This is a genomic window from Dyella sp. 01L423, from assembly GCF_056399945.1.
Genome location: NZ_JBFTSI010000003.1, coordinates 229,390 through 284,030, shown reverse-complemented (window position 1 = coordinate 284,030; position 54,641 = coordinate 229,390). Strand labels below are relative to the sequence as shown.

Below are 54,641 nucleotides of genomic sequence, written 5' to 3'. Positions count from 1 at the left end.
ACTCCAGTCATCGTATGCTTACAAGCGGCGATGACTATTGCGCACAGGCAGGCGAGCTTCAGGCCCACGCTACCAAGTGACGCAGCACCCCGGGGGCCACTATGCGTTCATCTCAGGATCTGGTTGCAGGTCAGGTCTACACTCGTGCCGAGCTCAAGGCGAAATTTGGTATCGCCGACGCGAGTATCAACAACGGCATCTTCCGACCCAAGGGCCACGAGTCGGTCTGGCTGTTCGTCACAAAGAACAAGACCTCGGACCGAACGCCATATCACGACTCCTTGGATGGTGACGCGCTGACCATGCAGGGCCAAACCAGCGGACGGACCGACCAATGGATCGTCGATCACGACAAGGCAGGAGTAGAGCTACTGCTCTTTTACAGGGAAAGTAAGGTTGAACATCCTGGTGCTGGGTTCGTCTACGAGGGGCCGTTCCGCTACCTCACTCACAAAGGGTCGTTTCCAGCGACCTTCCATCTGACGCGAGATAAGTCCGCGTCCCCCTCCCTCAGCTGGACTTCGGGCCTCGCACTCGAGGCTGTCATTGCCTTGGGTGGCAGTGCCTCACCCAGGGAGGTCGGTGACTACATCTTGGCTCGTCTCCCGGACTACAACGTCAGTAACGTCGAGCCGGTTTTAACTCTTCTGTCCGTGAACGCTCCTTCTCGTACGTCCTTTAATCACAGCGGCCACCCTCGCCGCACCGATGAGGGGAGCGAGTACGACAGGCTGTTCAAGGTCGGCGACGGCCAGGCAGTGACCTTCGAGTTGTATGACCCGAGTCAGCATGGCATCTGGGAAATCTTCAAAGATCCGGCAGCGACAGGCAGCACTGGTATGTCGATCAGGCAAATCGTCAGCCCGACATCGCGCATGCTGGAGGAAGCAGAGGGCGAGGCTGCGGCACAGGGGGTATTCGACGCTCACAACGTCGAGGATGCCCGCCATCGGGTCATTGCCAGCATCGTCCGTCGACGCGGCCAGGCAGAGTTCCGGAAGTTGCTGATGGATGCCTATGGTGGGGCCTGTGCGGTCACCGGCTGCTCGCTCAAGGCAATCCTCGAGGCCGCCCATGTGCACCCTTATCGGGGCGTACAAACGAATGTGGTCTCCAACGGGTTGCTTCTGCGCACAGACATCCACACGCTGTTTGATTTGGGTCTCATCGCGGTTCAGTCGGATACCTTGCAGATTCGAGTGGCGCCAGAGCTCGCCGGGACGGAATACGAGCACCTTGATGGAAAGCCGTTGAGAAGGCCGACATCGCCTTTGCATCAAATCAGCACGACGTCCCTGGAGTGGCACCGAAGTCGGTGCGGGTGGTGAAAGGGAGGCGCCAGTCGTTGCTAAATCTCGATCGATTATGAGACAGAGGGCGGGGGCTGATCGGAGGGCCTTCGGCTATTGACGCTGCTACCCCCCGCTGCCGGATGGGCCGAGTAGCCGAGGAACCTGCCTTCGAGACCATGGGCGCGTCTTGACCGGTTCTGAGGGGTAGAGTGCAATCTGGCCTGGACCAGCCCCGATGGGCGAGCCAATGGCTCTGGCGACGTTCCAGATGAGGACCAGCCTCATCTGCCCGGGTCCGCAGCTGATGGCCATTTAACCCGTTCACGCGCCCTCGCTCGGCTCCGGCTTAGAGGCCACTTAGCCCGGGCGCTGCTAGTCCATTCGCGACGAAATTCATTGATCCCAAAGGGATTTCGGGAGCCGTGGCCGAATCGAGCGGTCACTCATAATGCTGGGGTCGGTGGTTCGAGTCCACCCATAGCCACCATCGATCCGATGGTCCAAATATCCCTGAATCCGCCAGCAAGACTATTGAACGCCAGCTTGCCGCGCGGGGCGGGAGTGAGCCGTTCTCGTGCTTCGCGCCGGTCCCCTGGCTTATCTGTCCTGCTTTCAGTCCGGCCTTGACCGCGGAAGCAAGATCAAAACCGCCCCCTGCGTTGCACCCCTGCCTATTGCCCTCGCCCATAAGCGCTGCCGCTGTGCTGAAGGACGACGCATCGCGCGATGCGTGCTGCCCCTAAGTAGTGGAGTGGCTACTCCCCAGCGCGGATAGACGCTCTCCTGACCCGTTGTTAGTTTCATCGCGAACACATCCGTCGACGCCTTCGGCGTTCGGACATCGAGCCACCGTTTGTTTTTGAAAGGACCGATGCGGATCGACAAGTTGGCTGCAACAGTGCGGAGCACCATGGATATCGAGGTCGGTCATGCCGGCCGGACACTGCGTCGCGATGACGCGTCATCGAGCGTGCTCCCCCGTCGCCCCAGGCGTAGCGAGGGATTCGTCGCCAGCCCGATGCCGTTCCCTGGCGTCAGTTCCACCACGTCGCTGTTGGCATCACATCCATGATGGTCCCCCAAGCCAGTTTCCAATTGTCCATGCTCACCAAGCGCGAGCAGGAGATCCTGCGCCTGATTGCCTGCGGCATGAGTTCGCTCACGATTGCCGCGGCACTGGGCATTTCCATCCATACCGTGCGCCAGCATCGCACCAATATGCGCAGGAAGATGGCCATGCGCCATCCGGGTGCGCTGATCCGCTATGCCATTCTTCATCTGGGTGAGCGCCGGTCGGACGACGCCAGCCACAGCCACGATCTGCTCAGCACGCGCGAACGCGAAATCTGCCGGCTGGTGGGAAAAGGCGTATCCAACGACGACATCGCCACGCGCTTGAGCATCAGTCCGCTCACCGTGCGCAAGCATCGCCAGAACGCGATGCGCAAGTTCGGCGCGCAGAGCACGGCAGATTTCATCCGGCGTGTTGCTCATGCCTTCGTCGAATGAGGCTTATCTGGGGCAGCCATGCGCAAGCGGCTCCCGCCTGCCATTGCGGCCACCGGACTTCGTCGCACTACTGGAGCCCAAGGGGCGGGACGGTGAGGCCTTGCCCGCAGGCGTGTGGGACACCGTGCTCTGTGTGCAAAGTCACTGCTGGAGTGCACAGGCGCGACTATTAGCCTGGTCCGCCGATACCGGCCGCGTCGCTGAAGTGTGGTTGCGCCATCGCCAAAGCGCGATGGCCATGTTCGCGCCACGCACGGAATTTCTGTTTTGGCACCGTGGCGCGCGCACGAACGCCCGCGTGCTTGTCGTGGTGTAACTCATCGCCGCGCGCAGGACGTACGCCATCGCCGTGTGCGATCGCACCATCACCGGCCTCTCACGAGCCGTCATCGCCGCGGCGATGCCAGTGTAGTCATGTCTGGCGTGAATGCTTGATGCTTGTGCGTCGCATCGATGCGCAAGCGCATGTGCATGCGCAGGCCATCCCCCTTTCCGTGTACGACGGTTTCCTACTCGCAAGAAACGATAGACGCAAAGTTTTGCGCGTTGCTAGCGTGGATAGCACAGACGGATAGACGTCTGTTCGTTGGCAAAGTCGCGGTGCTGGGGAGCGCCGCCTGCTGAACTCGCGGCGACGCATCGCTTGAGCGTGGTGTCGCTTCATCCGTATCAGAGATGGATTTTGTGCCGGGCTCGCAAGAGTCTCCGGCACGAGATCGCGTGTCGCCGCGCGCCAACGTCACCCCCTTTCATCCGTTCGCGCGCCGGTAGTGAACACCGGCCGTCCGATCCGCACTGGGAGTTCGCTTGGTGAATACGATCCACACAAGGGCATGGCAGATTTCGTCTTCCGCAGCCGCACTACGCCCGCCGCGCCTGGCCGCACTGGTGGTGGCGATGGCCGCCGCGCTCGCATCGAACGCACACGCTGCCGACAAGCATGCCGCCGCGCCTGCCGCACTCATGACGCCGGCATCCGTGCAGAACGCCGACCCCTACTTCAAGTCCGACGGCAACAACGACGGTTCCGATGATGCCGCGGCCAGTGGTACCAATGCGCTCGCCGCAGGTGCGTATGCGTATGCCGCTGGTGACTACAGCACGGGCATCGGTGCCTACAGCCAGATCGCCGGTAGCTACGGCACCGCACTGGGTTCGTTCAGCGCGGTCTACGGTACGGGCGGCGTGGCGCTCGGCTCACTGGCGGTCGTGAATGCCGACTATGCGATGGCGCTTGGCTACGGCAGCTTTGCTGGCGGCACGTCGTCGATTGCCATCGGCGGCTATGGCCAGATTCCTGATCCCACTGGTTCGACGCTGATCGATGCGGTGGCTAGCGTGGCCAGCGGCAACGCGGCCATCGCGATCGGCACCGGCGCCAACGCCGCCGCTGATTTCAATGTGGCCTTGGGCGCAGGCGCCTCTGCGATCGGTGAGCAATCGGTGGCCATTGGCCTGCAGGCAGAAGCGATGGCGCCGACCGCGGTGTCCATCGGTGGCTTCGCCACGGCGGCTGGTATTTACTCCACCGCCGTGGGTTATCAGGCCTATGCACCGGATGAACGCACCTCGGCGTTCGGCGTGGCCGCTCAAGCTTATGGACAGTCGAGCACGGCGCTCGGCCAGGCCGCGCTTGCCGGCTATCCCGGCATCGACTGGGGCTTTGCGACGGCTGTGGGCTCTAACGCCCAGGCGACCGCGAATTTCGCCACGGCGCTTGGCGCAAACAGTTTTGGTCTCGGCGATTACTCGGTGGCGCTGGGTACCGGCTCCAATGCCAACAGCGCGTATTCGATTGCCTCCGGTGCGTATTCGCAGGCCAATGGCGTGGGCAGCATCGCCTTGGGTACCGGTGCAGAGGCAGGCGGCATTCGTCCGCCGGCGCCGGGTGATGGCGGCGGCGATGGCGGTGATCCGTGCTGGATCTGTTCGGTCAACGGTGGCGTGCACACCATGGGTGGCATCGAGAACGCCGACTACGCCGTGGCCATCGGCAATTACGCGCAGGCCTTCGGCTCCGGTGGGCTTGCCCTGGGCAGCTACGCGCAGGTCACGGGCAACAACAGCGTGGCGTTGGGCGCGGGCTCGGTGGCCGATCGCGATAACGCGGTGTCGGTGGGCGCCTCCGCGGCGTGGATGAACTACAACGACGGCTCGAACCATGAAGCGTTCGATCGCCAGATCATCAATGTGGCCGCCGGTACCGAAGACACCGATGCGGTCAACGTGGGCCAGCTCAACCAGGCCATCGCTGGTGTCACCGGCTCGGGTGCGAACGGCAGCGACATGGCTACCGCGCTCGGCGGCGGCGCATCATTCACCAACGGCACGTGGAGCGGTCCGAGCTACCGGATCCAGAACAACGCCTATAGCAACGTCGGTGACGCATTGCAGGCGGTGGATCAGTCGCTCACCGGTGCGTGGCAAAGCCTGAGCCAACTGCAGCAGACCGTGGATGGCTGGAAGTCCGGCGGCGGCGCGCCGATGGGCTCGGGCAACGGCCTGGCCGTCGGCAATGGCAGCATCGCCACCGATGGCCGCGACACCGCCATCGGCACAGGCGCCAAGATCGGCGCGGACGGCAGCACGGCGGTAGGCAGCAACGCCACCATTGCTGCGAATGCGACCAATGCCGTCGCCGTGGGCGCGGACAGCAATGTATCCGCCGCGTCGGGCACAGCGCTCGGCCAGGGTGCATCCGTCACTGCGCAAAACAGTGTGGCTTTGGGCGCCAATTCGGTGGCGGACGAAGCGAACACTGTGTCCGTGGGCAGCGCCGCCAACCAACGTCGCGTTACGAATGTCGCGGCGGGCGTGAATCCAACGGATGCGGCCAACGTGAGCCAGGTCGATGAGGCCTTGCAGACGGCCAAGACGTACGCGGATGCCGGCGACTTGAAGACGCTCAATGCAGCCAATGCGTATACCGACAGCAAGATGGCCAATAGCGTGAGCCGCTCGGACTTCGACAGCTTCCGCAGCCAGGTCAACGATCGCTTCACCGATGTGAACCGCCGCCTCGATCGCGTGGGCGCGATGGGCACCGCGATGGCGCAGATGTCGGCCAGCACGTCGGGTCTCTCCGGCGAAAACCGGCTCGGCGCGGGCGTGGGCACGTATGGCGGTCAATCGGCGATCTCGGTGGGCTATCAGCGCGCCTTCGCCGGCAATCGCGCCAGCTTGTCGGTGGGTGCGGCCACCTCGGGTTCGGAAACCTCGGTCGGCATCGGCGGCGGTTTGAGCTGGTAACGCGCAAGGCGAGGCTGCGACCTCGCCTTCTTTCTGCAAGGTTTACTCGGGGAATCACCATGCATGCATTGAATCTGTTTCGCTTGACCGTGCTTGCCGCGGCTGTCGGCTGCGGCGCGTCGCACGCCACCGATCCATCCACGCCGGTCACGCCCAGCAAGATCAGCGTGAGCGGACTGAAGGATGCGGGCAGCTATGACCGCTTCATCGTCACCTATCGCGATGGCAGCACGCAGCGCGCTTACGCCAGCATGGCGACGCAGGCCGTGACCGCCGCGGTGTCGCGCAGCAATCTGCGCAACGCCGTCAACACCAATACGCCGCTGGCAGTCAGCTGGAAGCGCAAGCTGGCAAGCGGATCGGATCTGATGAAGACCGGCCGCAAGCTCAGCCGTGCCGAAGCGACCTCGCTGATGCAGCAGATTGCCGCCGATCCATCGGTGGTGCACGTGCAGCCCGATCTCATGATGAAGCCGATCGGCAGCCTGAAGGCACCGCTGCAGGCTGGCAAGACTTTGGTCAAAGCTGCAGATGCCGCGACGCCTGACGACCCGTATCTGTCCTCCTATCAGTGGGACTTCATCGATCCCGTCGGTGGCGTGCGCTTGCCGGAACTGTGGTCGGATTTCCCCCAGGTCGATGGCCATGGCATCACGGTGGCGGTGATCGATACCGGCATCACGGCGCACAACGATCTGGATACCTCGCTCGCCAACCAGGGCTACGACTTCATCAGCGATGCCTTTGTCTCCGGTCGCGCCACCGATGATCGGGTGCCGGGCGGCTGGGATCTGGGCGACTGGACCAATGCCGATCCGTACACCACTTGCACCGACAATCCCGAAGCCAGCAGCTGGCACGGCACCAATGTGGCCGGTGTGATCGGCGAGTTGAGCAACAACGGCCTGGGCATGGCCGGCATGGCGCCGGGTGTGCACGTGATACCGGTGCGTGCGCTGGGTCATTGCGGCGGCTACACCTCCGACATCGCCGATGCGATCGTCTGGGCCTCGGGCGGACACGTCGATGGGATTCCAGACAATGCGAATCCCGCGAAAGTGATCAACATGAGTCTCGGTGGCGGCGGTGCGTGCAGCGACGATCCGGTGACGACGGCGGCGATTGCCGGCGCCATCGGCCGCGGTACGACGGTGGTGGTGGCCGCAGGCAATTCCGCTGACGACAGCGCCAACTACACGCCGGCGAGTTGCCCGGGCGTGATCACGGTGGCGGCCACCGGAGCCAATGCCAAGCGCGCGTATTACTCCAACTACGGTGCCGGCGTGACGCTCGCGGCTCCGGGTGGCGGCGTATTCAAGAACGGCGCGGCCGGCGGCGACCAGGACTATCCGAACGGTTTCGTCTGGGCCGCGTACAACGCCGGCACCACCACGCCGGTGTTGCCTGCCAACGGCGGTTCGATCTACGCCGGCATGGCCGGTACCTCGCAAGCCACGCCGCATGTCACCGCGACGGTGGCCTTGATGCAGGGCGCTTATGCCGATGCCAACGCCGGTGCGGCGCTGTCGCCTGCGCAGATCAAGAGCCTGCTGGTGTCCTCGGTGCGGCCGTTCTATGTGACCCCGGATCTGCCTATCGGTCCCGGGATCCTGGATACGCACGCTGCCGTCGCGCTCGCGCTGGGTGTGTCCTTGCCCGACTATCTGCAGCTCACGGCGGGCCAGACCCTCACCGGCCAGCAGGTGGCGGCTGGCGCCTCGCTGCTTTATGCGATCCCGGTATCGGCCGGTGCCAGGAATCTCTCGATCCGCATCCTCGGCGGCACGGGCGATGCGAGCCTGTTCGTAAAGGCGGGCCAGGCGCCGGCGACGAACGGCTCGGATGCGGATTTCAGTTCGCAGCGACCGGGCAATGCGGAAGTGGTAATGGTGCCGGCACCGCAGGCCACCACCTATTACATCCGCCTGCTGGCCGTGAAAGACGTGGCCGCCGCATCGGTGTTGGTCACCTATACCTCGCCGTAAAGCCTGCAGCACCCTCGCCGCGCGAGCGGCGAGGTTTCGCGGAGGAGCGCACGCCGCCTCCCGGAATCGCCGGCACTACTGCGATGCCCCTCGCTAAGACGTCGCAGTCTGCGCAAAACCCCGCCTGGCCGGCATTCCGGGGCTTTTTTCCGCGAGCCAAGGGCAGCGTCGGTCCTCGAGTCTCCGATGCCCGCCGCGCTTCGGCCGGTCCCCGCTGGAGTGGCTGTAAACCGCCAGGCGCTAGAATGGCGGCATGCATATCTTCAAAGAATTCCATATTGAGGCGGCCCACCGCCTGCCGAACGTGCCGCCAGGCCACAAGTGCGCGCGCCTGCACGGGCATTCGTTCCGTATCCAGATCCACGTCGAGGGCGAACCCGACCCCACGCTCGGCTGGGTGATGGACTTCGCGGACGTCAAGGCGGCCTTCGCGCCGCTGTTCGACCAGCTCGATCATCACTACCTCAATGACATCGAGGGGCTGGAGAATCCCACCAGCGAAGTGCTGTGCCGCTGGATTTTCAAGCGCTTGCAGCCGGCCCTGCCGGGCCTGGACAAGGTGGTGGTGCATGAGACCTGCACCTCGGGAGCCAGTTGTAGTCGTGACAGCTTTTGACGCGTCGCAATAATTGAGCGTTTGACTGTAACAGGCTGGTAATGTTGAATTTTTCATGACACCTCCCCGTGTTCAGGAAAAATATATTGCAATGCACAAAATGACTTGGTAGGGTAGCTTCCACTACCCCAATCCCGTCGAGGGACCAAAGTCATGACGCAGCAACTGAATTCCCAGGTTTTTGCCTACGCCAAGCAGTTTGCCGACAACGCCTTCAAGGCCCAGTCGGTGGCCTTCAAGGGCCTGGAGCAGGTCGCCGAACTGCAGCTCCGCGCGCTGGAAAAGCAGTCGGAAGCTGCGGCTGACTTCTTCAGCGGTGCCCTCGAAACCCGCGATGTCGATGGTTTTCGCGTCCTTTGGGAAAAGGCAGCTGCCGCCGGCCGTGAAAACGCCGAGCGCGCCGTCGCCGTCACCCAGGAAATCATCGCCGTGACGCAGAAGACCGCCGAATCGCTCAGCGCGCTCGCGCAGGAACAGCAGCAGGCTGCCAATGACGCCGTGGCCGCTCCGGTCGCCGCCGTCAAAAAGGCCGCTGCCGCCGCTGGCGCCAAGTAAGACCGCTTAGCGACGCAGCGCTTCTTCCCCCCTGTTGCGTCTAAGGGCCGGACGGTTGTCCGGCCCTTTTTCTTTCGTGAGTTCTCACGACGCCTGCCGGTTTTGTGAACAGATCGGCCTCCGGACAAGATGTCGCGCCAGCCGCGGCTTGTCGCTGTAAATGCCTCGCTGATATACTTTTTGGGATTGGACCGTGGCCCGCAGCTGGTTCGGTGCCGCCTTGAGCGAAGCCGCGCGGGAACATCACGTGATCAACAGTCTTGCTTCCGGTCGTCGTCTGGCACTGCGCATGATTTTGCTGCAGCTCGCCGTGGCGGTGGCCGTCGGTCTCACCTTCCTGATGCAGGGGCCCCGCGAAGCCGTGGCGGCCGCTGCAGGCGCCACGCTGGTGGCGCTGGGTTCCGCGCTGCTGGCGTGGCGCTCCTTCAAGGGATTGGGTGGGGGAGGCACGGCCATGTGGCACGTGATGTCAGGTTTGGTCCTGAAGTGGATCGTGATCTTCGGAGGGCTGATCGCGATCCTGGGTCAATGGAAATTACCGCCACTAGCTGCCATCACGGGGCTGGTGGCTGCTTACGCAATAAATCTGCTGGCGTTCAGATTCAAGGGCTAACACATGGCAAGCGAGCCGCAGGGCGGACTAACTGAATACATCCAGCACCATCTTCACCACTACACGGTGAGTCTGGGTGATGGCGACTTCATGAAGATTCACGTCGACTCGCTCGTCGTGTCCTTCGTGCTGGGCGCGCTGTTCTGCCTGTGGTTCTGGCTGAAGGCCCGCAAGGCAACCTCGGGCGTGCCGTCCAAGGGCCAGGCCTTCGTCGAGATCATCGTGGAGTTCGTCGACACCCAGGTGAAGGACACCTTCCACGGCGACCGCCGCACGGTGACCCCGCTGGCGCTGTCGATCTTCATGTGGGTCGTGTTCCTGAACACGATGGACTTGCTGCCGCTGGACGCGCCTGGCTTTGCCGTCAAGAGCCTCGCCGGTGCCGAAGCCGCGCATCACACCTTCTTCCGCTGGGTGCCCACCGCCGACATCAACACCACCATGGGCCTGGCCCTGGCCGTGTTCTTCATCGTGCTGGCGCATGGCATGAAGGCCAAGGGCGTGGGCGGTTTCGGCTGGGAACTGATCACGGCGCCGTTCCATGCGGACAACGTGGTCGTCAAGATCATCCTGATGCCGTTCAACCTCGCGCTCAACGTCATCGAATACCTGTCCAAGCCGGTCTCGCTCGCCATGCGACTGTTCGGCAACATGTACGGTGGCGAGCTGGTCTTCATGTTGATCGCGGGCCTGTTCGCAGGCTGGCTCAGCTTCCTGCCGGGCGTGCTGTTCAACTCGGTGTGGGCGATCTTCCACATCCTGATCATCCTGCTGCAGGCGTTCATCTTCATGATGCTGACCATCGTGTACATCGCGACGGCGCGTGAGCATCACTAAGGTTCGCTTTACTCCAAGTTTCGCTTCATCTTTCTTGTTCTAACCAACAACCCGTTATCGATTCACAGGAGAACACCATGGAACTCATCGCACACGTGCAGGGCCTGACCGCCATTGCCATCGGCATCATCATCGGCCTCGGCGCTCTGGGCGCTTGCTTGGGTATCGCCATCATGGGTTCCAAGTTCCTTGAGTCCGCCGCACGTCAGCCGGAGCTGGTGCCGCTGCTGCAGGGCCGCATGTTCCTGCTCGCCGGCCTGATCGACGCTGCGTTCATCATCGGCCTGGCCGTGGCGCTGCTGTTCGCCTTCTCGAACCCGCTGATCAGCGCCCTGCACTAAGCCTTCGCTTGGCCGCGAGGCCGATCGGAGCGGGTTATGTGGTGTCGCGGCGGATCTAGAGCCGCGACTTCACGTCAACTTCAACGTGTTCGGGAGTATTTGGAAAGCTCATGGATATCAATCTGACTTTCCTGGGCCAGATGGTTTCTTTTGCCATCCTGGTCTGGTTCACCACCAAGTTCATCTGGCCGCAGCTCAATCACGCGATTGAAGAGCGCCAGAAGAAGGTTGCCGATGGTCTGGCCGCCGCTGAAAAGGCGCGCGCCGAACTCAAGGACGCCGACGCCAAGGTGGCCGTCGAGATCAAGCAGGCCCGTCAGCAGGCCAACGAGATCATCGAGCGTGCGCAGCAGCAGGCCAACCAGATCGTGGACAAGGCTCGCGCCGAAGCCGTGACCGAGGCCAGCCGCCTGAAGGCTGCCGCTGCCGAGGAAATCGTCAGCATGCAGCAGCGTGCGCGCGAAGAACTGCGTGGCTGGGTCGGCCGTCTGGCTGTCCAGGGCGCGGAGAAGATCGTGCAGCGCGAAGTCGACGTCAACGCCCACAAGGCGATGCTCGACCAGCTCGCGGCCGAGATCTAAGCCATGGCACAGGCAATCACCCTCGCCCGTCCGTATGCGCGTGCCGCCTTCGAGGTGGCCCACGCGGCCGGCTCGCTGGGCGCTTGGTCGCAGGCGCTGGCCTTTGCCGCGGAAGTGGCGAAGGACTCGCGCGTGGCCGGTTTCGGCAACGATCCGCGCGTGACGGCGGACCAGCTGGTCGCGTTGCACCTGCCGCAGGGCATGGCTGCCGACGCGCCGTTTGCCCGTTTCCTGGGTGAGCTGGCCGAGCACCGTCGCATGGCGCTGCTGCCGGAAATCGCCGCGCTGTACGAGCAGTACAAGCGCGAATCCGAATCGCAGCTGTTGGTGAAGGTGACCAGTGCGTTCGCGCTGGATGCCGCCCAGGCTGAACAGCTGAAGGTGTCGCTGAAGCGTCGCTTCAAGCGCGAGATCGAACTGGAAACCCAGGTCGACGCCTCGCTGCTTGGCGGCGTGGTGATCGATACCGGCAGCGAAGTGATCGACGGTTCGGCCCGTGGACGCCTGGCGCGCATGACACGCGCTTTAACGGCGTAAGTATTTAAGCGAAGTCCGTTTCGCGAAGAGCCGCCGCCAGCGGCAGGCTCTTCAAAAAAGACTCAAATCTCAGGATATCGACCCATGTCCAGCTCCACCTTGAATCCGTCCGAGATCAGCGAACTGATCAAGACCCGCATCGAGCAGTTCAAGCTCGGCGCGGAAGCACGTAACGAAGGCACCATCATCAGCGTGTCCGACGGCATCGTGCGCATCCACGGTCTGGCCGACGTGATGCAGGGCGAAATGATCGAACTGCCGGGCAACTCCTATGCGCTGGCGCTGAACCTCGAGCGTGACTCGGTCGGCGCCGTGGTGCTGGGCGAATACCAGCACCTGCGCGAAGGCGATACCGCCAAGACCACCGGCCGCATTCTCGAAGTGCCGACCGGTCCGGAGCTGCTGGGTCGCGTAGTCGATTCGCTCGGCAACCCGATCGACGGCAAGGGCCCGCTGAACGCCAAGACCAGCTCGGCCATCGAAAAGGTCGCGCCGGGCGTGATCTGGCGCAAGTCGGTCGACCAGCCTGTGCAGACCGGCTACAAGTCCGTCGATTCGATGATCCCGATCGGCCGTGGCCAGCGCGAGCTGATCATCGGCGACCGCCAGACCGGCAAGACCGCGCTGGCCATCGACGCGATCATCAACCAGAAAGACTCCGGCATTAAGTGCATTTACGTTGCCATCGGCCAGAAGCGTTCGTCGATCGCCAACGTGGTGCGCAAGCTCGAAGAGAACGGCGCGCTGGCCAACACCATCGTGGTGGTGGCTTCCGCTTCCGAGTCGGCCGCGCTGCAGTACATCGCGCCGTATTCGGGTTGCGCCATGGGCGAGTACTTCCGCGACCGCGGCGAAGACGCGCTGATCATCTATGACGATCTGTCCAAGCAGGCCGTGGCCTACCGCCAGATCTCGCTGCTGCTCAAGCGCCCGCCGGGCCGCGAAGCCTATCCGGGCGACGTGTTCTATTTGCACTCGCGTCTGCTCGAGCGTGCGGCTCGCGTCTCCGAGGAGTACGTCGAGAAGTTCACCAACGGCGAAGTGAAGGGCAAGACCGGTTCGCTGACCGCGCTGCCGATCATCGAAACGCAGGCCGGTGACGTGTCCGCGTTCGTGCCGACCAACGTGATCTCGATCACCGATGGCCAGATCTTCCTGGAAACCGACCTGTTCAACGCCGGCATCCGCCCGGCCGTGAACGCCGGTATCTCGGTGTCGCGCGTCGGTGGCGCCGCCCAGACCAAGATCGTCAAGAAGCTGTCCGGCGGCGTGAAGCTGGCCCTGGCGCAGTTCCGCGAGCTGGCTGCGTTCGCGCAGTTCGCCTCGGACCTGGACCCGGCCACCCGCGCCCAGCTGGACCGCGGCCAGCGCGTGACCGAGCTGATGAAGCAGGCGCAGTACGCGCCGCTGTCCATCGCCGAACTCGCGCTGTCGGTGTACGCCGCCGAGAAGGGCTACCTCGATGACCTGCCGGTCAACAAGGTGCTGCCGTTCGAGAAGGGCCTGCACGCGTTCATGCACCAGAACCACGGCGAGCTGATGAAGAAGATCGTCGCCACCGGTGACTGGAACAACGACATCGAAGCCACCTTCAAGTCCTCGCTCGACGAGTACAAGAAGACCGGCAGCTGGTAAGCAATAAAGGGTGTACGGCCGTCCAGACGGCCGTACCGCACTCCGGTCGATCGGCCGGGATCGCACTAACCCAGATAGGTTGAGGCAAACGTGGCAAGCGGACGCGAAATCAAAACCAAGATCAAGAGCACGCAGAACATGCGCAAGGTGACGCGCGCGCTCGAGATGGTCTCGGCCTCGAAGATCCGCAAGGCGCAGGATCTGATGAAGGCTTCGCGTCCCTATGCGCGTGCCATGCGCAAGGTGATCGCGCACGTGGCCCAGGCCAGCACCGACTTCAGCCATCCGTTCCTGCTGGAGCGCGAGAAGGTGCAGCGCGTCGGCTTCCTCGTCGTCAGCACCGATCGTGGCCTGTGTGGCGGCCTGAACTCGAACCTGTTCCGTCGCCTGCTGCCGATCATTCGTGAGTGGCAGGACAAGGGCGCGGAAATCGACGTCGTCGCCGTCGGCCAGAAGGCCACCCAGTTCTTCCGTCGCATCAAGGGCGTGAACCTGATCGGCAGCGTCACCCACCTGGGTGAGAAGCCGAAGGTGGAAAGCCTGATTGGTGTGATCAAGGTCATGCTCGACGCGTACACCGAAGGCAAGCTCGATCGCGTGTTCCTCGCCCACAACGATTTCATCAACACCATGACGCAGAAGCCGGCAGTCCATGCGCTGCTTCCGCTGCCGGTGGTGGCGCAGGAAATGGTCAGCGGCGAAGGCAAGCCGAACTCGCCGGATTTCCCGGTGGCGGGCCTCAAGCTCGAGCAGAAGCACGACTGGGATTACATCTACGAACCGGATGCCGCGACCGTGCTTGAGCACGTGCTGGGTCGTTACATCGAGTCGGTGGTGTATCAGGGCGTGCTGGAAAACCTCGCCAGCGAGCATGCCGCGCGCATGGTCGCGATGAAGAGCGCATCGGACAACGCCAACAAGGTGATCGGCGAACTGACGCTGATTTACAACAAGGCGCGCCAGGCTGCGATTACCCAGGAAATTTCGGAAATCGTCGGCGGCGCAGCGGCGGTATAAATGCGATCGTCCTTGATCGCGAAGATCAAGAAGCGGCCATCCATGGCCGCACAATTCACTAAAACCACGCGACCGTTACAGGGCGCGAGTTGTCCAAAACACTAAAAGATCCATCCGGAGCACATCCATGAGTCAGGGCAAAGTTGTACAGATCATCGGCGCGGTCATCGACGTGGAATTCGCACGCGATCAGGTGCCGCAGGTTTACGACGCGCTGAAGGTCGACGGCACCGACATCACGCTGGAAGTCCAGCAGGTGCTGGGTGACGGCATCGTCCGTACGATTGCCCTCGGTTCCACCGATGGCCTCAAGCGCGGCCTCGTGGCCCGCAACACCGGCGAAGGCATCAAGGTGCCGGTCGGCAAGGCCACGCTGGGTCGCATCATGGACGTGCTCGGCAATCCCATCGACGAAGCCGGCCCGATCGGCGAGGAAGACCGCTGGGTCATCCATCGCGAAGCTCCGAGCTACGACGACCAGGCCACGGCCAACGACTTGCTGGAAACCGGCATCAAGGTCATCGACCTGATCTGCCCGTTCGCCAAGGGCGGCAAGGTCGGCCTGTTCGGCGGCGCCGGCGTGGGCAAGACCGTGAACATGATGGAACTGATCAACAACATCGCCAAGGCGCACTCGGGTCTGTCCGTGTTCGCCGGCGTGGGCGAGCGTACCCGCGAGGGCAACGACTTCTACCACGAGATGAAAGACTCCAACGTGCTCGACAAGGTCGCGATGGTGTACGGCCAGATGAACGAGCCGCCGGGCAACCGTCTGCGCGTGGCGCTGACCGGCCTGACCATGGCCGAGTACTTCCGCGACGAGAAGGACGCGTCGGGCAAGGGCAAGGACGTGCTGCTGTTCGTGGACAACATCTACCGCTACACGCTGGCCGGTACCGAAGTGTCCGCACTGCTCGGCCGTATGCCGTCCGCCGTGGGTTACCAGCCGACGCTGGCCGCGGAAATGGGCGTGCTGCAGGAGCGCATCACCTCGACCAAGACCGGTTCGATCACCTCGATCCAGGCCGTGTACGTGCCCGCGGATGACCTTACCGATCCCTCGCCGGCGACCACCTTCGCCCACTTGGATTCGACCGTCACGCTGTCGCGTAACATCGCCTCGCTGGGTATCTACCCGGCCGTGGATCCGCTGGATTCGACCAGCCGCCAGCTCGATCCGGATATCGTCGGCGCCGAGCACTACGACGTGGCCCGCCGCGTGCAGGGCACGTTGCAGCGCTACAAGGAGCTCAAGGACATCATCGCGATCCTGGGCATGGACGAGCTGTCCGAAGACGACAAGCAGGCCGTGTCGCGCGCCCGCAAGATCGAGCGCTTCTTCTCGCAGCCGTTCCACGTGGCCGAAGTGTTCACCGGCTCGCCGGGCAAGTACGTGCCGCTGAAGGAAACCATCCGCGGCTTCAAGATGATCGTCGACGGCGACGTGGACCACCTGCCGGAGCAGGCGTTCTACATGGTCGGCGGCATCGACGAGGCCATCAAGAAGGCCGAGGAAATGGGCGCCAAGAAGGCGGCCTGATCCCTGTGAGGCAATACGGTGAGGCGCGCATGCCGCGCTTCGCCCGCTCCACACAGCATCGTCTGCTTTTCATCGAACGCACCGGAATACCGTCATGAGTCATACCCTCCGTGTCGACATCGTCAGCGCCGAAGCCGAGATCTTCTCCGGCGACGCGCAGCTCGTGGTCGCCACCGGCGAGATGGGCGAACTGGGCATCGCGCCCCGCCACGCGCCGCTGATCACCCGTCTGAAGCCCGGCCACGTGGACGTGGTGCTGGCCAACGGCGAGCGTCAGCAGTTCTGGGTGTCCGGCGGCATCCTGGAAGTGCAGCCGCAGGTCGTCACCGTGCTGGCCGATACGGCCGCACGCGCCTCCGACCTGGATGAAGCCGCCGCCCAGCGCGCCAAGCAGGAAGCGGAAGACGCTCTGGCCAATCGCACCGATGCGGTTGAGATCGCCGAGGCGCAGGCCAAGCTGGCGCAAGCCATCACCCAGCTGCAGGCGCTGGAGCGCCTGCGCAAGACGCTCAAGCACTAAGCGTCTTGCCCCGGGCAGCACCCCGCAGAACGCCGGCCATGGGCCGGCGTTTTTGTTTATGCTGAGGCAAAAGCGACAAGGGGAGCGATATGGTTGCGAGGCATCACGGTGTTGGGTCGAGGGGGCTGCCGCTACTCCTTGGCGTCATGCTGGCCGGCTGCGCCAGCGTGCAGCAGGCGGTTCCAGCCAAGCCGGCCACCGAGGCCGACACGTCCTATCGCAGCGTGGCGAAGGCGGATATTCAGCACTACCAGCTTGCCTTGGGCGAGGTATCGACCGGTGCGGTTCCCTCGAGCCATCCGGCGCCGGACTATCCGGCTACCTTGCTCGACCAGCGCTTGCCGCCGCTGGAAGTTGAAGCTCGTTTGATCGTGGACGAAGAAGGCAAGGTGTCAGAGGTGCGCATCGCCGACGAAGAGCGCGCGGACGCGCACACCAGGCTCTTCGATGAAGCGATCCGCACCGCCGCCATGCAGTGGACATTCGAGCCCCTGCGCATCAGTCAGTGGGCATCGGATGCCAACGGCAACACGCACCAGGTCGGCAGCGAGGCGCGTCCCTTCAGCCTCGACTACGTGTTCCGATTCGCGTGGAAAGATGGCAAGCCCGTCACCGATACCAGCGCCTCACCACGTGCCACGCCATAGCCATACGGTCTACATCCTCAGGCCCGTAGGGCCGCTTGCACCTGCTGCTATCCTCCGCCGCTAGCCAAGAAACAGGTCCGCCCGATGCTCAAGACCACGCCACTGCACGTCATCGTTCTCGCCGCCGGCGAGGGCAAGCGCATGAAGTCGAAGAAGGCCAAGGTGCTGATGCCGTTGGCTGGACGTCCTCTGCTTGCCCATGTGCTTGAGGCGGCGCGCGCACTGCAACCGAAGGCGATCCACGTGGTCTACGGGCATTGTGGCGACCAGGTGCGTGCGGCCTTCGACGGACAGGACGACCTGCACTGGGTGCTGCAGTCGCAGCGACTGGGCACCGGCCACGCCGTGCGCGAGGCGCTGCTGGAGGTGCCCGACGATGTCACCGTGCTGGTGCTGTATGGCGACGTGCCGCTCACGCGTACGCAGACGCTTGAAGCCTTGGTGCGAGCCGAAGGCACGGTGAGCCTGCTCGCCACGCGCGTCACTCATCCGCACGGCTACGGCCGCGTCCTTCGCGATGGCAACGGCTTCGTGCGCGCCGTGGTGGAAGAAAAAGACGCCGACGACGCGCAGCGCGCGATGAACCTGATCAATACCGGCATCCTGGCGGCCGATGCCGTGGCCCTGAAGCGATGGACGTCCAAACTCGATCGCAACAATGTGCAGGGCGAGTACTACCTCACCGACATCTTCGCCATGGCGGCCGGCGAAAATCGCGCCGCAGCCTGCGTGGAATGCGAGGACGAATTCGAGACAGCCGGCGCCAACAATCCCTGGCAACTCGCCGAGCTTGAGGCGCAGTACCGTTCGCGCGCGGCCAAGGCATTGGCGCTGGAGGGCGTGCGCATCGCCGATCCGCTGCGCATCGATGTGCGCGGCAAGGTCAGCGCCGGCATGGATGTGGAGATCGACGTGAATGTCGTGCTCGAAGGCGACGTCCAATTCGGCGATGACGTGCAGGTCGGCCCGTTCACGCGCCTAAAGGACGTGAAGCTCGCCAGCGGCACCGTGGTGCAGGCGCATTGCGATCTCGAAGGCGTGGTGACGCATGGGCCATGCACGATTGGTCCGTTCGCGCGCCTGCGTCCGGGCACGGAGCTGGCGGCGGGCGTGCATATCGGTAATTTCGTCGAGACCAAGAAAGCCATCCTCGGCGAGGGCAGCAAGGCCAATCACCTGAGCTACCTCGGTGACACCCTCATCGGCCGCGGCGTGAACATCGGCGCCGGCACCATCACCTGCAACTACGATGGCGCCAACAAGCATCTCACCGTGATCGGCGACCGCGCCTTCATCGGTTCCAACAGCGCGCTGGTCGCGCCGGTCACCGTGGGCGAGGATGCGACGATCGGCGCCGGTTCGGTGATCGGCAAGGAAGCGCCAGCCGGCGAGTTGACCCTTGCACGCGCCAAGCAGGTGACCTTGCATGGTTGGAAGCGACCGACCAAGCAGCCGTGATCATTGGCCGCGGCGGCACGGTTTTTCTGGGCAAGGATGGGGTAGTCATGCGCATCGGAAAATTGATTGGTACGTTCCTCGGCGTGGCACTCCTGAATGCCTGTGCCAGCGCGCCCAGTGGCGATGCACCCGTGCAGCTGTTTGGCGCGCAGGACGCACCGCGTTTTCACGCCTACCTGGCATGCACTAGCAACACCGTCGATTGCGCCATCGTGGAGCGCGCCTTCGATCGCTGGGCGGACGACCGGCACGTCACGCTGGAAACGGTGGCATCAGACAACAAGGCCTTCATGACGGGCACGCCATCGCCCGTTGGAGAGCAGGCGCAGCCCTATCGCATCACCATGCGCTATGTGCCTGACCTGTCCGCGCCGGCCAACCCCATGGGCGGCGGCAGCATGCGCCCGATGATCAGCTACATTGCGACGGTGCACGTGTTCGATGCGGGCACGGGGCGTTTGTTGAAGACCATGTCGTTCAAGGACAAGGCGATCATCGACCAGGACAGCGGGCAGGCCAATCCGTATATCAACGCCCAGGTGCGCGCGTTCCTGAGCCGGCTGGATCCCGCGTACGCGAAGGCATCCGCTTCCTGATTCATCGCCCCTGCGTTCCCTCTGGAGAGTGCGGCCAGAAGCGAGCCAGCCAGAAGCAAAGGCCGACTCGCACCCCTACTTTTGACCGACTCGCGCGCTGCCAGCACCCGCGTATAAGCTGCTACCCGCTGACGCGACAGGGGGGTGGTTATGCGCTTTCGGTTCCGACACGTCGTGGCGAACGTCGCCATGGCCTTGCTGTGGGGAATGGTGTCGCAGGTTTATGCGGCGACGGGCGTGCGCGAGCTTCCCGCCACACCCGAGATACGTTCGGCGGTGGGAACCGATTACGCCTTGCGCGCGGTGCCGTTTGGCGGCCTCTCCGTCACGTTGATCGACGTGCATTCGGGCGTGGGCGACTGGACACGTCCCGATCCGACGAAACTGCCTGCGCTGCCGACCTCGCCATCCTCTTCGAAAGACGCCGTGCAATGGTTCTATGGCGATGTGGCAGGGTGGATGGCGGTGCCGCAGGGCTGGCGCGTGCAGCGCGCCACCATTGGCGTGGACGCCAACGCGCACTACACCTTCGCCGCGCCGGAAGGGGCGAGCTCGGGATGGGTCAGCTATACGGTGATTCCGGCCTGCGAAGAATGCCTGTTGCAGGAGTCCGAAGCCCTGCTGCCGGGTGCGGGCGAGCAACTGGCGGCGAAGCACGACGCCACGCCGATCTATCTGGGCCAGACCAATCCCGTGATGAGCTGGCAGTCCCGTCCCGATGACTGCACGGCGCTGTTTCGCTATCGCCTTGGTGGCCTGACGGTGCATGCGGCCGTGCTGAGCAGCGTTTCCGTGTCTGCGTTGGAAACCGGTCGCGGCGCGCTTGCACTCGCCGATGTCTATGCGGCGCTGCCGGCAGCCAAGTCCGCCCTGGCGAGTTTCATGGTGGAAGGATTCCGCCAGGCATTTCCTGCCTGCCGTTCGCCAGACGGGTGGAAGAGCTAATCAGGCGTAACGCCAGCCGTCGATTTCCACCAGCAGCTCGGTGCGGCAGATATCGCCGTGCAGCAACAGCACCGGCACGCCGGCCAGACGCTGCTGCAGGAACTCGCGCACCAGCGGCGCGTCCGTTGGATGCCGCACATAGGCCTTGAGCGGCGACTGCGTGTCGAATCCGGCCGGCATGTTCGCACTGGCCAGCAGGGCTTCGAGGTTCACCAGGGTTTCGTCCAGCTGCGCGAGCAGATCGTCCTCGTGCGCCGAGGCGTGACCCACGACGGCGGCCGTGCCGGAGATGGCGAGGGCGTCCTGGCCCGGCAAGGTCATGGCCCGGGCGAAACTGGGCGGCGTGCGGCCGTATTGGCGCGGGTAGCGCCAGGCGCTGACCTGTCGCGGGTTCTCCACGCGTTCGCCCGGCTCGTCGCAGGCCAGCAAGTACACCTGCAGGCGGGGCGCCGAGGCGTGGTGGCCGATGGCGGTGGCAGCGGGAAAACCATCGGCGAAGAAGCTGGCCATGCCCTCGGCGCGGCCTTCGCAGAACTGCTTGTAGCGCTCGCTGTCGCCGGCGCCTTCATTGATATCGGCCAGGTAGTTCCAGATGCGCTGCACATGACGCTCGCGACGCGTGGCGACGAACTCACATAATTGCGCGTAAGCGCTGGCCGCGGCGGCGCGCGGTCCGCCATGGATGTTTTCATCCAGCGTGATGGCAGCGAACAGCCAGCCGTCGCCGCTCGACCATTGCAGCTCGCCCACCCGCCCTTGCGTCACGGGGCCGTCGACCTGCCAGATCTCCAGCGGCGTGGGAGCGTCGAAGATTTCCAGGTCGACCTGCAGCCAGCGCGGATCGACGCTACGCGCGGCGCCGGTGCCGAAGCCGAATACGGCCAGCGTGCCGGCATCCTGCAAGACCGCATCCGGATCGACCCACCGGTAGGACACCTGCGGCGCGCGGCGCAGCGCAGGCCTGACGTTTTCACAACCCTGAACCATGGGCATCCAACCGGAGACTCTAGGACGCTATGGTACACTGGCCGGCCTGCGGCTCTGGGGGAGAGGCGCAAGAATTCGGGTACGGAAAGGCATGGCCGAGCAGAGCACCGCACAACACGAACTGGCCACGCTGATCGTGGACAGCCTCAATCTGGAAACCGTCACGGCCGACCAGATTGACCCCGATGCACCGCTTTTCGGCGGCGATCTGGGCCTGGACTCCATCGATGCCCTGGAAATTGCGCTGGCCGTATCCAAGCGCTACGGCTTCCAGCTGCGCTCGGACAATCCCGAGAATCGCAAGATCTTCACCAGCCTGCGCACCCTCTCCGAGCACATTGAACGGCAGCGCGCCGTTTAAGAACTATCGGGCATGATGTATCGCGCACGCGGCAGACTTAGGTCCAAGCCGTTTCGTTGTCATGCAGGCTGAGCAACCCATGTCGTCATCAAACGCAGCACAACCGAAATCGACGTCCCGGCGCTGGATGCCGCTGATGTTCGGCTATCCGGTGCTGGCGATGGCTGGCGTGCTGACGCACCGCCAGGGTTTCTCGCTGGCGGCCTGCGCGTTGCTGCTGACCGTCTTGATGATTCCTGCGCTGGCCACGCGCCGCGCGCTGCCGTGGGTCGTCTGGTTGGGCACGCTGGCGGCCATGGCCTGGTTGTGGCTGCATGGCATGGTCGGCCTGCTGCTGGAATGCGTGCCGATTGCGATCAATATCCTGCTGGCGTCCTTGTTCGGCCGAACGCTGCGTGCAGGACAGACGCCGCTGATCGCGCGTTTCATCGAGGCACTGGAAGGTCCCGAGCGACTCGCCGTGCCCGGCATTGCGCCGTATGCACGCCACCTCACCTGGTTCTGGACGCTGCTCACGGCAGCGCAAGCCGTCGTGCTGGCCGTCCTTCTGCTGTGCGCGGAGCCGGGTGGCCTGCTCGGCTCGCTGGGCATGACCTCGCCCTGGCCGGTGCCGGCGGGTATCGCGCAGTCCTATGTGCATGTGGGCGGCTATGTGTTGATCGCCTGCGCGTTCCTGCTGGAAAACGTGTTCCGCCGCTGGCATCTGCGCCATGTGCACCACCCTCGCTTCCACGAGCTGGCCATGGGCATCGCGGCGCGCTGGCCCGCGCTGGTGCGCGGCGACGATTCGGCATCGCCATGAATCAGGCGGCTTTTCAGCGTGTGTTTCTGGTGGGCGCGGACCATGCCTGCCTGCCGGGTCATTTCCCCGGTTCGCCGCTGGTGCCTGGCGTGATGCTGCTGGAACAGGTCGCGCTGGCCCTGCGCGATTGGCGCGGCCAGCGGCTTGCGCGCGTGCTGGAAGCAAAGTTCGTGGCGCCACTCCTGCCGGAACAGGAGGCGCGGATCGCGCTTACCGAAGCCCAGGGCCGCGTGCGTTTTGAGATCCATCGCGGCGACGATCTGCTCGCGCGCGGCTCCATCGAGGGAACGATATGAGCGAACACTGGCAGAGCCGGCCCGAAGGCGGCGGACGCTTTGCGTTGTGGCTGATCCGCAGCATTGCACTGTACGGCGGTCGCCCGGTCGCCCGGTCGATCCTCTATCCGATCACGCTCTATTTCTATTGGCGCCGAGGACCCGAGCGGGAAGCGTCGCGCCGTTTCCTCGAGCGCGTGCTGCACAAGCCGATCACGCCGTGGCATGTGATGAAGCACATTCACTGCTTCGCATCGACCATGCTCGATCGCGTCTTCCTGCTCGCCCGTGGCGAAAAGGATTTCGACGTGACGGTGGAAGGGCTGGAGCAGCTCGAGGCCAGTTTCGCCGAGGGACGCGGCGTGCTCCTGCTCGGCACCCATCAGGGCAGTTTCGAGGCCTTGCGCGCGCTCAGTGCGCGTCGCCCCGACACTCATCTGCGGGTGGTGTTGGACAAGCAGAAGACACCGGCCTTGACGCAGTTGCTCGAAGCGCTGGCACCTGAGGTGGGCGCCAGCGTCATCGATGCCTCCGCAGGCGGTACGTCGATCACGCTGGCGATGGCCGAGGCCTGCCAGCAAGGCGCCATGGTCGCCCTGCTGGCCGATCGCGGACGCGAACACGAAGTACTGCGCCGTACCCCGTTGCTGGGTGAACCTGCGCCGTTTCCCGTCGGGCCCTGGCTGCTCGCGCACAGTTTGCGCGTGCCGGTGGTGCTGTGTTTCGGTCTGTATGAAGGCGGCAATCGCTATCGCCTCATTTTCGAGCCGTTTGCCGACCGCATCGAGATTCCGCGACAGGATCGCGCACAAGCGCTGGACGCCGTAATCGCGCGCTTCGCCCGTCGCGTGGAACACTACATCCGGGTCGCCCCCTACAACTGGTTCAACTTCTATGACTTCTGGCAGCAAGACGTGGACACTGCTGTGCGCCCTGACGCTGTCGCTGTGCGCGAACACGAACGCGAACGCGTCGGCGCCTGAGGACGCCGCCACGGCACGCGCGCTGGTGGCCTCGCTGGGGCGTCCGGCACCCGCCCGCACGCCGTTTGCCGAAGCGCGCTTCTTGAAGATGCTGGATAAGCCGCTCGTCGTTTCCGGACAACTTGCCTGGTTGGGCGGCGACAAACTCGAGCGCACAGTCGAACATCCCACGCGTGAAGTGTCGACCATTGGCGATGGTGAAGTGACGCAGCAGCGCGAAGGTCGTTCGCCGCGGAGTTTCTCCTTGAAGCGTGCGCCGCAGCTGCAGCTGTTGCTGGACAGTTTCGTGGCGCTACTGGGTGGCGACGCCTCTCGCCTCGAGCAGGCATTCACCGTGCAGCACAGCGCTGACGGCGCGGATCACTGGACGCTGACGCTGACCCCGCGCGACGCGAAACTCGCGCAGACCGTAAGCCGCATCGACATCGACGGCAGCGGCAACGAGCCGCACTGCATGCGCATGCAGGAAGCCGATGGCGACATCGCCATCGATCTGCTGGGCGACTATGCCGCCAAGATGCCCACGGCGCCGACGCGCGACGCACTCACCGCGCTTTGCCGAGGCAGCTGAGGGTGCGTCGCAGCCGCGTGACGTTGCTGGTGCTCTGGCTGGCCACGCTGGCGGTGCTCGGCCTGTTTGTTACGCGACACCTCACGGTGAGCACCGACCTGCGCAGCTTCATGCCAGCGCCGACCACTCCCGATCAGCGCCTGTTGATGGAGCAGGTGGGCGAGGGCCCGGGCTCGCGGCTGCTGTTGCTCGCCATCAGCGGCAAGTCCGACGAGCAGCTTGCCGGCCTGAGCCAGCAACTCGCGGCGGCGCTGCGCAAGGATCGACAGTACACGCAGGTGCTCAACGGCAGTTTCGACATCGGCGCGCTCGACGATGCCCTCCTGCCGTATCGCTACCTGCTCTCGCCCACGCTGGATCATCAGCGCATGGATGCCGCTTATCTGCGCGGTGAGCTGGAACAGCGTCTGGACGATCTGTCGTCGCCCGCGGCGTCGCTGCTGAAGGGATTGCTGCCGCGCGATCCCACCCTGGAAGTGCTCAAGCTGGCCGAGCGGTGGTCGCCGCCCAAGTCGCCCGAGATCGTGCAAGGCGTGTGGTTCTCGCCGCAGCACGAGGCCTTGCTGCTGGTGCTGACCCAGGCGGCAGGCTTCGATCCGGATGCGCAGTCGCAGGCGATCGATGGCATCCATCGCGCCTTCGACGCCTTGCCCGATCATGCGGGCGGCTCGCTGGTGGTCAGCGGACCGGGTTACTTCAGCGTGGTCGCGAGCGCGCAGACGCGCGGGCAGGCGGAGTGGATCGGACGCATTTCGACCGTGGGCTTCATCGTGCTGCTGTTGCTGGCGTATCGCAGCATCGGCTCTCTGCTGTTCTCGGCCTTGCCGATCGCCAGTGCCGCGCTGGCGGGCATTGCCGCACTCGTGCTGCTGTTTCCGCAGGTGCATGGGATCACGCTGGCGTTTGGCTTCACCCTGCTTGGCGTGGCACAGGAGTATCCGATACGGGTGCTGAGTCACCGCCGCGCCGGCGAAAGCGCCGTGCAAAGCGTGCGTGACCTGTGGCCGCTGCTGCTCACCGCGATCGCTTCGGCATGCATTGCCTATGCGGCGTTCTTTGCATCCGGCGTGAATGGCCTCAAGCAATTGGCCGTCTTTACCATCACGGGTTTGTTGGCGGCCGGCTTCAGCACACGCTACCTGTTGCCCTATCTGCTGCCGGAGCGCGTGCACGATGTCGCCGCGATGGGCTGGCTGATCCGCGCACGCGACACCGTGGACCGCCTGCCGCGACCGCGTTGGATTCCCTTGCTGGTGGCCATCGCCAGCGTGCTGATGCTGGTGTTTGCGCAGGGCCCGTTCTGGCAGAACGATTTGTCGGCGCTTACGCCGTTGCCGCGCGACCTGCTGATGCGCGATGCACGTTTGCGCGAGGCCCTGGGTGCGCCTGACGTGCGCTATCTACTGGTGTTGCAGGCGCCCGATGAGCAGGCGGTGTTGGCGCTATCGGAAAAGCTCGAGCCTGCGGTGGATGCCCTGGTGGCCCGTCACGCCGTCGATGCGATCGAACTGCCTTCACGCTATCTGCCGAGCGAGGCAGCGCAGCGCGCACGGCAGCGAGCGTTGCCCGATGCGCAAGCGCTGAAAAGTGCGCTCGACGAAGCCGAGCAGGGCATGCCGTTCCAGGCAGGTTTGTTCCAACCCTTCCTCAACGACGTGGCGCAGGCACGCAGCTTGCCCGTGCTGACGCCGGAACGCTTTGCATCATCGCCATTGGGCCAACGCGTGTCGGCCATGCTGATGCAGCGCGATGGTCATTGGCTTGGCCTGGGCACGCTTACCGGTGTGCATGACTTGGCAGCCCTGCAGTCGCTCGCGCGCGACAGCGGCGGTTCGGTGCGTCTGCTCGACCTCAAGGGCGCCGCCGAGTCGCTGGTGGTGGATTACCGCGCGCGCATCCTGCACGCCCTGCTCGGCGCGGCGCTGCTCCTGGTCATCGCGATCGTGGTTGCCTTGCGCAGCGTGCGCAGGGCCTGGCACGTGCTGGCGCCGATGACGCTGGCAACTTTCCTCGTGCTGGCAGTGGAACGTGTGTCAGGTGTGGAAATCTCGCTGTTCCATCTAGTGGCGCTGATACTCGCGGCCGGGCTCGGCCTGCACTATGCGTTGTTCTTCGAGCGCGATACCGGCGACGCCGCCGAACAGCGCCGCACGCTGCACGCGACACTGGTGTGCGTGCTGTCCGCGCTGCTGGTCTTCGGCATGCTGGCCTGGAGCACCATTCCCGTCTTGCGCGCGATCGGCCTCACCGTCGCCCTGGGCGTCGCATTTCATTTCTGTCTTTCGATCCTGATGGCGCCGCATGCTCGCCAAGACTGACTGGGCCCACCTCATTCCCCACCAGGGCGCGATGTGTTTGCTCGACGCCGTGGTTGTGTGGAATGAAACGACGATCCACGCGATCAGCGAGAGTCACGTGCTGGCGGATCATCCGCTGCGTGGCAGCGCCGGGTTGCACGCGGTCCATCTGGCCGAATACGGCGCGCAGGCGATGGCCGTGCATGGCGCCTTGCTGGCGCGCGAACGCGGTGCGAGCGAGGCGCGGCCAGGCCGCCTGGTCAGCCTGCGCGATGTATCGCTGGCCAACGAATGGGTGGATCCTGCGCAAGGCCGTTTGGACGTCCATGCCGAAAGCCTCTACGCTGACGACGCAGGCGCACAATATGCCTTCCGTGTCGAACAGGGCGGCCGCTTGCTGGTGAGCGGCCGCGCTGCGGTCATTCATCCTCTTCCCTGATGCCGAGGCAGCCATGACTCAGCTCCATACTCCCCGTCGCGCGCTGGTGACCGGCGGCAGCGGCGATCTCGGCGCTGCGATCTCGCGAGCGCTCGCCGCAGGCGGCTACCACGTGATCGTGCACGCCAATACCGGCCTGGCCCGCGCCGATGACGTCGCCGCCACCATCCGCGATGCCGGCGGCGCGGCGCAGTCAGTTGCCTTCGACGTGACCGACACGGCCGCCACACGACATGCACTTGAGACCCTGCTGATCGACGGACCCGTGCATGCGGTGGTGAACAACGCCGGCATTCACGAGGACAGTCCACTGGCCGGTATGTCCGAAGACGCATGGCGACGCGTGATCGACGTATCGCTGCATGGCTTCTTCCACGTCACCCAGCCCTTGCTGCTGCCGATGGCGCGAGCGCGCTTCGGTCGCATCGTGTCGGTCAGCTCGGTGGCGGCGCAGCTGGGCAACCGCGGCCAGGCGAACTACGCGGCCGCCAAGTCCGCCCTGCATGGCGCCACGCGCTCGCTGGCGCGCGAGATGGCTTCGCGCGGCATCACCGCAAACGTGGTGGCGCCCGGCGTGATCGAAGGACGCATGATCGGCGAGCAATTCCCGCCGGAACGCATTCGCGAGATGGTGCCTGCGCAGCGCGCCGGTAAACCGGAAGAGGTCGCGGCGCTGGTGGCGTTTCTATGTTCGGATGCCGCCGGCTACATCAACGGCCAAGTGATCGGCGTCAACGGCGGCATGGCGTAGAGCAGAAATGAGTGGAGAGGAGTGAGAAGTGAGAGTGGCGAGCTCTTGCTCTCTCTCACTTCTCACTCCTCTCCACTCGCTCCTGCCTTCAAGTCACGGCAACGTCGAACACCACCGGCTGCGAGGCGCGCGAACGCCGGTAGCTGGCCACCACATCGCCGTAGCGCAGGATCTGCCCCACCGTGTAGAAGGTGATGCGGCTGACATCGCGGATCGGGCTGAAGTGGCTGATGCGGAATTCGCCCTGGTAACGCGAAGCGATCGGCACCGACACCACGCTGATGCCTTTTTCGCGCGTGGCGGCGATCAGGATGGCGGCTTCGAACACGAAGTTTTCCGCCGGCAGATCGACCAGATCGAGCGCGCCGCGCGGGTACCAGCGCTGTCCGCTCTGCGTATCCGCCACCGGCTGCGCGCAGGCCCACGAGATGCCCCAGTCGGCCACGCCGTTGGCGCGACGGCGTCCCTTGGGCTGCTGTTCGCGCTGGAGCAGACGCGCACCGATGACGATGTGATTGGGATAACGCTGCGCTGCCGCCGCGATGCGCGGGATATCGGCGGCCAGGTGCTGGCCATCGCCATCCATGGTGAGCACGGCGTCGAAGCCCTGGCGCAGCGCCTCGCGAAAACCCGTGCGCAGCGCTTCGCCCTTGCCGCTGCGTTGCGGATGGCGCAGCAGGGTCACCGGCAGCTCGCGCACGATCTCGGGCGTGCGATCGTCCGAACCGTCGTCGACCACGATGACCGGGACGCCCAGCGCCAGCACGGATTGGACCACCTCGCCGATCGCCGCCTCTTCATTGAGGCAGGGAATCAGCACGCACCAACGGGCAGCGGACGTATTCAAGCAAGTGTCTCCAGCACAACCCTCAACGCCAGGGTTTCGGCGGCGGCCAGGGTGCAGTCACCGTGGCCTGCAGCGAGATTCTGCATCAGCGGCCAGGCGGATGCGGCTATGGGATTGGTTTCGAACCACTCGCCTGTCGCGGGCGCAGGCCGCAGCGGATGGTCGGCGTGCGGCTGTAGCTCGATCGACAGGCTCGCCAGCGTGCCCGTGCTGGCGGTGGGCGACAGCACCAGGGCAAAGCCAAACGAGCTGCGCGTGTCGCTCATCTCGCCCACCGGGCCGGTGCCTGCGATATCGCTGCACACCAGCAGCACCGCGCGCTGTTCGGCCAGGCTGAGCGTGACGGCTTCCAGCAGTCCGGCGCCGAAGGTGGCGCGACCGGCCGAAATGGCGCTGGATGACGCCTGGCAGCCGGTGGCAATGGTCCAGTAGCCGGCCGGCGCGTTGTGCACGGAATTATGGAAGCGCGTCGGCGAAAGTTCGGCAGGTGCGCTGGCCAGGGTGGCGCACATGTAGTCGGAAATCAGCTGATCGCCATAGGTAGAACTGAACACACACGGCAGTTCGCTGGCCGCGTAGCCGCTCATGGCCACCGCTTGTCCGGCCACTTCGACGGCCAGCAGCACGCTTTCGGGCGCGCGACGCCGCTCGTTGGCGGGCAAGGTCGCTGCCTGGGGGCGCGCCGCAGGGGCGTCTACCGGCAAGCCTTCCAGCTGCGACTTCAGTGCCGCGAAATCGCCCAGTGCCGGCGACCACAGGCCAATGCCTTCCACGTGGACCTGCAGCGCACTCATGCCGGCGCCCTCCCGAAGGCAAGGCAGGCATTATTGCCTCCGAACCCAAACGAGTTGCTCAAGGCCACGTTGACGCTGCGCTGCTCGCTCTGCAATGCCAGTTGCGGACCGCAGGCAGCATCGGGATCGGTGCATCCAAGATTGCCGGGAACCACGTTGTGGCGGATGGCCAGCAGCGCGAACACCGCTTCGAGGATGCCTGCAGCGCCCAGCGTGTGACCAGTGAAACCTTTCGTGGAGCTGGCGCGCGTGGTCGAGGGAAAGGCGCGCGCAATCAAGGCAGCTTCGACTTCGTCGTTCTTCAGGCTCGCCGTGCCATGCAGGTTGATGTAGTCCACCTGCTCGGCGCGCAAGCCAGCGCGCGCGAGCGCGTCGCGCAGCGCGAGTTCGGCGCCCACGCCTTCCGGGTGCGGTGTCGACATGTGGTGCGCATCGCTGGATTCACCGTAACCGAGCAGGCGCGGCGCGTGCGGCGCATTGTGCACGCGCTCGAGCAGGGCAAAGCCCGCCGCTTCGCCGATGGAGATGCCACGGCGCGCCTGGTCGAATGGACGACATGGTTCTGGCGACACCAGCTCCAAGGCGTTGAAGCCGAACAGCACGCTGTCGCACAGCGTATCCACGCCGCCCACGATGGCCGCATCCGCCAGCCCGAGGCGAATCAGCCGCTCGGCGGTGGCGAACACCTTCGCGCTGGACGAGCACGCGGTGGAAACGGTCAGGCACGGGCCTTCCAGCCCGAGCGCTTCGGCCACGAAACCGGCCAGCGAATGGGGCGCGTGGATCAGCGGACGGCGCAATTCCGCCGGCATGCGGCCGTCGGCATCGAGGTGGCGATAGCCTTCCTCGGTGGCGCCGATGCTTGCCGTGGAGGTGCCCAGCACCAACGCGATGCGTGCGGCGCCGTAGCGCAGGCGCGCGTCCAGCGCCTGCTCGAGAAAGCGGTCCTGCTGCAGCCCCAGCCAGGCCAGGCGGTTGTTGCGGCATTCCCACGACGCGTGCGCCGCAGGCAGCTCAGCCTCTTCGACGCCATCGACACGGCCGATCCAGCACGCCAGGGGGGCGCTGCTGAAGTCGTTTTCACGGAGGCCGCCATGGCTGGAAGACAGGGCGGCGAGATGGCTTTCGAGACCTTGGCCGAGCGCTGAAGTGACCGTATAGGCACTTACGGCAAGGGGTTGGATCGGTACTGACATCGCGCGAGCCTAACGAGCGACTGAAACATTTCCTAGTCTGGACAGCCGCCAGGCTTGATCGCGTTCATGTTTGTCAGCACCGTTTTGACTGCCCCATGCGCCTGGCGTGACGGCCGCGCACGACGCCAAGCAGGTCCCCGTGGGACACTGCCCCGTCGACCCTCCGTGCCCTGCCCCGTGCCGCCGATCACCGCCCCCTTGAAGCGTGGCCCCTGGCGCTATCTCAGCGACCGTGACGTACTCCATGCGTTCGTGGTGATGGTGGCCGCGGTCACCCTCAGCCTTGGGCTGGTATGGGTGGGCTATCTCGTTCATGTATGGCGGGTGGCGGCGCGCAGCCCGGTGGCCCCCGGACAGCCGATGACGGTGCTGGTGTTCGGTCGCCGGCTGGTGCGCGACGCGCCCGAAAAGGACTATCAGGCACGCCTGTTGCGCGCGCTGGCGTTGATGCGCTCGCACGACACCGAGCACGTCCTGTTGCTGGGCGGCCGCAGCGGCGGCGCCATCAGCGAGGCGGCAGCCGGCCGCAGCTGGTTGGAACAGCACGAGTTGCCGCCCGGTGTGGTGATGCAGCTGGAACAGGCCTCGGTCGATTCGCTGGAAAACCTGCGCCACGCCCGCAGCCTGCTGCAGGAAGACGGACCGGTGGCGCGCGTGCTGCCGCCGGTGGCGCTGGTGACCAGTCGCTACCATCTCGCCCGCTGCCAGTTGCTGGCGCGGCGGCTCGGTTTGCATAGCGTGCCAATCGCAGCCGAAGCCAGGCTCGTGCTCAACCGGCGCTATGTCGTGCGCCTGCTGGCCGAGTCGGGCTATCTGATGTGGATCGATATCGGCATGCGCTGGGCGCAATTGATCGGCCATCGCCGAATCAGCGCACGCCTCAGCTGACCTGAAGCGCGACGTGCCGCCGCAGCGGCCTACGCGCCGCGCTTGCTAAGCTGGCGGCCTTTGCACGACGACGGACCGCCTGATGAGCCAGCAAGCCGACCAAGCCGAACTGTTCCTGCGTGAACTGCAGGACCGCATTTGCGCAGCGATCGAGCAGATCGACGGCAAGGCACGCTTCGAAGAAGACGCCTGGACGCGTCCCGCCGGCGGCGGTGGCCGCACGCGCGTATTGCGCGATGGCGCGATCTTCGAACAGGCGGGGGTGAATTTCTCGCGCGTCTATGGCAACCAACTGCCACCGAGCGCCACCGCCCATCGTCCCGACTTGGCCGGCGGCGGATTCGTTGCCACCGGCGTATCGCTTGTGCTGCATCCGCGCAACCCGCATGTGCCGACCACGCACGCCAACGTGCGCTATTTCGAAGCAAGCAAAGAGGGCGTGGATCCGGTGTGGTGGTTCGGCGGCGGTTTCGATCTCACGCCGTTCTATCCGCGCGAGGAAGACGTGCTGCACTGGCATACCGTGGCGCGCGATCTGTGCGCGCCGTATGGCGACGATGTGTATGCGCGCTACAAGAAATGGTGCGACGAGTATTTCTATCTCAAGCACCGCGGCGAGACGCGAGGCGTGGGCGGCCTGTTTTACGACGATCTCAACGAAGGCGGCTTCGAGCGCTGCTTCGCTTTCACGCGCGACGTGGGGCAGGGTTTCCTCGATGCCTATCTGCCGATCGTCGAGCGCCGCAAGGACGAGGCCTATGGCGAGCGCGAGCGCGAATTCCAGCTGTATCGCCGCGGACGCTACGTGGAATTCAACCTGGTCTACGACCGCGGCACGCTATTCGGCCTGCAGTCGGGCGGACGCACGGAATCGATCCTGATGAGCCTGCCGCCGCGCGTGCGCTTCGAATACAACTTTCAGCCCGACGCGGAATCGCCGGAAGCGCGGCTGGGTGATTACCTCAAGCCGCGCGACTGGGTGTGAGAGATGCAGGAGTGAGTGGAGAGGAGTGAGAAGTGAGACAGAGCTGGGCGAGGGGCACTGTTGGCTCTCTCTCACCTCTCACTCCTCTTCCCTCACTCCTGGCCCTTACTCCTAGCCCTTACTCCGTCGGCATGGCGCCGCTGAACTTCACCGGCGTGGCGCCCTTTACGGGGCCGATCTGCGCGCTGTCGCTCACCTGCAGCACCACTTCGCGGCGGAATTCCAGCGTGCCCTGCACCACCGCGTGCGGACCGATCACCACATGCGGCAGACGATTGTTGCTGCTCCAGCTCCAGCCACCCGGCTTGTCGACCAGGATGCCGCCTTCGACGCGCGAATTGGCGCCCACGGTTACGTCGCCGTTGGTGGTCTGCAGACCGCCGCCGACGTGTGCGGCGTTGAGGTTGATGCTGCCGTTGACGTTGCCGACCTTGCCGGCGACATCGGCGCCTTGTTCCAGATGAATGCCGCCGTTGGTGGTGCTGACGGCGCCGCTGACGCGGGCGGCCGAGCCCAGGTTCACGCCGCCGTTCACCGTGTCGACCGCGGTTGCCTGTGCATGATCGCCAAGGTTGACCGATCCATTGACCGTGCTGGCCTTCTGCACCACCGCGTTGTCGCCAACGCGCACCGCGCCGTTGACCGTGCTGACGTTGCCGGCGTGCTGGCCAGCATCCACCTGCGCGGTGCCGTTGACCTTGTCGATATCGTTGTCGCTGGCCTGGGCTACGACGGGCAGGGCCAGGGCGAGGGCGAGTGCTAGCAGATGACGACGCATGATGAGCTCCATGAATAGACTGACCACCCTAGGATGCACCCGGCCGGACCAAGGTTTAGCATGACCTTCGACAGGGGCCGTGCGATTTGACGGGGCCGGGGCGGGGCCTCACCATCGCGAGTTTCCCGCCACGAATTCCCGCCATGTACAAGCTCGTACTCATTCGTCACGGCCAGTCCCAGTGGAACCTGGACAACCGCTTCAGCGGCTGGGCCGATGTGGACCTCACCGAACAAGGCATGGCCGAAGCCGCCGAAGCCGGCCGCCTGCTGAAGGCCGGTGGCTATAGCTTCGATGTCGCGCACACCTCCGTGCTCAAGCGCGCCGTGCGCACCTTGTGGGGCGTGCTGGATGCGATGGACCAGATGTGGGTGCCGGTGGTGACCGACTGGCGCCTCAACGAGCGCCACTACGGCGGCCTCACCGGCCTCAACAAGGCCGAAACCGCCGCCAAGTACGGCGAGGACCAGGTCAAGGTGTGGCGCCGCAGCTACGACATCCCGCCGCCGCCGTTGGACCGCGCCAGCAACGAGTCGGTGAACGACCCGCGCTACGCCAATCTCGATCCTTCGATGATTCCCGACACCGAATGCCTCAAGGACACCGTCGACCGCGTGGTGCCGTACTGGCACGACGTGCTGGCCCCGGCGATCGCCTCCGGCCAGAACGTGGTGGTGGCCGCGCACGGCAACTCGCTGCGCGCCCTGGTGAAGTACCTGGACAACATCTCCGAAGAGGAGATCGTCGAACTCAACATCCCCAACGGCGTGCCGCTGGTGTACGAATTCGACAAGGACCTCAAGCCGATCCGCCACTACTACCTGGGCGATGCCGACGCCATCGCGGCGAAGATGGCCGCCGTGGCAAATCAGGGCAAGGCCAAGTAAGGACTGCCGCGGGTGACAAGCGTCACCCGCGATGGTTGCGCCCCGTCAGTCGTGCAGGCTGACCTGGGCCGATAAGCTGCGCGCATCCCATGACCAGGCGACCGCGATGACCCCGAACATGATCTACGCGCTGATGATCCCGCTGATGGCGTTCGCGATCTGGCGCCGCGTGCGGGGGACCTTCGGGCGCCAGCCGATCCGCCGCAAGCGCATGATTGCGCGCATCGCCGTCTTCACGGCCATCGGTGCCCTGATCGGCCTGGGCGGCCTGCACAACGTCCGCTTGCTGGAAGGATTGCTGGGCGGTGTGCTGGCTGGCGCGGCGTTGGGTACGGTGGGCACCAGGCTGACCCGCTTCGAGCGCGATGCCGAGGGCAACGATCTCTATATTCCCAACCCCTGGATTGGCGGCCTGCTCACGCTATTGCTGATCGGACGTCTGGCGTGGCGCTTCGTGGTGGTGATGCCGCAACTGCAGGACCCCGCCATGGCGCACAGCGGGCCTGCCATCGGCAACAGCCCGCTGACCCTGGCGATCTTCGGCCTCACGATCGGCTATTACATTTGCTACTTCGCCGGCCTGCTGGTGCATCACCGCCGCTTCGAGCGGGCGCAGCTGGCCACTTGAAGGGGCTTAGAGCGCGTCGCCGTCCATCTCGCCGGTGCGGATGCGGATGACCTGCTCGAGCGAGCTGACGAAGATCTTGCCGTCGCCGATCTTGCCGGTCTTGGCCGAGGCCTGGATGGCTTCGACCACGCGATCGACCTGCTCGTCGCTCACCGCCACTTCCAGTTTGATCTTCGGCAGGAAGTCCACCACGTACTCGGCGCCGCGATAGAGCTCGGTATGGCCCTTCTGGCGGCCAAAGCCCTTCACCTCGGTCACCGTGATGCCCTGCACGCCCACTTCGGCCAGGGCCTCGCGCACATCGTCCAGCTTGAACGGCTTGATGACCGCAACCACCAGCTTCATGGGTTTTCCTCTTGATCGTCAGGTGGCCCATGGTCCGGGCCGCAGTTGGGCATTTTGCCTGTGCAGGGATATCGCTGTCGCGCCCGGGCTCTCTGTAGGAAAATGCCTACACGCAGCAGCGGAGCACCCTGATAGTGGCATTTAAAGACATGAACCTACACTCCACCCTGACGAGCTCGAGGTGCTATCCATGATGGATAGGCAGGATATCGATCAACTTGCCCAGCGTCTTGTTTCGTTGGTTCCATCAGGATTGGCTCAGGCGCAACAGGATTTGCGCACCAACTTCGGCGATGTTCTGGCGCAGGGATTGCGCCGCCTTGATCTAGTCACCCGCGAGGAGTTTGAGGTCCAGAGCCAGCTGTTGGCGCGTACCCGCGCCAAGGTCGAGGCCCTGGAGAAGCGAATCGCAGATCTCGAGGCTGGTGCCGGCACCTGACTGACGGGGTGCGGCACGGGCCCAAGTCCCGGGAGCCGTCCCCGATCCGTCACCCTCACCCCGAGAACGATCGGGGGCGGCTATTTTTCTCTGCAGGCCGCTGTGGGAGTTGCTCCGTGTTTCAGCCTGGCAGCCGCTCCCGCGCCTTACCCGGCGTGCGGGCGATATGAGTCTTGCCGTCACCCTCAGCCGAGCCCAGGAAGGCGTGGCGGCGCCCCAGGTCATGGTGGAAGTCCATCTGTCCGGCGGCCTGCCCAGCACCAATATCGTGGGTCTCCCTGAAGCCGCCGTGCGCGAAGCGCGCGACCGTGTGCGCGTAGCCATCCAGAACACGGCCTTTGAATACCCCAACCGCAGAGTTACCGTGAACCTGGCGCCGGCGGAATTGCCCAAGGATGGCGGCCGCTTCGATCTGGCCATCGCGCTCGGCATCCTCGCCGCTGGCGGACAGGTGCCGCGCGACAAGCTGGACGACTGCGAATTCCTCGGCGAACTGGCCTTGTCCGGCGCTTTGCGTGCCGTGTCCGGCGTCCTCCCTGCCTTGTTGCGTGCACGTGCGCGTGGCCGCCGCGTGGTGGTACCGCGGGGCAATGCCGCAGAGGCCGCCCTGGTGTCCGATGCCGAGGTGCTGGTGGCCGACACGCTGGCCGATGTCTGCAGCTGGCTGCGTGGCGCGCAGGAATTGTCGCCGCCGGGCGCGGCGGGCGGCATCTTCGACGAAGTCATCGGTCCCGACTTGGCTGACGTGCGCGGCCAGTTGCAGGCGCGGCGTGCGCTGGAAATCGCCGCGGCCGGCGGCCATCACCTGCTGCTGCTGGGGCCGCCGGGTACCGGAAAGACCATGCTGGCCGAGCGCCTGCCCGGCATCCTGCCGCCGCTGAGCGAGTCCGAAGCGCTGGAAACTTGCGCGGTACGCTCCGTCGCCGGGCAAACCGTCGATCCCAAATTCTGGCGTCGCCGTCCCTTTCGGGCGCCCCACCACACCAGCTCGGCCGTCGCGCTGGTGGGCTGTAAATTCTCCAAGACAATGCGACTGACCAAAAGAGAATGCGACCATGGCTGCTAGTCAGCGGGCGGGGTCTATCGAGTTCCTCGAGTTCCTGGCCGATATTTCGCACCCGGCCACTGGCGAAATCTCCCTCGAAAGGCTTGCCACTTGGCTGTCCCAAACGGCGGGGGATCTGGTAGCACTTTGGCGGCGACGTGGGGGCCACGTCTCCTGGTCAATTTTCGCGGACGAGATCTTGTCGGTACTGGACGCCGCCCAAGACGAGACCTGCGATCTCATGGCGACGGTAGAGTGGTACCTGCAGTGTCCACTCGACGCTTTCGAAGGGCTTACCCCTCAGGAGGTCGTGATAAAAGGACAGGCCCGGCTGCTCGTCATATTGTTGCGCAGTGGCCGAGTGATCATCGGAAGACAGGCCATCCGTTCCACAGATGCCGTAGAGTGAGCTCAAGCTTTTTGAGTAGTCCTCACATGGACCTTCGTCCTCGAGCGGTCGCATTTGATGCGTATGGCACACTGGTGGCCATCGGCGCCAAGCGACGGCCTTACAGGCTCTTAGCGACGTTAACGCAGTCATCACTTGAGCCTTCGCCGCTCACGAAATCCATCGACTTAGAAGCAGCCTAACGGAACACTGGGGCGACGCTGCCTCTCGTCGTTCTTGATGCACTCAAGGCAGACTTGACCGCGGAGTTGGCTTCGATCACGCCGTACCCGGAAGCCATGGCGGTGCTTGCCGCGATGAAGGCAGCGGGAATGCGCACAGCAGTCGCCTCGAATCTCGCCCTGCCGTACGCGTCGCCTATCCAACGGGCCCTGGGGCAGCTTTTGGACGTGGAGTGCTTCTCCTTTGAGGTGGGGGCCGCCAAACCGGATGGGGCCTTTTACCATGCGCTTTGCTGTCGCCTCGACTTGCCTCCCAGTGATATTTGATGGTCGGCGATACGTGGCGTTGCGATTATGCCGGTGCGCGTGCGGCGGGCCTCATGGCGCTGCACTTGGACCGCCGCGAGACGGCCACCACCGAACAGCGTGCGGTTTCAGTAACGACATTGGGTGACCTGTTGCCGCTCTTAGGGCTGGCCTAGGCACCATCGCTACTAAAGCTTCCTGCACATTGGCCGATCCACCGGTATCGGAGGACGGTGGGCAATGGATCAGACCGACGGTAACCCTGGGGCACGCCGCCCTGGCCAGTCAATTAGGGTGGTACAGACCGTGCGTCCGCGGTTAGCACCTCTGGCCAAACTTGGCGACGAGCGTTTTCGTTTGGTGTGGCTCGGTGAAGTCCAGCGACCCGCGTCGGCCACGTCCGCGACCGGTCACATCGTGATCGCGCGATTTGCCAGCGAGACAAGACAATTCAATGTCCCGTTGCCCTTGCCGGCGCTTCCGCTGTTGGCGCTAGGGAGTGTGTGGCAAGAAGGGCTGTACGCAGGTTTGGGTCCTGCCAAGACGGCGAAGGTCACTGTCGACATGACCGCGTTATCCGATGCGCACCGTGCCACGTTGGATCCCTACGAGGTCTTTCCTACGACGGTTTATCCACTTTCGATGGGCAAGCGTTCGCCCTGCCGTGTGCTCCCGGTCACTAATGGGCCGGAGCTGATCGTGCCCGTGAGCGAGTTGCTGCGAACGTCCTACTTCTTTGACCACCGACTGATCGAACCCATGCTTAGCGGTGCGTTCGCCAATCCCACGCTGGGATCGTCGTTACGTCTACCGTGGCTTCCGGAAGGCACGCGGCGGCTATCCGATGCTGAAGTGATGTTGACGCGCCGGCAGAATATCGGCGAGCCCCTGGCTCTGCGGATCAGCCGACTGCTGTTTGATGATGCGGCGCAACGGGCCATTGCCAAACTATCGGTGGCGTACCGGCAAACGTCGAGGGAATCCGCCTTTCTTCTGCCCCACGTCGAGCCCACGTTCGAGCAGCGCGCGCTGTGGCACATCCGCTACGTCGACGTACCCGCGGCCAAGCAGCGCCCTCACAGGCGACTCGTTCTCACGATTCTTGGGCAAGAGCAGGCGCTCCCATACGAGCGCCTTATCCTCTTGGCGGACAAGGATTCGCGGCAAGGCGCGAACAGCGAGGATCCGGACCTAAAGCATTACGCGCGGCGCTCGACGTCCATTGTACTGCCGGATGATGGGACGCTCCCCCTCTACGGCGGCGCCGGCGAGACGGGAACCGACAGTGCGCCAGTGGCGGGGCTGGCTTTTCACGATAACGTCTTTGGCGTCCCGGTTGTTCGGCCGGCCAAAAGTTGGCAGTCGTACCGTCATCAGGGCGGTATGCCGGACGCGACCGTGGCAGTGCACGGTGCCGCTACCGATCCCTCAGCTAACCCTGTGCCGGGTTTAGCGAACCAGCGGGACGGTGATCCCATGGTGTCGGGACTCTCGACCAGCGGGACCGCTCAAACGCCGCCGGCCCTGATCGATGTGCGCCCAGTGTTCGATGATCTCATCACGGCGCTGCGGCCGATGCTTCCGGCTTGGCAGATCGACTATCTGGACACACCCAGTGCGTCGGCCGGCGTAATCAAGGTCAAGCACTTTAAATCGAAGGCGATTCGACCCTTCCTTGTGTTGCACCTGCATCAGGCACTTCGCCATGTTTACGTGATGAAAGCTGGGCCGTTGGCGGATCACGAGCGGTACCGCTTGCTCATCTGTGAGCAGTTACATGGTGCTGCGCTGTCGCTACCGGCATTGGGCCAGTGGCTCAGTCGGTTTCCCTACCCGGATCGGAACAAATGGGTTGATGGCAGCCATCGGCACCGCCTCTCACTGCGCCAGGAGACTCTCGTTCATCAGCCACGCCCTTCGGGGGCCACGCCCGCCAATGTTCACCGTAAGTTTGTCGAGCGGATTGCCGGCAGAGTCGCCGGGTTTGTAGCGTGACGCTTCAGCTGTAGGTCGAAGAGACAATACGTTGTAAAACTTCGCCTACCGCCGCACGCCCGGTCGCTGTCCCAAGCAGTTGGCTAGGCTCGCGATTGCCAATAGCCGGAAGAGGCTGCTGAAGCCATCGCCCTAGCCAGACAGCGGCATTAAATTCCTCCGAGGCCGCCGCCACGGACTGCTCAACCTGGCCGACAAGCTTGACCACGCCGAGGACGGCCTCGGTAAAAGCGTCCGGCAGCCTCTCGTGCCGGACCAGAGGCAGTAAAGATGTTAAAGGCACTCCCAGCCAGCCGGCGAGAGCCGCGACACCGACCTGTAAGTCATCGGCCAACTGTACTATCGCTCTCGCAGAAACACCGCGCTCGAGAACGCGCAGGTCATCGCCTGGCGTATGGCTACTCCAGGTGCGATAGGGGAAGGGAGAGAACGTCAACGTACTCATGTGCAGGTAATGATCCGTGGCCGATGCCACTGTACGACTGGGAAACCTCAGGCGGCCTGAGACGAAGTTGGCCGGACCTGCGCGCGGTCTTGCTGACGCAAGCGATGAGAACCTCTGGCGTTACGTTGAAGGTCCTCAGCGACGACGAGGCTTCTATGAAACACGCAGACTTTCGCATTGGCACCGTTTTTCTGGGTCGCGCAGGTTTTCGCTGGCGATGCACGGACGTAGGATCACGCACAATCCTGGCCATCCGGCTCGATCATCAGGATCCGCACTGGTACGAGGGTCCGCCCTATATCGTTCAGGAGGCCGTGTTCGACGAGGCTGAGCTGCCTACGTGCCACCTCCATGCCGCGGATGCCCTCCATGCCTCCGTTCGAGAGCACAAGGCCTCGCTTCACCCGGGATATTCCCCCGAAGTCGTGCAGCGCATGCTCTTGGCAAGGGGCGCGAGATCCTATCCTCACCTGGGCGTCCTCCGCTTCGATCGCCTGCGAGCCGACGGCGAAATCCTCCACCCATACGCAGGCCGTAAGGCTGGATCCCGGTGGATCATCGAGCTTTACCTGCCATTCCTCGAAACATTTGATTCCTTACCCGAGGGCGAGTTTATCGCGCTGCCGCGGGCGGTTCCTGCGGATGTACGTGCGCGCGCAGAACGTCGGCTCGATTGAGCGCATGGGCGACGCGTCCGAAACGCGCATTCGTAGGTGCCTGGAACGGAAATTGCGATCCGCTCAGCGGCCCGCTTTCTGCGACTGGGTTAGCGTACGGTGCTAGCGGACGGACGGCGCATATGTGGGTGACAGAAGTTCAATGGCAGGCGGGGGCATGCTGGTCCGCACGATGCTTTACCTGGCAAGTTTTCATGCCTCGGCGGAAATAACGGTTACCTCAGCACTGCGGTGCCCGCGGCTCTGCGCTCAGGACGGCGCTTCTATCGACGTGCCCCGGCGGCGTAGCTTTCTGATATTTCGAACGCGGCGTTCCGGCAAGGCGCGGATGTCTGGTCGAAACGTCGCTACCGTCGCTACCAGTCACTACTGGAAGTACTCCCGAAGCGAAACACTACCTCCCGAGCGCCTTGGCGACATCTTTTGCCATCACGCCGACACGCTTCACTGCCGTGCGCAGTTCCTGTTCGGACACGCCCCACCTCTTAGTCCAGTAGCGGACTTCGTAGTCTTCGTTGACATTCACACGGTCGGCATCGCGCGGACCGCGGTTGGTCTTATCGTCGGACATGGGAAACTCCTTCGGTGAAGTGCGTTTTGATTCGCACTCGTGCGGTGATGCGGCCGTCAACCTGACGCAAAGATATCAATCCATACCTAGCTCGATGGCCCAGATGACGTTCCGGGCAGCACTCGTCACTGCCTGTTAAGCCGCGTTTGACACGGTACCGCTGTGCGCAGGTGCAGGTCCCGTTTCCGCGTGCGAGCGCTGCGAATCGTCCATGCGATAGCCGAATCCGGGCAACGTGTGAATTAAGGGATAGCTGAAGCCGCGATCGATCATGCGCCGCAACAAATAAAGATGAGACCGTAGCGTGTCCGAATCTGGTAATGCCTCGCCCCACACCAGGCGCTCGATTTGTGGTCGCTTAACCACCCGCGGTGATTCGCGCATCAGTAGTTCCAAGATACGAAGCCCAATGGGGGTCAGAGCCAGCGGGTGCCCTGCACGCGCCACTTCGAGCGTTCCGGTGTCAAAGGTTAAGTCGCCCATCTGCAGGATATCCGGTGTCACCCGCCCGCGATCGCGACGAATTAACGCACGGAGCCGGCCGTGAAGTTCGCGCAGCTCAAAGGGTTTGCACAGGTAGTCGTCGGCGCCGGCATCGAGGGCGGCGATCTTGTCGGCTAACTGCGTGCGTCCGGTGAGCATGATGAGCGGCGTGGTAAGTTTTTCCACGGTCCGCAAGTGACGGCAGACTTCCAGGCCGTCCATATTGGGAAGGACGCCATCGAGCAAAATCGCATCGTAAGTATTTTCCTGAACGAGACGCACTGCCGTAATACCGTCGGCGGCGAAATCTGTGCAGAAACTCTGGCTTTCCAGGTATTGGCCGAGGGCATCGCATAGCGCGAGATTGTCATCAACGATGAGCACATATCCCACGGCCGGAGCATGCGGGCGATTCGGGCGCATGTTGGTCTCCTCAATGAAGCGAAGTGGCTCACAGTTAGCGCGCACTCAGTCGAGTTTTTGTGAAACCTTACGAAGTTTGATAGCCGTACTGCGCTATGAGCCAGCGCATGCGGTCTGCCGCGCGCGTCGCTTAAACGCCGGCGTTGTCCATGAATTGGCGACAATGTTCGAGGTAGGCCACCTCGAGATCTGCCAAGAGCCCCGTGGTGTTTTGCCAGAGCCAGGAGGGACAGCCCAACGCACGATTACTGGAACGCCGCAGGGTGCGACACCACGCGCGACGGTCCGCGCGATGCATTTGGCGTGCATGGGACACGCCTAGGACATAACCCAAATAGGCGGCTAAACGTCGCGCCCGCCGGGGACTCAATCGCTGTACGTCGACTCTGGTGTCCTGGGGCAATAGCTCGCGAACGAAAACCGGGCGGCCGCCCACTTCGCCGGCGAGCATGCGCTGCCCGAGAGCGGGCGAGAGTGCGCGGGCCGCCTCTACGATGCGCTGGGCGTGGTTCACGGGAACCTCGGCCAAGTGCGGCGCGAAAGAAGGGACCGCCTCCTTGATATCGATAAGGCAGGCGTCGTGCCCCGCCCGTGCCTCGCCACCAATGTCGAGCAGTGCGGCGTAACGAAGGTAGCCCAAGGAGCTGCAGCCTTTACGCCAGTAAGCGGCATCGAGCACGACAACCGGATCCTCAGATTCGCGGTGTACGGCACAAGCGGCCACGGCGCGTAGCGCGGATCGGCCGAGAAGCGTATGCAATTGCTCACGCTCCCACGATGTAAGCGGCCAAAAATGGCTGCTCAGGGGCAGCGCGGCCGTTTCTCCTTCCGTGCGCTCGCGGACCAATTGCTGCCAGCGCCTTCGCTGTGCCTTACGAAGCTCGAATGAGAGAATCGGCGGCAATACCGGTGCCGTTTCCGGCGTGTGCGGAAACGCCGCAGTGTACCCATCGAGCAGACTCTCGAGTAAATGGCAGGTGGCCAGCCCGGGCAGATCAGAACTGCGCGCGAGTACGGCCAACGACAGCGCCAAGCGACACACATCATAGGCGGGGTGACTTCGCATACCTTGGTCTAGGTCGCGTATGGCCACCGTCGTGCGGCCGTCTTCGTCGGCGACCAAGCCGATGTTACCCACATGGCAATCGCCGCAGATCCAGGTCACCGGCGCGTCAGGCAAGGATGCGCCCTCGGAGGCAAGCCATTGATAGAACCGACGGGTTGTTCCGCGCACAAACGCATGGGCAGAGCGAGCCATCTTCCGCTGTCGACAGGCCATGAGCGCCCGTGCGCGCTGGTCGGGAAGACACCAGGGCTTGTGCTTCCCCATGTCTATTCGATCGTCCCCGGAGCCGGCGGAGCTGCGAAGGCCCGGTCGATGATGCCCCGCAAGTCATGACGCGTGAAAGGCTTGGCCAGGCGAAGAAGCTCGGTGGCGCAACCCGTTGGAAGTTCCGCGTAGCCCGACGCCAGAATGACCGGCAGCGAGGGATGGCGCAGTTTGAAATGTTCGGCCAACTGCACCCCATTCATATGGGGCATCGCGTAGTCGGTGATCAACAGCTCGATATCGTCTCGTTGGTCGATCACCCGCAACGCCTCTTTCGCCGAATGGGCTTCGACCACGCGGTGGCCCAGGTCAACCAATACGGCGCCCATGGTCATGGCGATCAGCGGATCGTCGTCGACGACGAGGATGGTGCGACAAGCCGCCGCCGGGAGGGGGGCGGATGCGCTACATGCCTCTTTCTCATCCGGAGTGAATACTTCCGGCGGTGGCTCGGGAGAGGCCGCGACAGGCAGCCATAGATCGACCGTCGTGCCTTGGCCCGGTTGACTGCGCAGGGCGAGCTTTCCGCCCGACTGCTCGGCCAAGCCGTGGACCATCGGCAACCCCAGCCCCGTGCCTTTGCCTATTCCCTTGGTGGTGAAGAAGGGCTCGGTCGCCCGCGCGAGCGTGGCGGCATCCATGCCGGCGCCGTCGTCGGTGACGGATAGCCGCACGTACGACCCTGGTTGAAGCCCCGAAGGGTGGCCGCGCGGAACGACCTCGGGCCGCGCGGCGAGCACGATGTGACCACTCTCCTCGATGGCGTCGCGTGCGTTCATGACGAGATTGAGCAGAGCCAGCTCCAATTGGTTGCTATCTATCAGGACCGGAGGGAGCGCCAACGAGAAGTAGGTATCAATGGGCACCGTCGGGCCAGCGGAACGCTGGAGCAGGTCGCCGATGCTTTTGATCAACGCGGTTACGTCCACCACCGTAGGCCGCAGCTCTTGCTTGCGGGCGAACGCCAGCATCCGCTTGGTCAGTGCCACACCGCGCTGGGCGCCGGCCAGCGCGTTGGCGACCAAATTAAGAACGGATGGTTCATGGATCACCTTGGCCTCGACCAATTCGAGGCTGCCGATAATGGCCATCAATAGGTTGTTGAAATCGTGCGCGACACCACCGGTCAACTGCCCGATCGACTCGAGTTTCTGGGATTGGAAGAGCTCCTCGCGCGCCTGTGCGAGGGCTCGCTCTGCGTCGCGTCGCTGGGTTATATCCCGGGTGATCTTCGCAAAGCCGATATGCCGGCCCTCGTCGTCCTCTATGCGATCCAGAATGGCGTTGGCCCAGAAGGACGAACCGTCCTTCCGTACACGCCACCCTTCACTTTCGTAACGCCCCAGCTCGGCGGCGGCAGAGAGTGCCCGCTCAGGAGCACCGTTGGCCCGGTCCTCCAGCGTGTAAAACGCGGATAAGTGCTTGCCGAGCGCTTCCTCACGCGTATAACCCTTGATGCGCTGCGCGCCCATATTCCAACTCGTGACCCGACCTTCCGTGTCGAGCATGAAGATGGCGCAATCACCAACGCCTTGTACCAGTAGGCGAAACTGTTCCTCGCTGTGGCGAAGCCGGTCTTCTGCGGCCTTGCGCTCCGTCATGTCACGAGCGACACAGGCGTAGCCGATCGCCCGCGAGTGCGCTTGGTCCACGCGATCAATGACGACATTGGCCCAGTAGCGTTCGCCGGTCTTGCGTTGGCACCACCCCTCGGTCTCGGCGCGTCCCTCGTCTCTCGCTTGCGTTAGAAGATCGATGGAGGCTTGGTGGGGAAGCCGTTCGTCAGCGAAGACCGCCGCGAAGAACGTCCCGAGGATGTCCTCGGCGACATAGCCCGTCGTCCGCTCCGCGCCGCGGTTCCAACTCGCGATACGACCTTGCGTGTCGAGCAGACACAGGGCGTATTCCTGCAAAAAACCGAGCAATTGCGCACAGACACCAGAAAGACTGAACAGCAGCGCCAAACAAATTGCGCACTAAAACCACAAACGCTGCACACGAAAACCAGGCTGCGCAATAAAGCCAGCGTGACTTTGACACTTGGAGAACTCTAAGCTGGACCACAATCTCACGATCACAGCAGCGAATACGCTCGTCATCAGCTGAAAACGCTGCCTCAATTCCTTCTCCTCATTCCAGAATTCAAACAGATGGTGGTGTTCGCGCCGGGTCAGAAGCGAATATGCGACGTCATAGTTTCGCCGGCTTTAGCATCGCGGTGATATCCAGACCGCGTTGTAGATAGCCCCGTAACCTATGATCCAAAACCTCTGGAAGAGTCTCGTTTACAGGTTCGAAGCCAACACGGGCATAGAAAGTCACCAGGTGGCTGTAGGGTAGGCAGTAGCAGGCGGCGGCACCGATCTGAGCGCTGAGTCGGTTGAGTACCATGCTGCCAACCCCGATTCTCCTGTGCTCCGCCTGGACTTGCATGCCACGGAGACACAGGTTCCCTGCGTCATTGCACAAGCGGCCAATTCCTATGATCGCTTCTTGCTTCCAAGCCAGGACGACAAAGTCATCAGCTTGGATCGCCGCGCCGCCGTAACCGCATGTATCGTAGAAGCGTTGTGCTGCCCGAAGGTCGTCCGTCGAGGCTGGCGAAATGCGAATTTCGCTATCGGTGCCATGCATTTGCTCTCCGTCCCTTCTTTGCCATCGCTACTAGGTTGACGATAGCCCATGGCAGCCGTCGGGCGCAGCAATGGCTGCTTCGGGTCCAGCCTGTGTGAAAACACCCCGTAAGCTAGCGCGGCGATCCTAGTGTCAAACCAAGCCGGAGTGTCGCATAAAGCGATTCGTCGAAGGGGTGGATCGGTCGCAGAGCCTGTTGTTTCCCGAGCGGCTGGACGAGTACATCGATGAGGACAATCCTGTGCGGGTCGTCGATGTCTTTGTGGATGCGCTGGATCTTGGCAGCTTAGGTTTCGATGGGGTCACGCCGGCTGTCACCGGCCGCCCCGGCTATCATCCGGCGACGTTGCTGAAGATCCATATCTACGGCTATCTCAACCGTGTCCCCTCCAGCCGCCGACTGGAACGCGAGGCGCAGCGCAACCTGGAATTGATCTGGCTGACCGGACGTTGCGCGCCCGACTTCAAGACGATTGCCGATTTCCGCAAGGACAACTGACCAGCCATTCGTCGTGTCTGCAGCCAGTTCGTCGCGCTGTGTCGTCGGATGAAGCTGTTCACCGAGGCCGTGGTCGCGATCGACGGCAGCAAGTTCAAGGCGGTGATCCCGCCCATCACTTCCCTGACTGCGTCAATCAAAGGAGGAGGCGTGGCCTTCGGCTTGCTCATTCCGAGGTAGACGTTGATCCGTGGCACCGCGCTAGATAGCAGGGAGCGAAATCGCGAGTCATTGAGGACCAAACCAACATTGGGCTCACCTGGCGAGAGCAGCCAATCCAGTAATTGCGGCTCCGATGCGGCTGGCACCGCGGGCGCAGCTAACGCGCCGCACACGGACCAACCTGCCGCAATGGTGAGGAGGCATGACATAGCCACTCTACTGTGAAGTAATCCCATCCCCCCCCAAAAAAACTTGATGTCAAAATTGTCCGCAATGGGTCGAAAGCGGCCCTAAAAATTGAGTCCAAGCGGCCGGTTGCAGTTGTATTTTTCAGACTCTTTCTCGACCTCTGCCGAGGTGAGATGCCGTTGTATTAATTCATCTTCACTCATATGCCGCCAAACATCGACATCGATGCAATGGCGATCCGTTACTCCAAACAGGCGTTTTGCGTTGCGCAATACCGAACCGACTCCCTGGTCCATTGGATTGGCCAATTCAATGCCGGACACGATACGTCTGTCGGAGCCCGGCACCCCGTGAATGCCTGGCGACTGCTGGGCGTCAAACATTCGATCCTTAAACCCTCCATCCCCTGTGGATGGAGGGCTGTTCGTCTGCTGATTCATTGCGGGCAGCTGAGCCGTGTCAGGCGGGACCGGACTGATTGCGTCTGCCTCATGCGACTCTGCCGCAATACGTACAGTCGGCTTAGTTTGATGCGCCAGACTTTCTTTCGCTGATACTTCGCGAACAACGACTGAGCTGGACGGGAGCGGTGCAAATGTTGATGCGGGTCGTAGCAAGGGAATAAATCGAAGTTTGAGCGCTGTTTGATAACTCTCTTGGACTGGAGTCACGACAACATCGGGGGCCGCTGGTCGCAGAAGCGCCATCACCGAAACCAAGTGCCCCGCAAGGGCGAACGACATCGCCACAATCCGGCGAATCGATACTTGACGGTCTTTGGATTCAGCTCCTTCCCCCACCAGCGAACTCTCTTTCATACGTTGGGCGCAGAGATCGTCTGCCTCGCTTCTGGCCAGAAGCCCATGAGGCATCAAACAACGGAAATGAGACTACGACCGTAGGCTAAAAGTTCTTACGGATGCAACGCGCTTTGGCCCCGGAGGGTGACCGAAATGGGTCGAGAGCGGACCCAAGCAGATCAGTAAGCAAGTTTATGCGCTGCGGCGAGCTCAGCGGCATGAAGAATGGCGCTGCGGTATCTGGCCGCCGCATGGCCCACCCCAATGACTCGATACGGGACCACAGGGCTCACGCCGGCGCCCTCATAATTTCGACCGTAGGGATCGCGATAGATCTCGGTAGACATGGCTAAAACCCAGCCGTTCGGAAGGCCCTTTTCCGTCGAGTCCGAGAAAATGCCTTGGGTGGCCTCGCCAACCTGCACCACGTTGGGCAGCCCGCGCATTCGAATAGTAAAGACTTCGGCCGCGCTAGCGGTGAGTTCGCTCGTCAGTAGATAGACCGGTTTGAGGTAGCGACTTTCCCGGCGAGGAACCGTCTCGAACCATTGCACGGCTCCACCGCGAAAGGCTTGTTTGCTGTAAGCCTTGCGCGCTCTGTCGGCAAAGCGGGCCGCAATGTCGGATGAAATCTCGTCGTCGCCGCCCAAATTGTGCGAGATATCGAGGACTAGGGCGCGAGTGTCTTTCAGGTCAGCCAAGGCCCGATCCAGGGCAGGTCCAAGCAATGAGCGATCCTCCGCAATATCGCTGTCTTGCCCAAAGCCCGCCATTTCGTTGATGGCCAGATAGCCGATATTCCCCTTCAGCTTGCCCCAAACCAGCCCGCTATCGAAGGCCTGTCGGCGTGTACCCGGCAGCAGTGCCGCGGAAGCCTTGTCCAGTTCGCCAGGCATCCAGCGCTTCAAAAACCAATCCAGAAAAACGTCGTATTGGCCTTGCTGAGAATACTCAGCCTCGAGCGCCTTGAAGTCCTGGCCACGAAAAGAACGCAGTCTGAACGGCTTGCCGTCGATGTTGCCCGCAAGGCTTGTATGGGGGTCTTCGACACCGCGGAAGAGCTCCCTCAAAACTGCCAGCAGTTCGGCTTCGCTATGAACCGATGCCATTCGAGGACGCAGCCGCGCCGTTCGTTCCCCCCAGTCAACGCCGTGTTCATGCGCAAACGGATAGAGCTCGCGCAGCGAGGTGGTTACCGCATCGAATATATAGAGCGGCGAAGTGCGCTCCTGCACCTCGGTGCAGGCCAGCGGGAGCATGGAAACCGACTCGGTGCGATATTGCGTTCCGTCCGGGGAGGAAGCAAACAGCAACTCTGATGGCGAGGAACCGGTTGCAACAAAGGGAACGAGGTCATTGACCGACCTCGTATCCACGTACTCCGTATCGCGCCAACACAGCTCTCCGGCACGGTCATAGACACCGACCCCACGCGCACCGAAGTCGAACAGCATGCCGTAACTGGAAAGGCCCCAGCGCCCCTGTGCAAGGTGGACCACTACGCCGCTTTGAATCGTCGGCACGAACCGAGGCGAGGGAAACGGAGCTGCTGCCTCAACATTCGAAGTGCAGAACAACACAGCGAATGTTAAGAGCGCTACGCCCAGAATTGCCAAAGGAACGATGCTCACCTGCACGGCTGAAGACTCTTGGTCCGCAGTTGCAGGAGCTAATTGTGCTGCGAAGATTGATCTCTTGTGTGATGACCGATCCCGCGGCGTACCTCTCGAAACCATATCACCCATTCCTGGCGAAGTGAGTCAGATTTGACCGATGTCCGCCGTGGGTCGAGAGCGGATATCCAAAAGGCAATAAGCGTCGTTTGACTGCGGCGTCTGGCTCTCGTTCTCAAGCACAAGCCTCGTGCCGCAAAGCAGCGACAAATTCGTGGCGGTGAAACCTTCGACTATGCGTGCAGTTCACCAGACACATATTCGGTTAGCTCTCCGGTGTTTCGGACAAACTCCGCCTCTAGATCAATGCCACACTTGTTTGCAAGAACGATGATTGACCATAGACAGTCCGACAGTTCATGCCCAAGTTTAGCCTTGCAGTCATCGATATCCCGGACACCGGCGTTGGCCTGGATCAGTTTTGCCAGATCGCCAACATCCCCGATGAAACCAAGCGCAAGTTCTGCCGTGGTCCAGATGCGCCCCCACTTCTTGATCTCAAGCTGTTCGTAGAGTTCGTTTAGCTGCAGGGCCGACTTTTCAAGATCACCAAATTTCATACTGATTGCACCTGAGAGGGTTGTACGGCAAGGTGAGGATGGCCAGCGGAAGGGACCTAACGCCACTGACAATTCCGACGCGGTTCGGTCAGTCGGCATTGATAGGCATGTAGTCGGCGAAATCCCAGTCCCCGCTGTCGACGCGCGACGCCAGCGCCCCGCTTGAGGCGATCAGTGCTTCCGCTGATAGGCTCGCGTCCGCTTCTGAATCCGCCAAGGGCAAATATAGATGTATTGGATGAACCACCCCATGCCCATCAACATGACCGCAAGCCCGACGAGTTTGACGATCAGCAGCAACGTCACGGTGTTCTGGCGCGACGCCAGGTGGCATGCCTGCAATCCCATCAGTCCCAGGGTCGCGAGCATGAATTGGCCGTACACCATCATCCAGCGACTGGCATTTAAACGTACCGCCTCCGGCTTGTAGGACAAGGCGCCGGCGCGCTGCAGCAAACGGATTTCCCGGTCCGTCAGATCCAACGCATGCTTCAGTTCGATCAAGTGTTTCCGATCACGGCGCGGTCGTTCAAAGCCGAAACGGGCACGAAACTCATATTCGTCGGCCACGACTTGGCGATCATAAGCGTCAACCAGATCCTCCTGGGCCGTCGTCCATAGGTCGCGTGTCGCGGCCACGAGTTCTTGCTTGAGCGCGTCCCAGCCGGGTGCTAAGGGTGCATCAGTAGTTGCGCTTCGTTCCGGGAACGGAATCACTTGGCTGGAAGGATCCGCGTCGGTGGTGCGGGTCATTGGCCCACCGCCACTTTCAGCAGCGCGGTCATGCCTGCGGCATCCAGACGGCCTTTTTCCGCGCTCAGTGCGTAAGCGGCTTTCAGTAGCCGCAGGCGTACGGCTGGTTTGACCTTCTTACGTGAGCGAGCCAACTCACCATCGACCCACTGGATGATGCTGTCGGCCAGCGCGAAGTCCAGCGTACGAGTCGCGGCTTGAACGGGCTGCTCACCCGGTCCGGCGAGCAGCCAGACCGGATCGACCCCATAGACCTCATAGAGCGCACGAAACAGCGCCACAGGCATCTCGCGCTCACCGCGTTCGTAATTGGCATAGGCGCGCATGGATAAACCCAGCGATTCGGCAAACGCTGCTTGACTGAGCCCCGTCGTCGCACGAACGGCGATCAGCCTTTGTCCCAACGCTACGTTCTCGGGAGGAGTTGAGATACTACTCATATATGCCTATAGTGAGTCTCAATCATTCCCTATGGACTATACCGGTGAAGCGGGCGCAAGAACAACACGAACGGATCAAGATGCGCTTGCGTCTAGCTGGCTCGTCGTTGGCTAGCGTGGCACGTGAGCTTGGCGTCGCTGCGACCACGGTGACGTCGGTCTCCCAAGGCGCACGCCGTTCACGCCGTATCGAAGCATTGATCGCCGCCAAATTGGGGCTGCTTCCCGCCCAGTTATGGCCGGACCGTTACGCACGTCTTGACGCCCCGCCGATGCACTCAAGGAGCGACGCATGACCTAACGCCCAATATGGTCTTTGTCTTTGGTGGGGATAGCAAAAAGCCTCAGGCGTTGACGCGCCTAAGGCTTTGAGTGATGCATGGCATTCCTTGTGCGTGCATTGTCTTCGCGACTCCCTGGAACGTCAAGCATCACGACCGCGCCATACGCACGGTCGTGCACCCGGCTGCACCCTTGTTAGGGCGACCGGGCGATCACCGCGGAAACCTGCCGCATGACGCCTATAAGGGATCTCTGTCGTCTGATCCTCACGACCTCGTTGTCGAATCGGCACATTGCCGACACCTTGCATCTCTCACCCAATACAGTCGGACGCTATCGCCAACGTCTGGCTGAACTTGGCCTGGTTTGGAACGACGTCCTCGTCTGGGACGAGCAAACGTTCGACCAGCGGCTCAATACCGCCGGCAAGAGCGCCTTCGTCCATACTTTTGTCGAACCGGACTGGTCACAGGTCCACCAGGAATTGCAGCGCCGTGGCATGACCGTCACGTTGCTCCACGAGGAATACGCCGCCAGTCTGGATGCAGGCGTCATGTCCTTGACTGAGTTCCGCCGACGCCTGGCCCGCTATCAGCGGACGCGTGGCTTGGTGATGCGCCAAGTTCGGCGACCAGGCGAATGCCTCTATCTGGACTATTCCGGTGTTCGTCCGGGATTGACGAACCCAACGACGGGCGAATACACGCCCGTGGAATTGTTCGTGGCCGTGATGGGAGCGAGCCGCAAGACCTTTGCCTGCGCCGTGGCCGGCCAACGCCTGCCCGACTGGATCGAGGCCAACGCACGGGCGCTGGCCTTTTTCGCGTGTGTGCCGACCTTTCTGGTGCCGGACAATCTCAAGGCGGCGGTGATCTCGCACAAGCGGGACGAAGGTCCCGTCATCCATCCCACCTACGCCGAATGCGCGGCCCATTACGGCACTCTGGTGATGCCGACTCGTGTGCGTAAGCCGAAAGACAAGGCCCCCGTCGAACTCGGCGTGCAGATCGTACAGCGGTGGATTCTGGCCCGCCTCCGGAATCGCGTCTTCCCATCTTTGACCTTGCTTAATGAGGCGATCGCCGAGCTGCTCGTTCGACTCAACGACAAACCGATGCGCGGCGCCGGTGGCAAAAGTCGCCACCAGCTCTTCGAGGAGCTGGATCGACCGGCCATGAAGCCGCTGCCTGAGGAGCCGTACACCTTTGCCGAGTGGCAGATCGGAGTGCGTGTCGGGCAGGACTATCACGTGCGCTGGAGCGAGCAGTACTACTCGGTCCCGCACACCTTGGTGGGCGTGAAGGTCAATGTGAAAGCCACAGCGGTGACAGTGTCGGTGTTTCACCGCGACCGCCGCGTCGCACTGCACGCACGGCGGCACGAGCCTGGCTATGTCAGCACGTTGCCGGAACACCAGCCCAAAGCCCATCAGCGGTACGCGCAACACGATGCGTCGACCGTCTTTGCCTGGGCCGAAACCGCCGGCGGCGCGGTCGCTCAGTTTCTGCAGCGGCATGTCGAGCATCACCGTCGACCCGCCTTGTCGCTGCAGGCCGGGCGAGGGCTGCAACGTTTGTCGCGTGACTATGGCATGGAGCGTCTGCAGGCCGCCTGTCAGCGTGCCCTTCAGATGCACGCGCGTGCCGTCAGTTCGATCGCGTCGATCCTGCGTCGTCAGCTCGACCAGGCACCGCTCAGCGCGCCGCTTCCGGAGACTCCGTTGCCCATGCACGACCATGTGCGAGGCGCGGACTACTACACCCAGTGATCAGGAACCTAGCCATGACCCTGCAATCCACGATCGAGCAACTGCGCCAACTCAAGCTTACCGGCATGGTAGCCGGCCTCGAGCATCAACTGAGTCAGGTGGCCTATACCGAACTGTCATTTGAACAACGATTGGGAAATCTGGTTGACACCGAAACCAGCCACCGAAGCAGCCAGCGGCTCAAGCGGCTGCTGAAGAACGCCAAGCTCAAAGTACAGGCCGAACCCGAAGCCATTGACTATCACCCCGGCCGCGGGCTGGACCGCGCTTTCGTTGGCGATTTGCTGACCAGCCAATGGATTGTTCGGCAACAAAACGTGCTGATCACCGGCCCCACCGGCACAGGGAAAACCTGGTTGGCGTGTGCTTTCGCGGTTCAGGCAGCACGCCAAGGGGTCACCGTGGGGTACCGTCGGCTAGGCCGGCTGCTGGAGGACATGGCGATCGCGCATGCCGACGGCTCGCTACGGAAACTCCGGCAGCAGTTGGCCAAGTTGCAGTTGTTGATCCTCGACGACTTTGGTCTGGATCCGTTAACGGCGCGTGGCCGATCGGACTTGCTTGAGCTTCTGGATGATCGGGTAGGTAGCGGATCAACCATCATGGCCGGTCAACTACCCATCAAAGGCTGGCATGCCTTTATCAACGATCCGGCCATGGCTGACGCCATTCTGGATCGACTGATTCACAGCAGCCTCAAGCTGACCTTGAAGGGCGAGTCCCTACGCAAACTGAAGCGGGGACCTTCACCAGCGGACGCCGACTGATCAGACTGGCGTTGCTGTGCAGACTGGCGCACGTGTGCAGTGAGTTTGGCGCGCGTGCGCAGTTGGTTTGGCGTCGGTGTGCAATTTGCTTGGCGTTTGGTGTGCAGTTGATTGGCGTTTAGCAGTATTCCACCACCGAATCTACCAGGAGTTGATAATTGTCGTGATTGCTCGTCATGCCGATTCTCAGAAGCCCTCCGGAGACCGAAGGAGACTGCAGGAGCTACTGTCGTTTTCGGATAAAGGTCATTTTCCCATTCGGCTCCAGCCGACCCATGGCCACGTCCTCTTCCGTCTCCATGCCGTGGCGATGTAAAGCACGATCCAGTGCGGCATCCGGCACGTTTTGTCGACGCATGGCACGCCGATCACGGCGGCCATCGCGCACGAGAACAGCGGGGTAGCCCTCGACCCAGCGGTTGAGCGAGGGCCACCGGCTGCAGGCCCATCCCAGAACCTTGTCCATGGCCAGAATGGCCGCGACGCCGATAAACGGTGCACTGAGCGACTTATCGTCACCCGTGATGGCGGACCGGAGCGCGC

57 protein-coding genes and 2 pseudogenes (1 of these 59 running past the window's edge) are annotated in these 54,641 nt (G+C 63.2%); 41 read left to right on the top strand and 18 right to left on the bottom strand.

Annotated features, from left to right (window positions below; translation table 11 throughout):
• Positions 1 to 101 precede the first annotated feature (101 nt).
• From AC1DMY_RS12270 to AC1DMY_RS12180, 19 genes are all read left to right on the top strand, one after another.
• Positions 102 to 1,328, top strand: a complete 1,227-nt coding sequence (locus AC1DMY_RS12270; protein ID WP_477165233.1) for an HNH endonuclease — start codon at positions 102 to 104, stop codon at positions 1,326 to 1,328.
• Between the two features lie 1,032 nt (positions 1,329 to 2,360).
• Positions 2,361 to 2,801 (top strand): LuxR C-terminal-related transcriptional regulator, encoded by a 441-nt coding sequence (locus tag AC1DMY_RS12265; RefSeq protein ID WP_477165232.1) that lies wholly within the window; start codon positions 2,361 to 2,363, stop codon positions 2,799 to 2,801.
• An 810-nt stretch (positions 2,802 to 3,611) separates the two neighbouring features.
• Positions 3,612 to 6,050 carry a YadA family autotransporter adhesin gene (locus AC1DMY_RS12260; RefSeq protein WP_477165231.1) on the top strand — a complete coding sequence of 813 codons (2,439 nt, stop codon included), beginning with the start codon at positions 3,612 to 3,614 and terminating at the stop codon, positions 6,048 to 6,050.
• A gap of 59 nt (positions 6,051 to 6,109) precedes the next feature.
• A complete protein-coding gene (locus tag AC1DMY_RS12255) occupies positions 6,110 to 8,035 on the top strand; it encodes a S8 family peptidase (RefSeq protein WP_477165230.1) in 1,926 nt (641 codons plus the stop codon).
• A 253-nt stretch (positions 8,036 to 8,288) separates the two neighbouring features.
• Positions 8,289 to 8,651 carry a 6-carboxytetrahydropterin synthase QueD gene (gene queD, locus AC1DMY_RS12250; protein ID WP_441601949.1) on the top strand — a complete coding sequence of 121 codons (363 nt, stop codon included), beginning with the start codon at positions 8,289 to 8,291 and terminating at the stop codon, positions 8,649 to 8,651.
• 153 nt (positions 8,652 to 8,804) lie between these two features.
• Entirely contained in the window at positions 8,805 to 9,206 is a 402-nt protein-coding gene (locus AC1DMY_RS12245; protein ID WP_477165229.1) for a phasin family protein, read from the top strand.
• Positions 9,207 to 9,426: 220 nt separating this feature from the next.
• Positions 9,427 to 9,819 carry a hypothetical protein gene (locus AC1DMY_RS12240; protein ID WP_441601951.1) on the top strand — a complete coding sequence of 131 codons (393 nt, stop codon included), beginning with the start codon at positions 9,427 to 9,429 and terminating at the stop codon, positions 9,817 to 9,819.
• A gap of 3 nt (positions 9,820 to 9,822) precedes the next feature.
• A complete protein-coding gene (gene atpB, locus AC1DMY_RS12235; protein ID WP_477165228.1) occupies positions 9,823 to 10,656 on the top strand; it encodes a F0F1 ATP synthase subunit A in 834 nt (277 codons plus the stop codon).
• Positions 10,657 to 10,733: 77 nt separating this feature from the next.
• Entirely contained in the window at positions 10,734 to 10,997 is a 264-nt protein-coding gene (gene atpE / locus AC1DMY_RS12230; protein WP_046971224.1) for a F0F1 ATP synthase subunit C, read from the top strand.
• A gap of 110 nt (positions 10,998 to 11,107) precedes the next feature.
• Complete coding sequence (locus AC1DMY_RS12225; RefSeq protein WP_477165227.1) at positions 11,108 to 11,578, top strand: F0F1 ATP synthase subunit B; 471 nt, start codon at positions 11,108 to 11,110, stop codon at positions 11,576 to 11,578.
• A 3-nt stretch (positions 11,579 to 11,581) separates the two neighbouring features.
• Positions 11,582 to 12,115, top strand: coding sequence for a F0F1 ATP synthase subunit delta (locus tag AC1DMY_RS12220; RefSeq protein ID WP_477165226.1), 534 nt, complete (start codon positions 11,582 to 11,584; stop codon positions 12,113 to 12,115).
• 84 nt (positions 12,116 to 12,199) lie between these two features.
• Positions 12,200 to 13,750 carry a F0F1 ATP synthase subunit alpha gene (atpA, locus tag AC1DMY_RS12215; RefSeq protein ID WP_441601955.1) on the top strand — a complete coding sequence of 517 codons (1,551 nt, stop codon included), beginning with the start codon at positions 12,200 to 12,202 and terminating at the stop codon, positions 13,748 to 13,750.
• Positions 13,751 to 13,840: 90 nt separating this feature from the next.
• A complete protein-coding gene (gene atpG, locus AC1DMY_RS12210; protein WP_204634670.1) occupies positions 13,841 to 14,767 on the top strand; it encodes a F0F1 ATP synthase subunit gamma in 927 nt (308 codons plus the stop codon).
• Between the two features lie 127 nt (positions 14,768 to 14,894).
• Positions 14,895 to 16,307 carry a F0F1 ATP synthase subunit beta gene (atpD, locus tag AC1DMY_RS12205; protein ID WP_441601956.1) on the top strand — a complete coding sequence of 471 codons (1,413 nt, stop codon included), beginning with the start codon at positions 14,895 to 14,897 and terminating at the stop codon, positions 16,305 to 16,307.
• Positions 16,308 to 16,401: 94 nt separating this feature from the next.
• Positions 16,402 to 16,827 (top strand): F0F1 ATP synthase subunit epsilon, encoded by a 426-nt coding sequence (locus tag AC1DMY_RS12200; protein WP_477165225.1) that lies wholly within the window; start codon positions 16,402 to 16,404, stop codon positions 16,825 to 16,827.
• Positions 16,828 to 16,916: 89 nt separating this feature from the next.
• Entirely contained in the window at positions 16,917 to 17,474 is a 558-nt protein-coding gene (locus AC1DMY_RS12195) for an energy transducer TonB (RefSeq protein WP_477165224.1), read from the top strand.
• A gap of 84 nt (positions 17,475 to 17,558) precedes the next feature.
• A complete protein-coding gene (gene glmU, locus AC1DMY_RS12190) occupies positions 17,559 to 18,932 on the top strand; it encodes a bifunctional UDP-N-acetylglucosamine diphosphorylase/glucosamine-1-phosphate N-acetyltransferase GlmU (protein ID WP_477165223.1) in 1,374 nt (457 codons plus the stop codon).
• Between the two features lie 47 nt (positions 18,933 to 18,979).
• Positions 18,980 to 19,528, top strand: a complete 549-nt coding sequence (locus tag AC1DMY_RS12185; protein WP_477165222.1) for a hypothetical protein — start codon at positions 18,980 to 18,982, stop codon at positions 19,526 to 19,528.
• 150 nt (positions 19,529 to 19,678) lie between these two features.
• The gene (locus tag AC1DMY_RS12180; RefSeq protein WP_477165221.1) at positions 19,679 to 20,473 is read left to right on the top strand and encodes a DUF4850 domain-containing protein; all 795 of its coding nucleotides are present in this window, start codon (positions 19,679 to 19,681) and stop codon (positions 20,471 to 20,473) included.
• Here the strand turns inward: AC1DMY_RS12180 and AC1DMY_RS12175 are convergent, their stop codons facing one another.
• Positions 20,474 to 21,460, bottom strand: a complete 987-nt coding sequence (locus AC1DMY_RS12175; protein ID WP_477165220.1) for a chorismate transformation FkbO/Hyg5 family protein — start codon at positions 21,458 to 21,460, stop codon at positions 20,474 to 20,476. It abuts the gene before it with no gap.
• 91 nt (positions 21,461 to 21,551) lie between these two features.
• Here AC1DMY_RS12175 and AC1DMY_RS12170 point away from each other — a divergent pair, with 91 nt between their 5' ends.
• The 8 genes from AC1DMY_RS12170 (at position 21,552) to fabG (ending at position 27,939) form a co-directional block, all read left to right on the top strand.
• Complete coding sequence (locus AC1DMY_RS12170) at positions 21,552 to 21,821, top strand: phosphopantetheine-binding protein (protein ID WP_046971235.1); 270 nt, start codon at positions 21,552 to 21,554, stop codon at positions 21,819 to 21,821.
• A 79-nt stretch (positions 21,822 to 21,900) separates the two neighbouring features.
• A complete protein-coding gene (locus tag AC1DMY_RS12165; protein ID WP_477165219.1) occupies positions 21,901 to 22,623 on the top strand; it encodes a COG4648 family protein in 723 nt (240 codons plus the stop codon).
• Positions 22,620 to 22,919: an ApeI family dehydratase gene (locus tag AC1DMY_RS12160; protein WP_477165218.1), complete on the top strand. Its 300-nt coding sequence runs from the start codon at positions 22,620 to 22,622 to the stop codon at positions 22,917 to 22,919. Before AC1DMY_RS12165 ends, AC1DMY_RS12160 begins: the two co-directional genes overlap by 4 nt.
• Positions 22,916 to 23,881, top strand: a complete 966-nt coding sequence (locus AC1DMY_RS12155) for an LpxL/LpxP family acyltransferase (protein WP_477165217.1) — start codon at positions 22,916 to 22,918, stop codon at positions 23,879 to 23,881. Before AC1DMY_RS12160 ends, AC1DMY_RS12155 begins: the two co-directional genes overlap by 4 nt.
• On the top strand, positions 23,793 to 24,452 hold the full coding sequence (locus tag AC1DMY_RS12150; RefSeq protein WP_477165216.1) for a LolA-related protein: 660 nt from the start codon (positions 23,793 to 23,795) through the stop codon (positions 24,450 to 24,452). The genes AC1DMY_RS12155 and AC1DMY_RS12150 overlap by 89 nt, the downstream gene beginning before the upstream one ends.
• Positions 24,453 to 24,454: 2 nt before the next feature.
• On the top strand, positions 24,455 to 26,770 hold the full coding sequence (locus AC1DMY_RS12145) for an MMPL family transporter (RefSeq protein ID WP_477165215.1): 2,316 nt from the start codon (positions 24,455 to 24,457) through the stop codon (positions 26,768 to 26,770).
• Entirely contained in the window at positions 26,754 to 27,188 is a 435-nt protein-coding gene (locus AC1DMY_RS12140; RefSeq protein ID WP_477165214.1) for a hotdog family protein, read from the top strand. Before AC1DMY_RS12145 ends, AC1DMY_RS12140 begins: the two co-directional genes overlap by 17 nt.
• A gap of 13 nt (positions 27,189 to 27,201) precedes the next feature.
• The gene (gene fabG / locus AC1DMY_RS12135; protein ID WP_477165213.1) at positions 27,202 to 27,939 is read left to right on the top strand and encodes a 3-oxoacyl-ACP reductase FabG; all 738 of its coding nucleotides are present in this window, start codon (positions 27,202 to 27,204) and stop codon (positions 27,937 to 27,939) included.
• Positions 27,940 to 28,027: 88 nt separating this feature from the next.
• Here the strand turns inward: fabG and AC1DMY_RS12130 are convergent, their stop codons facing one another.
• Genes AC1DMY_RS12130 through AC1DMY_RS12120 form a run of 3 tightly spaced genes read right to left on the bottom strand, consistent with a single transcriptional unit; the run spans position 28,028 to position 30,776 of the window.
• Positions 28,028 to 28,786, bottom strand: a complete 759-nt coding sequence (locus tag AC1DMY_RS12130; protein ID WP_477165212.1) for a glycosyltransferase family 2 protein — start codon at positions 28,784 to 28,786, stop codon at positions 28,028 to 28,030.
• The gene (locus AC1DMY_RS12125) at positions 28,783 to 29,580 is read right to left on the bottom strand and encodes a beta-ketoacyl synthase chain length factor (RefSeq protein WP_477165211.1); all 798 of its coding nucleotides are present in this window, start codon (positions 29,578 to 29,580) and stop codon (positions 28,783 to 28,785) included. Before AC1DMY_RS12125 ends, AC1DMY_RS12130 begins: the two co-directional genes overlap by 4 nt.
• Positions 29,577 to 30,776 (bottom strand): beta-ketoacyl-[acyl-carrier-protein] synthase family protein, encoded by a 1,200-nt coding sequence (locus tag AC1DMY_RS12120; RefSeq protein WP_477165210.1) that lies wholly within the window; start codon positions 30,774 to 30,776, stop codon positions 29,577 to 29,579. The genes AC1DMY_RS12125 and AC1DMY_RS12120 overlap by 4 nt, the downstream gene beginning before the upstream one ends.
• 198 nt (positions 30,777 to 30,974) lie before the next feature.
• On the opposite strand from AC1DMY_RS12120, the gene AC1DMY_RS12115 reads away from it, so the two are divergent.
• Positions 30,975 to 31,664 (top strand): ElyC/SanA/YdcF family protein, encoded by a 690-nt coding sequence (locus AC1DMY_RS12115; protein WP_477165209.1) that lies wholly within the window; start codon positions 30,975 to 30,977, stop codon positions 31,662 to 31,664.
• A gap of 82 nt (positions 31,665 to 31,746) precedes the next feature.
• Complete coding sequence (gene hemF / locus AC1DMY_RS12110) at positions 31,747 to 32,649, top strand: oxygen-dependent coproporphyrinogen oxidase (protein ID WP_477165208.1); 903 nt, start codon at positions 31,747 to 31,749, stop codon at positions 32,647 to 32,649.
• Between the two features lie 118 nt (positions 32,650 to 32,767).
• Here the strand turns inward: hemF and AC1DMY_RS12105 are convergent, their stop codons facing one another.
• On the bottom strand, positions 32,768 to 33,427 hold the full coding sequence (locus AC1DMY_RS12105; protein ID WP_477165207.1) for a DUF4097 family beta strand repeat-containing protein: 660 nt from the start codon (positions 33,425 to 33,427) through the stop codon (positions 32,768 to 32,770).
• A 143-nt stretch (positions 33,428 to 33,570) separates the two neighbouring features.
• On the opposite strand from AC1DMY_RS12105, the gene gpmA reads away from it, so the two are divergent.
• Positions 33,571 to 34,314 carry a 2,3-diphosphoglycerate-dependent phosphoglycerate mutase gene (gpmA, locus tag AC1DMY_RS12100; RefSeq protein WP_477165206.1) on the top strand — a complete coding sequence of 248 codons (744 nt, stop codon included), beginning with the start codon at positions 33,571 to 33,573 and terminating at the stop codon, positions 34,312 to 34,314.
• A gap of 106 nt (positions 34,315 to 34,420) precedes the next feature.
• Positions 34,421 to 34,942 carry a CcdC protein domain-containing protein gene (locus AC1DMY_RS12095; protein WP_477165205.1) on the top strand — a complete coding sequence of 174 codons (522 nt, stop codon included), beginning with the start codon at positions 34,421 to 34,423 and terminating at the stop codon, positions 34,940 to 34,942.
• Between the two features lie 6 nt (positions 34,943 to 34,948).
• On the opposite strand, the gene glnK is transcribed toward AC1DMY_RS12095, so the two are convergent.
• Positions 34,949 to 35,287 (bottom strand): P-II family nitrogen regulator, encoded by a 339-nt coding sequence (gene glnK, locus AC1DMY_RS12090; protein WP_046971250.1) that lies wholly within the window; start codon positions 35,285 to 35,287, stop codon positions 34,949 to 34,951.
• A gap of 190 nt (positions 35,288 to 35,477) precedes the next feature.
• On the opposite strand from glnK, the gene AC1DMY_RS12085 reads away from it, so the two are divergent.
• The 5 genes and pseudogenes from AC1DMY_RS12085 (at position 35,478) to AC1DMY_RS12065 (ending at position 39,642) form a co-directional block, all read left to right on the top strand.
• Positions 35,478 to 35,726 carry an accessory factor UbiK family protein gene (locus tag AC1DMY_RS12085; protein ID WP_046971251.1) on the top strand — a complete coding sequence of 83 codons (249 nt, stop codon included), beginning with the start codon at positions 35,478 to 35,480 and terminating at the stop codon, positions 35,724 to 35,726.
• Positions 35,727 to 35,892: 166 nt separating this feature from the next.
• Positions 35,893 to 36,735: pseudogene (locus tag AC1DMY_RS12080) on the top strand (YifB family Mg chelatase-like AAA ATPase); the annotation flags it as partial.
• Positions 36,736 to 36,781: 46 nt separating this feature from the next.
• Positions 36,782 to 37,180 carry a hypothetical protein gene (locus AC1DMY_RS12075; RefSeq protein ID WP_477165204.1) on the top strand — a complete coding sequence of 133 codons (399 nt, stop codon included), beginning with the start codon at positions 36,782 to 36,784 and terminating at the stop codon, positions 37,178 to 37,180.
• Positions 37,181 to 37,416: 236 nt separating this feature from the next.
• A complete protein-coding gene (locus AC1DMY_RS12070) occupies positions 37,417 to 37,668 on the top strand; it encodes an HAD family hydrolase (RefSeq protein ID WP_477165203.1) in 252 nt (83 codons plus the stop codon).
• Positions 37,669 to 37,887: 219 nt separating this feature from the next.
• Positions 37,888 to 39,642: a hypothetical protein gene (locus tag AC1DMY_RS12065; protein WP_477165202.1), complete on the top strand. Its 1,755-nt coding sequence runs from the start codon at positions 37,888 to 37,890 to the stop codon at positions 39,640 to 39,642.
• A gap of 4 nt (positions 39,643 to 39,646) precedes the next feature.
• On the opposite strand, the gene AC1DMY_RS12060 is transcribed toward AC1DMY_RS12065, so the two are convergent.
• On the bottom strand, positions 39,647 to 40,087 hold the full coding sequence (locus AC1DMY_RS12060) for an antitoxin Xre/MbcA/ParS toxin-binding domain-containing protein (protein WP_477165201.1): 441 nt from the start codon (positions 40,085 to 40,087) through the stop codon (positions 39,647 to 39,649).
• Positions 40,088 to 40,110: 23 nt separating this feature from the next.
• Between AC1DMY_RS12060 and AC1DMY_RS12055 the strand changes: the two genes are divergently transcribed.
• Positions 40,111 to 40,764 carry a hypothetical protein gene (locus tag AC1DMY_RS12055; protein ID WP_477165200.1) on the top strand — a complete coding sequence of 218 codons (654 nt, stop codon included), beginning with the start codon at positions 40,111 to 40,113 and terminating at the stop codon, positions 40,762 to 40,764.
• Between the two features lie 394 nt (positions 40,765 to 41,158).
• On the opposite strand, the gene AC1DMY_RS12050 is transcribed toward AC1DMY_RS12055, so the two are convergent.
• From AC1DMY_RS12050 to AC1DMY_RS12030, 5 genes are all read right to left on the bottom strand, one after another.
• Entirely contained in the window at positions 41,159 to 41,335 is a 177-nt protein-coding gene (locus AC1DMY_RS12050; protein WP_477165199.1) for a DUF3606 domain-containing protein, read from the bottom strand.
• A gap of 135 nt (positions 41,336 to 41,470) precedes the next feature.
• Positions 41,471 to 42,241 (bottom strand): response regulator transcription factor, encoded by a 771-nt coding sequence (locus AC1DMY_RS12045; protein WP_477165198.1) that lies wholly within the window; start codon positions 42,239 to 42,241, stop codon positions 41,471 to 41,473.
• 130 nt (positions 42,242 to 42,371) lie between these two features.
• Positions 42,372 to 43,520 (bottom strand): DUF2252 family protein, encoded by a 1,149-nt coding sequence (locus tag AC1DMY_RS12040; protein WP_477165294.1) that lies wholly within the window; start codon positions 43,518 to 43,520, stop codon positions 42,372 to 42,374.
• Between the two features lie 53 nt (positions 43,521 to 43,573).
• A complete protein-coding gene (locus AC1DMY_RS12035; protein WP_477165197.1) occupies positions 43,574 to 45,535 on the bottom strand; it encodes a hybrid sensor histidine kinase/response regulator in 1,962 nt (653 codons plus the stop codon).
• Between the two features lie 226 nt (positions 45,536 to 45,761).
• On the bottom strand, positions 45,762 to 46,205 hold the full coding sequence (locus AC1DMY_RS12030; protein ID WP_477165196.1) for a GNAT family N-acetyltransferase: 444 nt from the start codon (positions 46,203 to 46,205) through the stop codon (positions 45,762 to 45,764).
• 154 nt (positions 46,206 to 46,359) lie between these two features.
• Here AC1DMY_RS12030 and AC1DMY_RS12025 point away from each other — a divergent pair.
• Positions 46,360 to 46,809, top strand: a pseudogene (locus tag AC1DMY_RS12025) (transposase); the annotation flags it as partial.
• A gap of 347 nt (positions 46,810 to 47,156) precedes the next feature.
• Here the strand turns inward: AC1DMY_RS12025 and AC1DMY_RS12020 are convergent.
• The 5 genes from AC1DMY_RS12020 to AC1DMY_RS12000 form a co-directional block, all read right to left on the bottom strand.
• Entirely contained in the window at positions 47,157 to 47,873 is a 717-nt protein-coding gene (locus tag AC1DMY_RS12020) for a hypothetical protein (protein ID WP_477165195.1), read from the bottom strand.
• Positions 47,874 to 48,034: 161 nt separating this feature from the next.
• The gene (locus tag AC1DMY_RS12015) at positions 48,035 to 49,492 is read right to left on the bottom strand and encodes a S41 family peptidase (protein WP_477165194.1); all 1,458 of its coding nucleotides are present in this window, start codon (positions 49,490 to 49,492) and stop codon (positions 48,035 to 48,037) included.
• Between the two features lie 269 nt (positions 49,493 to 49,761).
• Positions 49,762 to 50,088 (bottom strand): nucleotide pyrophosphohydrolase, encoded by a 327-nt coding sequence (locus AC1DMY_RS12010; RefSeq protein ID WP_477165193.1) that lies wholly within the window; start codon positions 50,086 to 50,088, stop codon positions 49,762 to 49,764.
• 171 nt (positions 50,089 to 50,259) lie between these two features.
• On the bottom strand, positions 50,260 to 50,841 hold the full coding sequence (locus AC1DMY_RS12005) for a hypothetical protein (protein WP_477165192.1): 582 nt from the start codon (positions 50,839 to 50,841) through the stop codon (positions 50,260 to 50,262).
• Positions 50,838 to 51,281 carry a helix-turn-helix domain-containing protein gene (locus tag AC1DMY_RS12000; RefSeq protein ID WP_477165191.1) on the bottom strand — a complete coding sequence of 148 codons (444 nt, stop codon included), beginning with the start codon at positions 51,279 to 51,281 and terminating at the stop codon, positions 50,838 to 50,840. The genes AC1DMY_RS12005 and AC1DMY_RS12000 overlap by 4 nt, the downstream gene beginning before the upstream one ends.
• Positions 51,282 to 51,283: 2 nt before the next feature.
• On the opposite strand from AC1DMY_RS12000, the gene AC1DMY_RS11995 reads away from it, so the two are divergent.
• The 3 genes from AC1DMY_RS11995 to istB all read left to right on the top strand — a co-directional run bounded on the left by AC1DMY_RS11995 (position 51,284) and on the right by istB (position 54,098).
• Positions 51,284 to 51,577: a helix-turn-helix domain-containing protein gene (locus AC1DMY_RS11995; protein ID WP_477165190.1), complete on the top strand. Its 294-nt coding sequence runs from the start codon at positions 51,284 to 51,286 to the stop codon at positions 51,575 to 51,577.
• A gap of 218 nt (positions 51,578 to 51,795) precedes the next feature.
• Positions 51,796 to 53,331, top strand: coding sequence for an IS21 family transposase (istA, locus tag AC1DMY_RS11990; RefSeq protein ID WP_477165189.1), 1,536 nt, complete (start codon positions 51,796 to 51,798; stop codon positions 53,329 to 53,331).
• Between the two features lie 14 nt (positions 53,332 to 53,345).
• Positions 53,346 to 54,098: an IS21-like element helper ATPase IstB gene (istB, locus tag AC1DMY_RS11985; protein ID WP_477165188.1), complete on the top strand. Its 753-nt coding sequence runs from the start codon at positions 53,346 to 53,348 to the stop codon at positions 54,096 to 54,098.
• A gap of 223 nt (positions 54,099 to 54,321) precedes the next feature.
• Here the strand turns inward: istB and AC1DMY_RS11980 are convergent, their stop codons facing one another.
• Positions 54,322 to 54,641, bottom strand: the 3' portion of a protein-coding gene (locus AC1DMY_RS11980; RefSeq protein ID WP_477165187.1) for a DUF421 domain-containing protein. The gene runs 154 nt beyond the window's last position; only the last 320 of its 474 coding nucleotides appear in the window; the start codon falls outside the window, past its right edge — the gene reads right to left on this strand; it ends in the stop codon at positions 54,322 to 54,324.

Excerpts from the sequence above, each read along its gene's own strand:
- AC1DMY_RS12220 (WP_477165226.1), top strand. The coding sequence starts at position 11,582 with ATGGCACAGGCAATCACCCTCGCCCGTCCGTATGCGCGTGCCGCCTTC.
- istB (WP_477165188.1), top strand. The coding sequence starts at position 53,346 with ATGACCCTGCAATCCACGATCGAGCAACTGCGCCAACTCAAGCTTACC.
- gpmA (WP_477165206.1), top strand. The coding sequence starts at position 33,571 with ATGTACAAGCTCGTACTCATTCGTCACGGCCAGTCCCAGTGGAACCTG.
- atpD (WP_441601956.1), top strand. The coding sequence starts at position 14,895 with ATGAGTCAGGGCAAAGTTGTACAGATCATCGGCGCGGTCATCGACGTG.
- AC1DMY_RS12165 (WP_477165219.1), top strand. The coding sequence starts at position 21,901 with ATGTCGTCATCAAACGCAGCACAACCGAAATCGACGTCCCGGCGCTGG.
- AC1DMY_RS12095 (WP_477165205.1), top strand. The coding sequence starts at position 34,421 with ATGACCCCGAACATGATCTACGCGCTGATGATCCCGCTGATGGCGTTC.
- AC1DMY_RS12265 (WP_477165232.1), top strand. The coding sequence starts at position 2,361 with ATGATGGTCCCCCAAGCCAGTTTCCAATTGTCCATGCTCACCAAGCGC.
- AC1DMY_RS12085 (WP_046971251.1), top strand. The coding sequence starts at position 35,478 with ATGATGGATAGGCAGGATATCGATCAACTTGCCCAGCGTCTTGTTTCG.
- AC1DMY_RS12140 (WP_477165214.1), top strand. The coding sequence starts at position 26,754 with ATGCTCGCCAAGACTGACTGGGCCCACCTCATTCCCCACCAGGGCGCG.
- AC1DMY_RS12045 (WP_477165198.1), bottom strand. The coding sequence starts at position 42,241 with ATGCGCCCGAATCGCCCGCATGCTCCGGCCGTGGGATATGTGCTCATC.
- AC1DMY_RS12010 (WP_477165193.1), bottom strand. The coding sequence starts at position 50,088 with ATGAAATTTGGTGATCTTGAAAAGTCGGCCCTGCAGCTAAACGAACTC.
- AC1DMY_RS12255 (WP_477165230.1), top strand. The coding sequence starts at position 6,110 with ATGCATGCATTGAATCTGTTTCGCTTGACCGTGCTTGCCGCGGCTGTC.
- AC1DMY_RS12000 (WP_477165191.1), bottom strand. The coding sequence starts at position 51,281 with ATGAGTAGTATCTCAACTCCTCCCGAGAACGTAGCGTTGGGACAAAGG.
- atpE (WP_046971224.1), top strand. The coding sequence starts at position 10,734 with ATGGAACTCATCGCACACGTGCAGGGCCTGACCGCCATTGCCATCGGC.
- AC1DMY_RS12020 (WP_477165195.1), bottom strand. The coding sequence starts at position 47,873 with ATGAAAGAGAGTTCGCTGGTGGGGGAAGGAGCTGAATCCAAAGACCGT.
- atpA (WP_441601955.1), top strand. The coding sequence starts at position 12,200 with ATGTCCAGCTCCACCTTGAATCCGTCCGAGATCAGCGAACTGATCAAG.
- AC1DMY_RS12005 (WP_477165192.1), bottom strand. The coding sequence starts at position 50,841 with ATGACCCGCACCACCGACGCGGATCCTTCCAGCCAAGTGATTCCGTTC.
- AC1DMY_RS12060 (WP_477165201.1), bottom strand. The coding sequence starts at position 40,087 with ATGAGTACGTTGACGTTCTCTCCCTTCCCCTATCGCACCTGGAGTAGC.
- AC1DMY_RS12170 (WP_046971235.1), top strand. The coding sequence starts at position 21,552 with ATGGCCGAGCAGAGCACCGCACAACACGAACTGGCCACGCTGATCGTG.
- fabG (WP_477165213.1), top strand. The coding sequence starts at position 27,202 with ATGACTCAGCTCCATACTCCCCGTCGCGCGCTGGTGACCGGCGGCAGC.
- AC1DMY_RS12155 (WP_477165217.1), top strand. The coding sequence starts at position 22,916 with ATGAGCGAACACTGGCAGAGCCGGCCCGAAGGCGGCGGACGCTTTGCG.
- AC1DMY_RS12065 (WP_477165202.1), top strand. The coding sequence starts at position 37,888 with ATGGATCAGACCGACGGTAACCCTGGGGCACGCCGCCCTGGCCAGTCA.
- AC1DMY_RS12175 (WP_477165220.1), bottom strand. The coding sequence starts at position 21,460 with ATGGTTCAGGGTTGTGAAAACGTCAGGCCTGCGCTGCGCCGCGCGCCG.
- AC1DMY_RS12055 (WP_477165200.1), top strand. The coding sequence starts at position 40,111 with ATGCCACTGTACGACTGGGAAACCTCAGGCGGCCTGAGACGAAGTTGG.
- AC1DMY_RS12040 (WP_477165294.1), bottom strand. The coding sequence starts at position 43,520 with ATGGCCTGTCGACAGCGGAAGATGGCTCGCTCTGCCCATGCGTTTGTG.
- glnK (WP_046971250.1), bottom strand. The coding sequence starts at position 35,287 with ATGAAGCTGGTGGTTGCGGTCATCAAGCCGTTCAAGCTGGACGATGTG.
- hemF (WP_477165208.1), top strand. The coding sequence starts at position 31,747 with ATGAGCCAGCAAGCCGACCAAGCCGAACTGTTCCTGCGTGAACTGCAG.
- AC1DMY_RS12180 (WP_477165221.1), top strand. The coding sequence starts at position 19,679 with ATGCGCTTTCGGTTCCGACACGTCGTGGCGAACGTCGCCATGGCCTTG.
- AC1DMY_RS12200 (WP_477165225.1), top strand. The coding sequence starts at position 16,402 with ATGAGTCATACCCTCCGTGTCGACATCGTCAGCGCCGAAGCCGAGATC.
- atpB (WP_477165228.1), top strand. The coding sequence starts at position 9,823 with ATGGCAAGCGAGCCGCAGGGCGGACTAACTGAATACATCCAGCACCAT.
- AC1DMY_RS12075 (WP_477165204.1), top strand. The coding sequence starts at position 36,782 with ATGGCTGCTAGTCAGCGGGCGGGGTCTATCGAGTTCCTCGAGTTCCTG.
- istA (WP_477165189.1), top strand. The coding sequence starts at position 51,796 with ATGACGCCTATAAGGGATCTCTGTCGTCTGATCCTCACGACCTCGTTG.
- AC1DMY_RS12270 (WP_477165233.1), top strand. The coding sequence starts at position 102 with ATGCGTTCATCTCAGGATCTGGTTGCAGGTCAGGTCTACACTCGTGCC.
- AC1DMY_RS12125 (WP_477165211.1), bottom strand. The coding sequence starts at position 29,580 with ATGAGTGCGCTGCAGGTCCACGTGGAAGGCATTGGCCTGTGGTCGCCG.
- glmU (WP_477165223.1), top strand. The coding sequence starts at position 17,559 with ATGCTCAAGACCACGCCACTGCACGTCATCGTTCTCGCCGCCGGCGAG.
- AC1DMY_RS12120 (WP_477165210.1), bottom strand. The coding sequence starts at position 30,776 with ATGTCAGTACCGATCCAACCCCTTGCCGTAAGTGCCTATACGGTCACT.
- AC1DMY_RS12245 (WP_477165229.1), top strand. The coding sequence starts at position 8,805 with ATGACGCAGCAACTGAATTCCCAGGTTTTTGCCTACGCCAAGCAGTTT.
- queD (WP_441601949.1), top strand. The coding sequence starts at position 8,289 with ATGCATATCTTCAAAGAATTCCATATTGAGGCGGCCCACCGCCTGCCG.
- AC1DMY_RS12105 (WP_477165207.1), bottom strand. The coding sequence starts at position 33,427 with ATGCGTCGTCATCTGCTAGCACTCGCCCTCGCCCTGGCCCTGCCCGTC.
- AC1DMY_RS12185 (WP_477165222.1), top strand. The coding sequence starts at position 18,980 with ATGCGCATCGGAAAATTGATTGGTACGTTCCTCGGCGTGGCACTCCTG.
- AC1DMY_RS12160 (WP_477165218.1), top strand. The coding sequence starts at position 22,620 with ATGAATCAGGCGGCTTTTCAGCGTGTGTTTCTGGTGGGCGCGGACCAT.
- AC1DMY_RS12030 (WP_477165196.1), bottom strand. The coding sequence starts at position 46,205 with ATGCATGGCACCGATAGCGAAATTCGCATTTCGCCAGCCTCGACGGAC.
- AC1DMY_RS12225 (WP_477165227.1), top strand. The coding sequence starts at position 11,108 with ATGGATATCAATCTGACTTTCCTGGGCCAGATGGTTTCTTTTGCCATC.
- AC1DMY_RS12050 (WP_477165199.1), bottom strand. The coding sequence starts at position 41,335 with ATGTCCGACGATAAGACCAACCGCGGTCCGCGCGATGCCGACCGTGTG.
- AC1DMY_RS12195 (WP_477165224.1), top strand. The coding sequence starts at position 16,917 with ATGGTTGCGAGGCATCACGGTGTTGGGTCGAGGGGGCTGCCGCTACTC.
- AC1DMY_RS12150 (WP_477165216.1), top strand. The coding sequence starts at position 23,793 with ATGACTTCTGGCAGCAAGACGTGGACACTGCTGTGCGCCCTGACGCTG.
- AC1DMY_RS11995 (WP_477165190.1), top strand. The coding sequence starts at position 51,284 with ATGCCTATAGTGAGTCTCAATCATTCCCTATGGACTATACCGGTGAAG.